Here is a 57,671-nt window from a genome sequence, read left to right as displayed (position 1 = left end):
TGGACTAGCAATAAATCAAGCAATTAGAGAGGGCAGAATCAAGGGAACAGTAGCCTTCTCAAGAGACAATCTAGACTCAGGTTCAATAGTGAACCCAACATTTGAGTCTGAAGACATGCCAGATGGTGGAGATTACATCTCAGATTGGCCTTATCTGAATGCATTGTTGAATGCAGCTGCCGGTTGTGATTTAATAGCAATCCAAGCAAACTATTCAATGGGTGAAGCAGTCCATACAGGTGTAACAATGATTGCCGATGGTACAGAGGAAGCAGATAGAAGGCTTTCAGTATGCCTAACTACCGATTCAGGGATAGGAGTGGTTAGACATGCACAAGCTGGATATCAAACTGCAAAAGATGTAGCTAATGGTAAGGGAAAATATACGGATGATTCCATTAAGGTACCTCTATGGTGGCAACCAGCTGATAAGGTTACTTTTGGTCCTGAAGGAATGTACAGGTAATTGAATCTTTACAATCTGCTATATCCCTAGACGTTTTGTCTAGGGATATAGCCATATATTCAAGGAAGCATTGATTGTAAGTACTTAGAATTAATTTTGTATGAATACTATTATATCCTTTTGATAAACTCAGAATAATGGCAGGGTATGGACTTAGATGAATTTATATGGTGAGGAGGTTTTCATGGCTTATTTATTATTAAAAGATTGCATGGAATTGCTGACAATGGCAGATGATTCAACGGATTTAGTTGGAATTCGTTATGGTGAATCTATACTGATTGAGGATGAAAGAGTTAAAAAAATCGGGAAATACAACAAAATCATTAAAGGATTGCATGAAGATGATCTTGATATAATTGATTGTAGTGATTACGTGGTGATGCCGGGATATGTTGACTCTCATACTCACCTAATCTTTGGCGGAAGCAGAGTTGATGAATATGTTGAGTTGTTGACAAATACACCAGATGAAGTCAAGAAGAGAGTTGGAAGGGTGGGTCTGGATTCTTCAATGCATGCAACAAAGAATGCAGAAGATGATGAACTCCACAAATCTTCTGCATTGAAATTGGAAAGAATGCTTAAGTCAGGTACAACCACTGTTGAGATTAAGTCAGGCTATGGTATAGATAAGGATACCGAGCTAAGGATGTTAAGAATAGTGGATGGAATTAGGAAGACAGTTCCTTCAACCATATTTTCAACTTATTTAGGTGCACATTACTATGATGTTGAAATGGGAAAAGAAAAATATATAGATTACATGATTAAAGAAGTCATGCCAACTATCAAGGAAGAAAAGCTTGCACAATTTTCTGATGTCTGGTGTGATCACGGATATTATACAGCTGAAGAGAGTTATAGGGTTCTTAGTGCTGGAAGAGATTATGGTATGGTTCCCAGCATCCATACAGAATGTTATTCTTCTATAGGTGGTGCAAAGGTGGCAGCAGAATTAAGAGCAGCTAATGCTGGGCATTTGAATTATTTGTCAGAGAAGGACACAAATCTTCTAAGGGATGCAGGGGTTGTTGGTGTATTACTACCAGGTACAGATTTCTCTGTCAAACATAGCAGACCCTTTAACCCAAGGCCTATGATTGATGCTGGTTTGGAAATTGCCATAGCAACCAACTTAAACCCAGGTAATTGGATAGAAAACATGGATATTGCATTAACACTAGCTTGTAGAAATCATGGCATGTCAGAAAAGGAAGCGCTAAGGGCAGCTACTTTGGGAGGGGCAAAGGCCCTTAGGGTTTCAAATGACTATGGATCACTTGAAGAGGGTAAGTTTGCTGATATTCAAATTAGGAAATCAGATTCTTATAAAAATGTGGTATATAAGTTCGGTGTTGACGAGATGGCATATGTAATTAAGCATGGGAGTATTGTTTATGATAATAAATAACTTACTTGTGATTACCAAAAAATGCATTACAACAATTTTATTTTACGAGTTTTTGCCAAATTATGATCAGTAAAGGAGATTAAAACATGAATTCAATAACAATTAATGGAAACGATTTAACACTTGAAGATGTTGTTAAGGTTGCAAGGTATGGAGCGAAAGTTGAAATTGATCAAAATCAGATACCCAAAATACTTGAGTCAAGACAATTTGTTGAAGATGCTCTAAATTCAGGACAAGCAATTTATGGTATAAACACTGGTTTTGGGAAGTTTGAGAATGTACCTATTTCTGAGGAACAACTTGATCTATTACAGAAAAATCTAATTTATTCTGATGCATGTGGTGTTGGAGAAGCTTTTGATACTGAAATTGTTCGTGCCATGTTACTATTGAGAGCTAATGCGGTTTGTAAAGGATACTCAGGAGTATTATTGAGAACCATCGAATGCATGGTGGATATGTTAAATAAGGGAGTACATCCAATAGTTAGATCTAAAGGATCAGTGGGAGCTTCAGGTGATCTATGCCCATTAGCACATATGGTATTGCCAATGATGGGTGAGGGAGAAGCCGAGTATGAAGGTAAAATCATGCCTGGAAAACAAGCAATGACTATGGCAGGGATTGAAACAATTACCCTTAAAGCAAAGGAAGGACTAGCTTTAATAAATGGAACACAGGCAATAACTGGAAATGCTGCATTGGCGGTTTATGACATGGAACAACTATTGAAGCAGGCAGATATAGTAAGTGCTCTGACGGTTGAAGCACTAGAAGGTATTGTTGATGCATTTGATGAAAGAATCAGCATGGTAAGACCTCATAAAGGGCAACTAGATGTTGCAAAGAATTTGAGGAATCTATTAAGTGGCTCAAAGTCAGTTACTAGACAAGGTGAAAAAAGGATGCAAGATGCATATAGTATAAGATGTATCCCACAGGTTCATGGTGCATCAAGACTTGCATTTGATTATGTAAAAGCAGCAGTTGAAACTGAGATAAATTCAGTTACAGACAATCCATTGATTTTCCCAGGCGAAGATGGGGCTTGCATATCTGGTGGAAACTTTCATGGGCAGCCAATGGCAATCGCCATGGATACATTGGGAATATTAGCTGCTGAAATAGCAAGCATTTCAGAAAGAAGAGTTGAAAGAATGGTTAATCCTTCACTGTCCAATGGTTTGCCTGCATTTTTGGTAAAAAATGGTGGTATTAATGATGGGTTTATGATACCTCAATATGTTGCAGCAGCATTGGTTTCAGAAAACAAGGTATTGGCTCACCCAGCCAGTGTAGATTCAATTCCGACATCTGCTAATCAAGAGGATCATGTTAGCATGGGAACCATTGCAGCCAGGCACGCTAGAACTATAGTTAACCATGCACAACATGTTGTAAGTATTGAGTTACTGTGTGCTGGACAAGCTGCTGATTTTAGGAATATAGATGACTTTGCTCCCAGTACTAGGGAAGCATATAATGTTTTGAGAGAGAAAGTGGATTTTATGGAAAATGATGTGATATTCTATCCAGAAATGGATGCTGCATTTGAGCTAATTGAAAGAGGAATTTTATTGGAAAGAGTAGAAAGACTCTCTGGAGATCTTCTATAGATAAATTTTAAGAATATTTGTTTTGGAATAATATAATTAGGAGGGCGAGATGAGTAAAGTTTTAATGGCTGAAGTTAATGTGAGTGAAGGGAAAGATTCTGGTTTAATTGAGAAATTAAAACAAGCAATTGTTTCAGTGGAAGGTATAGAGGTAATCGGAATAGAACCAGATGCGGATCATGATAGAACGGTATTTACCTATAAAGGTGAGCCTACCAAAGTATTGGAGGCGACAAAAAAATTAGTATCAAAAGCAATTGAATTAATTGATATGACAAAACACAAAGGTTCTCATCCAAGAATGGGATCAGTCGATATTTTGGATTTGACAGGCGGACCGCTGTTTGGGTTTGCCTGTTTTTTTTATGCTATTATGGATTATATAGGCATACACTTACAAAAGTTTTCAATTGATAGTATAATATTGTAGTATTAGCATATAGCTTAGTTTTTAATATACAATCTCTGTAAAGCTGTTGAACAAACAGAGGCATGAAAGGAGACAATCATGACTACAGTAAAAATTGGAAATACTGGTATTATAGTTAATAAGAATGGCTTTGGAGCTTTACCCATACAAAGGATTGATAGCTCACAGGCCAGACAAATATTGATCCGCGCATTTGAAGGTGGCATCAATTTTTTCGATACCTCTCGTGCTTACAGTGATAGCGAAGAGAAAATCGGCATGTCTTTATCCCATGTAAGGGACAAGATACATATTGCAACAAAAACCAAAGCCAGTAATGCAGATGAATTCTGGTCTGACTTGGAAAAATCACTCCAGAAATTAAAGACCGATTACATTGACATATACCAGTTTCATAATCTCTCATTCTGTCCGAAACCTGGTGATGGTACTGGATTATACGAAGCGATGCTGGAGGCTAAAGACAAAGGACTGATTAACCATATTGGTCTAACAAATCATAAAATGCATGTAGCCATGGAAGCAATTGAATCAGGTCTGTATAAGACTTTACAGTTTCCCTTTAGCTACCTGGCAACGGAGGATGAGATCAGGTTAGTTGAGATGTGCAAGGAAAATGGAGTTGGTTTTATAGCAATGAAGTCATTGGCGGGTGGTCTGATTAACAATTCCAGGGCAGCTTATGCGTATCTTTCACTTTTTGGAAACGTGTTGCCAATTTGGGGAGTGCAAAGAATCAATGAGTTGGAGGAGTTTCTGGAGTATGTAAAAAATCCTCCTGTTATGACTCCTGAGATATTGGACGTGATTGAAATGGATAAGAAAATCCTGTCAGGAGAATTTTGCAGAGGTTGTGGCTATTGTCTGCCTTGTCCGGCTGGGATTGACATCCCTAATGCAGCAAGGATGTCATTGATGATTAGAAGAGCACCCACCAAGGGCTTCTTCGGTGAAGCTTGGCAAATCAAGATGAAAAAAATTGAGGATTGCATAGATTGCAGGCATTGTTCAGACAACTGTCCGTATGGTCTGGATACGCCGAATCTGCTGAAGAGAAATCTGGAAGACTATGAACAAACTATCAAGACCAGTTCAGAGGTATAGATGAAATTGTCGATAGGATTGAATTGTTTTAAATAGAATATGTTGTTAGGAGTTGCCTATGAAAAGAGTAATATTGTTGATTTGCATAGTATTGGTAATAACCTTTATTCACCCTTCCTTTGCGGATGCTCAAGTCTACAAGGTAGCTGGTGACCAAGACTTTCCTCCCTATGAATACCTTGATGATGACGGTAAGTTCAAAGGGTTTAATGTGGATCTTATTAAGGCGATCAGTCTTGTAACCGGAATGGAGTTTGAGTTCCTTCCCATGAGTTGGGGGAATGCATATGTTTCGGTCCATCAGGGTAAGGCGGATATAATCCAGGGGATGAAGGAGTCTGATGAAAGACGAAACAAATTTCTGTTTTCTGAATCTCTTTTGATGAATTCACAATCAATATTCGTATTGGATGAGAATACTGATATTAGGGATGAAAATGATCTGGCAGGAAAACTTGTAGCCCTTAACAAGGAGGATACAGTACTTGAAGAAATCAGTGAGATAGAGAATGCAAGTATAATTGAATACGATACCCTTGGCGAAGCTCTGGACAGTCTACTAGACGGCGAGGTGGATGCTTTAGTTGGAAATACTCTGACGGTCAACTACTTGTGCAAGGAGAAGAATTCAATTGAGCTTGTGAAAATAGTTGGGGATTCCATTAATGAACAGAAGTATTCAATTGCTGTACATAAGAATAATACCGTGTTGATGAACAAGCTAAACGAAGGAATTAATGAGATTCAGGAAAACGGGATGTATGATTCCCTGTACAGAAAATGGTTTGGGGCACCCATAAGAAACACCAAGACAGATTATGAGTTTCTATGGAAAATGACATTGGGTTTAATCGCTGCTTTGGTTCTTCTGATCTATATCATAAAAAGTGCAAACGACAAGCTAAAGGCTGTTATCAATGCAAAGACTGAAGAACAAAAGGCTCTGATATATGAGCTGAGACATTATGACAAGTTGCAATTTATGAATCAGATAATATCATCCATTGCTCATGAGATTAGAAATCCCCTAACTTCAATAAAAATTTATACAAATCAGATCAGGGACAAGCTGGATAATCGTGAATTTATGCTAGCTGCATCTGAGGATATTCCTGTTGAGATTGACAGAATAGATGGGCTGATCAAGGAGTTTATGGAATATGCGTCGCCTAGAAGACCAGTGATTGCAAATATAAATCTGTATGAAGAAATAGTGAGCTCAATCAAGCTGGTTAAATTCCAAATCAATAAGATAAAGATTGAGGTTGATATTGACAAGTCGCTACGTGTAAAATTCGACATATCACAGTTTAAGCAGATAATAATAAACATACTTCTAAACAGCAATGATGCAGTAAAGGATATAGAGAAGCCAATTATTCAGATATCCGCAATGGAGGATGGAGAAGAAGTTGAACTAGTATTCAAGGATAATGGCTATGGTATGAAAGATGAGAATCTTCATTATATCTTCGAACCTTTCTACACAACAAAGGAGTATGGAAACGGTGTGGGGATGTTTGTTGTAAAGCAGATTATCGATGACAATGGTGGAAGCATTATTGCTGAAAGCGATGGAGAAAATCTGGGAATGAGCATTAAAGTGAGGGTTAAAAGGGGTGATATAGTTGAAGAATAAACTGCTTATTGTTGATGATGAGCCTAAAATACTAAGGTCGCTGAAATTTCTACTGGAGGATGACTTTCAGGTATTTACAAGTGGAAATTCAAAGGATGCTTTAAGTGTTTTCAAGGATGAAAGCATCAGTCTGGTTCTCCTTGATTTAAGACTGAAGGATGACAATGGAATAGATCTTATGGGAAAATTCCTGGAGATTGAATCAAAGGCAATAATAATAATTATGACTGCCTACTCAAGCTTGGAGATTTCAATCAAAGCGATAAAATCTGGTGCCTATTACTTTATAACAAAACCAATTGATAATGAGCAGCTTAAACTGTTGCTCAATACTGCAGATGAAAAACTGGATATGATGAATAAGATCAACAATCTCCAGGGACACATCAGAAAGGATATCATTGGAAACTCACCGAAGATAAGAAAAATCAATGAAGTTATTGATAGAGTGAAGAATACCAACGCTACAATTTTAATAACAGGTGAAAGTGGAACAGGCAAGGAACTGATTGCACAGAAGATTCACGGTACCAGCAACAGGGCTGGTAAACCTTATGTAGCAATAAACTGTGCTGCCATGCCTGGCGAGCTATTGGAAAGTGAGCTCTTTGGATACAAGAAGGGCGCATTTACTGGGGCTCAGAAGGATGAGATCGGTGTAATTAGACGAGCTGACAAGGGAACGCTTATTCTTGATGAAATAGGTGAGATGGATTTGAGATTGCAGTCAAAGCTTCTAAGATTCCTACAGGACAAGGAAGTAAGACCAATTGGTGACGCCACAAGCCACCAGGTCGATATTCGAATAATCTGCATTACAAACAGGAATCTAAAGAAGGAAGTGGAAGCAGGAAATTTCAGGGAGGATCTTTACTACAGAATCAATGTTATAAACATCGTCACACCGCTTTTAAGGGAACGGATTGATGACTTGAAGTACCTGGTGCCATATTTTATTGACAAGTACAATATATCCTTTGATAAGAATGTTAGGGGGATAACTGATGAGGCTTATGAGATACTCACCAACTACAGCTTTCAGGGCAATATCAGAGAGCTTGAGAATATCATCCAAAGGGCTGTTCTTTTAAGTATCTCAGACTATATTGATTCAGATTCATTGCATATCAGCCCACACAAACCCATTTCAAGCATTAATGAAGCCAGCGATGATTTCCTTAGGATCTACAAGGGTGAAAGCATGAAGGAGATTGAAAAGAAGGTAATTGAGTTCGCCCTTAAAAACAACAAGGACAACAGAAAGTGGACTGCCGATAGTCTGGGCATAGGAGAAAGAACGCTGAGATATAAAATAAAAGAGTACAATCTGTAAACAACCCTGCAAAATCTGCACCGTGCAAATTTTGCAGGGTTGTTTTATGTATAATTTCAATATTTGTTTTTCCTGTCTCTGCTATAAACTAGCAATATACACATAATATAGTTAAAAAATTACTTGGCATGGCTCTTGCAATTAGTTAAGTGCGAAATTATTTAATATTTAGCTAATTAAAGACAAGGAGGGAAGAGGGAAGTCGTTTTGTACGAATACATACTACTATAAAAATCGAAAATTAGGAGGATGTCATGAACTTTGAACTTATTGATGGTATTACGACGATTAATGTAAACTCGGCGGTCACTTTGGCTTTTGCTGCGTCACTATTGCTTTTAGGGTATTTCGTGAAAAACAAGGTAACTCTTTTGGACAAGTATTGTATACCTGCACCTGTTATCGGGGGATTCATATTCATGTTTGTCACTTGGATAGGTTACTTGACTGGAGCATTTTCATTTAGCTTTGACAACATATTCCAAAATACATTTATGCTTGCCTTCTTTACAACTGTTGGTCTTGGAGCCAGCTACAAGCTTCTTGTAAAGGGAGGAAAACTACTTATTGTTTACTGGCTAATCGCCGGTGTTGTATCAATACTTCAGAATACTTTGGGGATAGGACTTTCAATGGTATTGAATTTGGAGGCACCGTATGCGCTTTTGGCAAGTGCCATTTCCATGATAGGCGGTCACGGAGCAGCTCTTTCCTATGGTACTACATTTGGAGAGATGGGCTATGAGGCTGGACCTCTTGTTGGAGCTGCGGCAGCGACATTCGGTCTTATTTCTGCGGTTCTAATCGGTGGACCACTGGGTAGAAGATTGATCGTAAAAAACAATCTTACCCCTGATGAAGATTCAATATTTGATGCATCCGTTACTGATATCAACGTCGCTACAGGAGAAAAGCTAAGCTCACTTGATATTATGAAGAATGTATCTGTGATTTTTATATGCATGGCCTTTGGTACAATAATAGCAGGCTGGATCGGTAATCTGATTAACATGGGATTCCCTACATACGTAGGTGCAATGTTTGTAGCAGTTATTGTCAGAAACATAAATGAAAAATTGCATATGTACAGATTCGACTTTGGATTGGTTGATGAAATCGGAAATGTTACCCTTAACATCTACTTGTCACTGGCTCTTATGACACTGAAGCTTTGGGAGCTGTCAGGACTGATTGGTGGAGTGTTTATTGTAGTTATGTCACAGGTACTGTTGGTTTCACTTCTGGCATACTTTGTAGTCTTCAGAATCCTTGGTAAGAACTATGATGCAGCTGTTATGTGTGCAGGTCTTTGTGGTCACGGTCTTGGAGCGACTCCTTCAGCGATAGTCAACATGACTGCAGTAAACGAAAAATATGGAATGAGTAGAAAGGCCATGATGATTGTACCAATAGTTGGAGCTTTCCTTGTGGATGTTATTTACCAGCCACAAACAATATGGTTTATAAAAACCTTTGTTGAAAACTTGATGTAAATCAATTAGATTATAAGTAGAGAGTATTTTACTTCTAGAAAATAATTGGAGGTTGTTATGAGAAAATTAATGGAATGTGTACCAAATTTCAGTGAGGGTAGAGACGAAGCTTTAGTTGAGAAAATTATAGATGAGGTCAGAAAGATTGAAGGTATAACAATTCTTGACTATTCATCCGACAAGGATCACAACAGAACAGTTCTTACCATGATCGGTTCTCCTGAAAAGATAAAGGAAGCTGCAATCAATACTGCAAAAAAAGCTGCTGAGCTTATAGACATGTCAAAGCATGAAGGCGCTCATCCTAGAATGGGAGCTACAGATGTTATTCCATTCACTCCGGTATCAAATGTTACAATTGACGAGTGCAGGGAAGTTGCAAATGAAGTAGGAGCTGAAATTGGAAGCTGGGGAATACCAGTTTATCTATATGAAGATTCAGCATCAAAGCCTGAAAGACAAAATCTTGCAAAGGTAAGAAAAGGCCAGTACGAAGGATTCTTTGACAAGATCAAGGAAGAGGAGTGGAAGCCTGACTTCGGACCACAGGAAATGAATGCTAAGAGTGGTTGTACTGCTGTAGGTGCAAGAGTTCCTCTAGTGGCTTTCAATATTAACCTTGACACTCCTGATGTTGAAATTGCAAATGCAATTGCTAAGAAGGTTAGACATATCGGTGGTGGACTTAGATTTGTTAAGGGTATCGGTCTTAAGCTTGAAGAAAGAAATCAGACTCAGGTTTCAATGAATCTTGTTAACTACGAAAAGACTTCAGTATACCAGGCTTTTGAAATGGTTAAAATGGAAGCAAGGAGATATGGCGTCAATGTAGTAGGCAGTGAGGTTATCGGAACAATTCCAATGAAATCTCTTCTTGATGTTGCTGAGTACTATCTGCAAATTGAGAACTTTGGTATTGATCAGATTCTAGAGAAAAGATTGTTGGATGAACAATAAGAAACATTGAGCTTTACGGCTTTTAGGCTCGCACATGTGCGAGCCTATTTTTAAAGGGCCTAAGACAAAAAAATATATAGGAGGCATAAAATGGATTACAAAGATATAATGGAACTGATACTGGATACAGATGATGTTACAGTTGGAGGTGGAAGTGCTTCAGCATTATCAGGGGCTTTGGCCTGTGGATTGATTGGGATGGTTTGTAAGCTTTCGACAAAGAAGGATTACGGGATTGCACCTGAGAGACAGTTGGAAATAGCCAAGGAGCTTGAGGATATCAGAGACAGGTTATTGACTGGTATTGTAGATGATGCTAATGCATACGGTGTAATAATTGATGCATTCAAGCTTCCCAAAGAGACAGATGAAGAGAAGGAAGAGAGAAAAAAAGCTATTGCCAATGCTGGAGTAGTTGGAGCAACTGCACCGATGGAAAATGCAAAGCTTTGCAGAAGAGTATATGAAATAGGTATTGAGCTTGATGGAAAGTCAAATCCAAACTGCAATTCTGATTTGGTAATCGGTTATGAGCTGGCCAAGGACGGAACAAATGGATGTATTCTAAACATTGAGGCAAATCTTCCCCTAGTCAAGGATGAAGCAAAGATTCATGAGTTTAACAAGGCAATTAAGGATCTTAAAATAGACTAATAGATTTTTTATAAATAGTTAAGGGCAAGGTGTTGATATGAAAGAAAAAATAATCACTAAAGAAGAATTCATTAAGACAAAATGGGCTGGTGGTGAAACAACTCAGTTGACAATCTATCCGGAGGATGCAAATTTTTCTGAGAGGGATTTCCTGTGGAGAATTTCATCGGCTACATTTACTGGCACTGAATCAAAATTCTCGGATTTCAGTGGATATCAAAGGTATATTCTTCCCTTGGAGGGAAGACTCAGCGTTTTTCACAAGGGTCTCTACAGTAGGGAGCTGGACAAGTTTGAGGTGGAATACTTTGATGGATCCTGGGAAACATACTCAGAGAATTCTCTAGACTGCAGAGATTACAACTTTATCGTAAAAAATGGTAGTCTTGCCAAGATGCAGATTCTAAATAATGGTGACGACTATAATATTAAGGCTTCAGAAGTTACGACTCTTTTTTCAACAGAGGACTTTATGATTGAGCTTGCTGACGCATATATAAGGGAGATTGAAGGATTCTCACTTCTTGTTCTTGAAATTGACCAGGAAGAAAGGATTAAAATCAGGAGTGCTGGAGCACCAATTGTATTAACTGAGTTTTCAATAGATAATAAAAAAATCAAATAATTTTATCAGCTAATGATTCAGGCTACTGTAAATTTCAGTAGTCTGAATTTCTTTATACAAAATATTTAGGAAGTGCTTCTGATGGAGGAATCATACAAAAGAGTATATTCATACATTACGGGTATAAATATAAAAGTGGAAATAGATAGATAATACTAGAGTATCGGTACATTGGAGGTCTAATTATGAATGATAAACAAAGATACATCATGAAGAATGGCAAGGGTTTTGTAGCTGCGCTTGACCAGAGTGGCGGAAGTACGCCAAAGGCACTTTTGGGCTATGGAGTAACTGAAGACAAGTATGACAACGATGAAGAAATGTTTGATTTGGTGCATGAAATGAGAACTAGGATCATAACAAGTCCAGGCTTTAACTCAAAACATATATTGGCAGCTATTCTGTTTGAACAGACTATGGACCGAAAGGTGGAAGGCATGTTTACGGCGGATTATCTGTGGGAGAAAAAGGGAGTAGTTCCAATTCTTAAGGTTGACAAGGGTTTGGCGGATGAAAAGGATGGAGTCCAGCTTATGAAACCAATTCCAGAGCTGCGAGAGTTACTGGATCGGGCAGTCGAGAAAAATATTTTTGGCACCAAAATGAGATCGGTGATTAAAAAAGCCAATCCAGAATCGATTAAGAGGATTGTTCAGCAACAATTTGAAATTGGGAATCAAATAATGGCAAAGGGCTTGGTTCCAATCCTGGAACCGGAAGTTGATATTCACAGTGAGGATAAAAGAGAATCTGAAGAGATACTCAAGAAAGAAATTTTGGAGCACCTGGAGGCACTTTCCGAAGGCAAGGAGGTTATGTTAAAACTTTCATTACCAAGCGAGCCTGGTTTTTATACTGAATTGATAGAACATCCAAAAGTTATGCGTGTAGTTGCATTATCAGGTGGCTACAGTAGAGAAGAAGCTGTTAGACTCCTTTACAACAACCCAGGCTTGATTGCCAGCTTTTCAAGGGCGCTGGTGGAGGGTTTAAGTGTTGATCAAAGTGATGAAGAATTCAATGATATGCTCAGCAATTCTATCACTGAGATATTTGATGCATCGATTGCCTAAGAGTCAGAACAAGCGAAGATTTAAATTGTACCTGTGATTCACCGGTTATATTGATGGGTTTCTTAAATGAGAAATAGAGCTTAAAAATTAAGTTTAACGGACATACCACTAGTCCTTGGAGCGGTATGTCTGTTTTATTTTGTTAAAAAGTATTATAATATGAAGGTAGCTATCTATAATTACAAGTAACCATATAGGAGGCTTGGAAATGAGGAAAATACAAACAGATGATCTTATACCTATAATCAAAGATCTATGCAAGAAAGCTTGCTATGAATTAGAAATTGAATTAGTCGATAAATTGAAAGAGTCCTTTGAGGAGGAAGAATCAAAATTAGGTAAGGAAGTACTTGATGAATTGATTCACAATGCTGAGTACGCAAAGGAAAATCAGATAGCTTGCTGTCAGGATACAGGAATTACGTTTGTGCATATGGAAATAGGTCAGGGAGTAGTTTGGGAAGGTATGTATTTAAATGATGCTGTAAATGAAGGAGTAAGACAAGGATATGGAGAAGGTTATCTAAGGAAATCTGTTGTCGGGGATCCTCTCATTAGAGAAAACACTGGTGACAATACTCCTGCAGTTATCAGGACGGATATCGTTGAAGGTGATAAGGTAAAAATTGTTGTCATGCCTAAGGGAGCTGGTAGTGAAAACATGAGTAGATTAAAAATGTTAACTCCGGCTGATGGTTCTGAAGGTATTAAGAAGTTTGTATTGGAAACAATAAAACTAGCAGGTGGCAAGGCATGTCCTCCACTGATTGTTGGAGTAGGAATAGGCGGAACTATGGATCATGCTGCCTGGTTATCAAAGAAGGCACTTCAGAGACCTTTGGGTGAGGCAAACAAGGCAGGACACTTAATGAAACTAGAGCTGGAACTTTTGGAGGAAATCAACAAAACAGGTATTGGACCATTGGGATTAGGTGGTAGGGTAACTGCATTAGATGTAAATATCGAAACTTTCCCATGCCATATAGCAAGCTTGCCTGTTTCGGTGAACATACAATGCAATTCCAGTAGACATGCAACAGAAACCATATGATAAAAAATACAAGGAGCGTTAAAAATGAAAGCTAATCTTCCATTGACGACAGAGTTTGTCGAAGAACTCAACATAGGAGATGTACTGGAACTTACAGGATACATATATACAGCTAGAGACGCTGCACATAAAAGGATGGTTGAAGCCATAGAAAGAGAAGAAAAACTGCCGATAGAGCTAGAAAATCAGACTATATTTTACGCTGCTCCATGTCCGGCTCCTCCAGATAAGTCGATTGGTTCAATAGGTCCCACAACAAGCGTTAGAATGGACCCATATGTTGAGACTTTATTAAAAGAAGGACTTATTGCCATGATTGGAAAGGGTGATAGATCTGATTATATCCCACCTTTAATGAAGAAATACAAGGCAGTATATCTTCTGGGAATAGGTGGTGCTGCAGCAATTATGGCCAGAAAAGTTAAGGAAGCTAGAGAAATTGCTTATGAGGATTTAGGGCCAGAATCAATTAAAGAACTATATGTTGAGAATTTAAAGGTGATAGTGGGTATCGATACAAAAGGACGTATTCTTCAGGAAGAAGGCATTGCAAAGTATCAAAAGATTTGAATAACCAGTTATAGACCAAATAGATAGTTAAATATCCTGGTGAATACAACAATGAGGTAGATTTAATCGAAGAAGATGTTTACTTTAAAAGGAGTAGGTGATTGCATTTGAATTTAAGAGAAGAAGCACTCAAATTGCACAGAGATAATAAAGGGAAGTTGGAGGTGGTTAGCAAAGTAAAAGTGGAAAACGGTAAGGATCTAAGTCTAGCATACACTCCGGGAGTAGCTGAACCTTGCAAGGATATTGAAGCTAATCCCGAATTGGTTTACGAATATACAAGCAAGGGAAACATGGTTGCCGTAGTAACTGATGGGTCTGCTGTCTTGGGTCTTGGAAATATAGGCTCTTTAGCCGGGCTGCCTGTAATGGAGGGCAAAGCAGTACTTTTTAAGACTTTTGCGAATATCGATGCATTTCCCATATGTCTTGAAAGTCAGGACACTGATACCATAGTGGAGACAGTCAAGCAAATAGCACCTTCTTTTGGAGGAATAAACCTCGAGGATATTTCAGCACCTAGATGCTTTGAAATTGAAGAAAGGCTGAAAAAAGAATTGAATATTCCAGTTTTTCATGATGATCAGCATGGTACAGCTATAGTCGTATTGGCAGGTATAGTCAATGGATTAAAGGTAGTGGAAAAAAGAATGGAAGATGTAACTGCTGCCATAAGTGGTGCTGGAGCTGCGGGTATTGCTATCGCTAAACTACTGGTCAATGCAGGCATCAAGGATGTAATTATTTGCAATAGTAGAGGAATTTTGGATAAAGATGACGAGAAGCTAGATCCAATTAGAAGAGAAATTGCTATTTCAACTAATGGATCAAATATTAGAGGTTCCTTGGCAGATGCGATGGTGGGAACTGATATTTTCATCGGAGTTTCAGCTCCTGATATTGTAACCAAAGAAATGGTTGAAAGTATGAATGATAACTCAATTGCATTTGCCATGGCAAACCCTATACCAGAGGTTTTGCCGGAAATTGCACTGGCAGGTGGAATAAGGGTAATGGGAACGGGTAGATCAGATTTCCCAAATCAGATAAACAATGTTTTGGCATTTCCAGGTATTTTTAAAGGGGTATTTAGAGTAAGGGCAACTGAGATAAATGAAGAGATGAAGCTGGCTGCGGCTTATGCCATTGCAAGTCTTGTAAGTGATGAAGAACTGACTGAGGAATACATAATTCCTAAGGCTTTCGATGATAGAGTTGCCATTGCAGTATCAGAAGCAGTCGCTGAAGCTGCAGTAAGATCAGGAGTAGCTAGAATTAAATAGAATCAAATAAAAACCAATGCCGTCTTTCCTTTGTGGAAAGACGGTTTTTTAGCGGAATAACCTAAAATATTTTGTATTTTTCAGAATAGTAATATAATTAAGAAAATTAAATTGAAACATGATATAATAATTTAATGTAGAATTTTTATTGGATTAGCATTGCTGTTAGCAAAATAGTGATAATAATCTTCTAAGAATAATAGAAACCTATGAATTAAGGGTAAATAATATCTATAGACAGACATCGATTAACCTCCCAGAAACAATAAGGTTACCTCTTCCAATGAAGATCATACCTAAAGCTGTTGATAAAAGGTTTTCATGAGATTCGGATTTTCTCTCAGTTGTCATTTTCTGAAGATAAAAACTCACGATGTATTTGATGCACTCATTTATAGTAATAATAGGTAGGTTTTGACAATATCTCAGACCTACTAATGGAGGTTTGGAATGAAAAATCATGTTCTGGAAGTAAGGAATCTAAGCACCAGCTTTCATAGTGGGAAAAAAGAAATACCGGCAGTTGAGAATCTTAGCTTTAGTATTTTAGAGGGAGAAACTCTTGGAATAGTTGGAGAGTCAGGATCAGGTAAAAGTGTAACTGCTTTGTCAATCATGAGACTAATACCCAACCCCCCCGGAGAGATAATCGGTGGGGAGATTTTATATAAGGATTCAGATTTACTGAAGATAAGCGATGAAAAAATACGTCAAATCAGAGGGAACAGTATATCCATGATATTTCAGGAACCCATGACATCGCTAAATCCTGTGTATACTATTGGCAATCAGCTATCTGAAGCATTGATATTACATAAAAATCTCTCAAAGAAGGAAGCGATGGCTAAATCTCTTCAAATGCTAATTAGTGTGGGAGTACCTTTAGCCGAAAAAAGGCTTAGACAATATCCACATCAGTTAAGCGGTGGAATGCGTCAAAGAGTTATGATTGCAATGGCACTTTCCTGTGAGCCTGATATTTTGATTGCTGATGAACCGACCACTGCTTTGGATGTAACCATTCAAGCACAAATATTAAATTTAATCAAGGGAATGAAGGATAGGATGGGGACAGCTGTTTTGCTAATAACACATGACATGGGAGTTATAGCTGAAGTAGCGGACAAGGTTTTGGTAATGTACTGTGGAAGAGCAGTTGAGTACTCTGATGTCAGGACTTTATTCAAGACACCCAGACATCCTTACACTGTAGGGTTATTGGAGTCCATACCTAGTATTGAGGGTGAGAGGAAAGAGCTGCATTCAATAGGGGGTTCAGTCCCAACTCCAGGTCAGATTACTGAAGGTTGCAGATTCAAGACCAGATGTGACTTTGTGATGGAAAAGTGCATGACCTTGGAACCTCCAATTTTTGATGTAGATGAGAGCAAAGTGAGATGCTGGAAGTATGAGTAGCAGGGGTGATGGGATGAATAATAATATTTTGGAAGTCAATGATCTAAAAGTACATTTTCCAATAAAGGGGCAACTGATACCCAAGACAGTTGGATATGTCAAGGCTGTAGATGGAGTTGGCTTTGACATAGAATATGGTGAAACACTTGGACTGGTTGGGGAAAGCGGTTGCGGCAAATCTACAACCGGTAGAGCAATACTAAGACTTCTAAAGGTAAATTCAGGCAGGATTTTCTTTGAAGGAAAAGACGTGCTTAAGCTAAAAAAGAACGAACTTAAGGAAACCAGAAAAAACATGCAGCTTATATTTCAGGATCCCTATGCATCTCTTAATCCAAGGATGACCATAGGCGATGCAATTGAAGAAGTCCTTCTCGTGCATAATTTTGGAACAAGACTCCAAAGAAATAAAAGAACAGAGGAACTAATCCAATTGGTTGGCTTGAGCAAGACTTATTTGACACGTCATCCACATGAGTTTAGTGGAGGGCAGAGACAGAGGATTGTTATCGCAAGAGCGTTGGCTGTAGAGCCAAAGCTGTTGATATGTGATGAACCTGTATCAGCCTTAGATGTATCAATACAGTCTCAAATAATTAATCTGTTGGAGAATCTTCAAAAGGAATTGGATATTGCATATCTATTTATTGCTCATGACTTAAGTGTTGTTAAACATATCAGCAAGAGAATCGCAGTGATGTACTTAGGGAAAATAGTTGAAGTTTCTGATAGCGATGAATTGTTTAGAAATGCTCTACACCCATATACGCAGGCTCTTTTGTCTGCTATTCCAGTAATTGATCCTGATTCAAAAAAGAAAAGAATCATACTGGAAGGAGATATGCAGGACATCATGGAGCCACCAAAAGGCTGCAGATTTAATAATAGATGCATGTACGCAATGGATCGTTGCTACAACGAAGAACCAGAGACAATTGATTTTGGAGGGGGTCATACCGTTGACTGCCATCTTTACAAATAGAAAACTATAGGAGGGAACAATCGTGAAAAAGAATTCTAAAAGAAAATGGACTTTGGCATTATTGGTACTGTTCACCATCTCATCCATATTAACCGGATGTGCTACTGGTGATACAGTGGATGGACCATCAGGAGAATCAGAAGCAAATGGAGAAAAAGAGAAGGTATTGGTTATCGGTTATGAAAGAGATGCCGAAATTCTAGACCATATCAAGACTGGTTGGTATTCTGATGCTTTGGTTTATATTTATGATAGGCTGGTATCCAGAGACTATGATTTTAATTATGAACCGGGGCTTGCAGAATCATGGGATACATCTGAGGATGGAATGATTTGGACATTTCACTTGAAGGAAGGAGTTAAGTTTCACAATGGAACTCCATTAACTGCAGATGATGTCAAATGGACGCTTGACACAATTCTAGATCCTGATACTGCATCACCTGCTCAAAGTGATTTTGCTGCTATAAAGGCAGTGGAAGTGGTGGATGATCTAACTGTAAATGTAATATTGAACACACCATTTCCAAACCTTTTGTTTGTACTTTCCAATACATCGGCAAGTATCGCAAGTCAAGATGCATATGAAGAGTATGGAGATGAATATGGAATCAAGTATGTGATTGGAACAGGAGCATATATGTTTGAAGAGTGGATCCAAGGGGATAAGATTGTACTGGTCAAGAACCCTGATTATACATGGGGACCTGAGTGGATGTCCAATACCGGACCTTCTGCCATTGATAAAATAGTCTTAAGAACAATACCTGAGGAAAATTCGAGACTAATGGAATTGCTTTCAGGCAATGTCCATATACTAAGGGATGTACCTGCAACCTTTATTGACAAGGTTGGGGATGAACCGGATGTTGAAATATTCCGAGGGGAGTCCACTAAGCTTGGATATCTTGCATATGCAACTGATAAGGAACCTTTTACAGATCTAAGAGTTCGCCAGGCAATAAATCATGCTATCAATAAAGATGAGATAATAACCTATGTATTCAGGGATGTTGGTATAGCAGCAGATGGTTACTTGCCTCCTGCTTTAACGAGCGAATACTACGCAGATAGCAAAAAAGACGGATACGAGTACAATGTTGAAAAAGCAAAAGAATTACTTAAAGATGCTGGATTCGAGGATGGTTTGAAATTGAAACTGGCAGCAGAAAATTCTACAGAATACAGTAGACTGGCAGAAGTTTTGCAAAATCAACTTAAGGATGTAGGAATCGAAGTAGAAATACAACTATATGACAGTTCAAGCTATACAGCTATGCTTAGAACAGGTGAACAGGAGTTGTTCCTGAGACTTTACAGCTGGCCAAATGCGGATATTCTGGATTGGTTCCTGTTATCGAGCCAGATGCCATATCCAAACCATTCAAGATGGAATGATCCAACTACGGATGAGCTTATTAAGGCTGCGGCTTCATCGCCTACTTGGGAAACCAGAGCAGATGGATATCACGAGGTACAGAAACACTTGATTTCTCAGGCTGTTTGGGCTCCGATCTATGTTCCTGAAAGGCTGATAGCAGTTAGAAAAGAGGTTCAAAACTTTAAGTTGCACCCATGGATTACTTTCTACAACGATGGAATAGATTTGATTGTAGATTAAATATTTATTGGATTAACCAGATAAGGAGGTGAGTCAATGCTAAAATACATCATAAAAAAAATCATATTAATGATACCTGTGCTTATTGGGTTGACAATAATTATATTTCTGATACTTCATCTTGCTCCAGGGGATCCTGTAGACTTGATTGTTGGACCCAATGCCACACCGGAAGTTTATGAAAACATCAGAAGAGATCTTGGCCTTGACAAACCACTTTTGACTCAATACCTGGTATTTGTCGGCAAGTTGCTGAAGGGGGACCTTGGAGATTCCATACTGCAGAGAAGGCCTGTAATGGATATGATTATCCAAAGATTCCCCGTCACTCTAGAGGTAGGAATATGGGCTTTGATACTGTCATTTGTGATTGCTATCCCGACTGGTATCCTGGCTGCTGTGAATAGGAATTCAACCTTGGATTATGCTGCCATGACTTTTGCTCTGGTTGGAGTATCCATGCCTACATTTTTTCTTGGCTTGCTTCTGTTATACTTCTTTGCCTTTAGACTTGGATGGTTTCCAGTATCAGGTTATGGTACCTGGAGGCATCTAATACTACCTGTAATAGCCATTGGGGTAACCGACGCAGCTGTTACCGCCAGGATGGTAAGGTCCAGCATGCTTGAGGTGATTGGGCAGGACTATGTAAGAACCGCCAGAGCCAAGGGCTTGGATGAGAATAAGGTTATTAACAAACATGCCTTAAAGAATGCCCTTATACCTATAATAACCTTGTTAGGTATGAGAATGGGATGGATTATGGGTGGGTCAGTTATACTTGAAATTGTTTTTAACAGACCTGGAATTGGACGGCTTATGGTAGAGGCAATCTTTTCAAGGGACTACCCTGTTGTCCAGGGGTCAATGCTTCTCTTGACTGCATCCATATTGCTTGGAAATCTAATTGCCGACATACTCTATGCAGTAGCTGATCCACGAATTAAGTATTAGAATAGTTGCAGAAAGTGAGGTGTCATTAAGATGGATGAAGGGATGGATTTTTTTGAAGAAATGGAACCAGTAGATGACAGCTCAGGTTTTTTGGTGCGACTGTTTTCAAATAGAATGGCGCGTTTTGGTGGAGTTGTTATCCTGGTCGTCTTATTATTTGCGATTTTTGCTCCAATAATTGCACCATATGAATATGATGCAATGAATCTACCGGAAATGTTAAAAGCGCCAAGTGCAGACAATATTTTTGGAACAGACGAGTTTGGGAGAGACATATTCAGTAGAATAATATATGGGTCAAGAATATCATTGAAGGTTGGTTTTCTGGCAGTTGGAATTTCCATGTTGATTGGGACGACCCTAGGAGCATTGGCTGGGTTTTATGGAGGTGTAATAGATCTAATAATTTCTGGAATAACGGATATTGCATGGTCTTTTCCTGTTACTTTGTTGGCTATAGCTTTTGTAGCTGCTTTAGGACCCAGTTTGACCAATCTAATAATTGCATTGGCCATTGTTTCTTGGTCTGGCTTTGCAAGACTAGTGAGAGGACAATTCCTGTCTTTAAGGGAGAAAGAATTTGTTGAGGCAGCAAGGTCCCTGGGAATGAGCGATTCGAGAATAATACTTAAGCATATTTTACCTAATGCTTTTGCACCAATCATAGTACTTACATCTCTTGAAGTACCCAAAGCCATAATCATCGAAGCTTCATTAAGCTTCCTTGGCCTGGGAGCTCAACCCCCCGCACCAAGTTGGGGCTCAATCATGAGTTCCGGGAGAGACTATATCATGGAGGCACCGTGGGTTTCGTTTTTTCCAGGAATAATGATTGCATTGATTGTGTTGGGCTTCAATCTTTTTGGTGATGCACTTAGAGATACACTTGATCCAAGATTAAAGGACTAAAGAAAAGAGCTTAACATAAAATCCCTCATAAGGTACTGCTACCTAATGAGGGACTTCTTACTTGATTGTCTAGTTTTTTAAAGCTTGTCTATTTTTGCTGCAAGGATAAAGTCATTCTCGTGAAGTCCCTTGATCTTGTGGGTCATAAGCTTTGCCTTAAGCTTTCCCCAGGAGACTGTAAGGATGGGATGATGGCCTTCTTCCTCTGCAAGCTCTGCAATTTTGTTGGCAAAGTCCATTGCTCCCATAAAATCGTCGAACTTGAAGGTTTTCTGGATAGCCTTGTCATCTTCGCTGCTCCAACCTTCTTCCAGTTCCTTAAGCATATCTTTGACCTCATCAGGTTGCAATGGTATTGCTCCTACTTCACAAGGAACACATTTTTTGTTTGAAAGTTCACTCAATATGAACACCTCCTTTGTCATCTAGTATATTGTTACCCATAAATGGTCTGAATTATTGAAATAGTGTTTATTTATGATGTCAATAAGTGTGTTGATTGTGATATAATTTATTCAACTGAGTAATATTTGGGAGGAGATTGGATGAACGTTAAAATTGAGACGAGAATTGAGGATGTTACATTAAGATTAGCTGAAGAAAAGGATATTTCATTGATTCTGAGATTTATAAAGGAGCTTGCTGACTATGAGGAGCTGCTTCATGAGGTTGTTGCAACCGAAGAGATTTTAAGGGAGAGCCTTTTTGAGAGAAAAGCAGCAGAAGTTGTAATTGCAGAGTTCAAAGGCGAGCCTGTAGGTTTTGCACTGTTCTTCCACAATTTTTCTACATTCCTTGGAAGGCCTGGACTGTACTTGGAGGATCTTTATGTACAGCCTCAGATGAGGGGAAAAGGAATCGGTAAACTTCTTCTTGCATACCTTGCCAAGCTTGCAATTGAAAGAGGATGTGGCAGATTCGAATGGTGGTGTCTTGACTGGAACAAATCATCAATTGACTTTTACAAGAGCATCGGTGCCATTCCAATGGATGAATGGACAGTCTATAGAGTATGTGACAAGGCCCTTGTGGACCTGGCAGAAGAATTTTAGCAGGGAGGAAATAAGTTGAGATTATATATTACCAGACACGGACAGACCAAGTGGAATACAGAAGGAAGACTTCAGGGGTGGATGAATTCACCTTTGACGCCAAAAGGATTAAAAGGGGCGGAGCAACTTGGAGACGCATTGAAGGATGTTCATTTTGATGCCATATATTCAAGTGACCAGTATAGAGCTGTTAAAACTGCTGAAATAATTTCTGGGAACAGAGCAGTTGAGATCAGACAGATCATGGAATTAAGAGAAATTGGTTTCGGACTATGGGAAGGTAAGAGACTTGCTGATATAAAGAAAAAGTATTCACAGGAGTTTCACAATTACATGAACAAACCATTGGCTTACAAATCCTACGGAGGAGAGTCGGTGGACGAGCTCTTTGACAGAGTTGAAAAAGCACTACATATGGTTATGGAATCAGGAGGGGAAAATGTTTTGATTGTAGCCCACGGAGTTACTATCAAGGCTTTGATAACAATACTTAAGGGATTGCCAAGAGCATCAATTTCAGAGCTGCCTGTTTATCCTGGAACTTCTTTGAGCATATTCAAGAGAAAAAAAGATTTGTGGGAAATTGAACTAGAGGCTGATACATCTCATTTTAAAGAGTAATTAATGGAGGTTTTTCAATGAGCGGATTTAATTTGATGTTTATGGTTTTTCCAGTATTTTTTCTGCTGATTTTTGCAATAATTGCGATAACATTGATTAAAGGCTTGGTGGGTTGGAAGCATAATAACGATCAACCGGTCCTGAATGTCAATGCATCTGTAGTATCAAAGAGGACAAACTACAGACATTCCGCCAATCATCATAACAATCGTTCCTTTGGAACTGGGCATACAAACTACTTTGTAACTTTTCAATTTGACAGTACAGACAGACTTGAGCTCCAGGTCGACGGAGAGGATTATGGTATGATGGTCGAAGGTGATGAGGGAGTGCTGGTTTTTCAAGGGAAAAGATTTCACAGCTTTGACAGATTTTCTGACTTATAACTGAAGGGACTGAATTATATGAGTAATGGGAAAAGTATTATTGGGGAAATCGTCAGCTGGCTTTTATCCCTTTCGGTAGCTCTTTTAGTAGCACTTTTCATAATATCCAACATAGTTTCGATGACTATGGTTATGGAGCAGTCAATGGAGCCGACATTCATCCAGGGAGATAGATTGATTGTAAACAGGGTAGGATATTTCTTTACGGATCCCCAAAGAGGTGAAGTTGTTATTTTCGATAAGAACCCGATTGAGAGAGGGTTGATCAAAAATATGATAAACGAGATAAAGGACATAAGAAACAATTTCAGGTTCAGATTCACCGGGACTGCAGAAAAGAATCTTCTTATCAAAAGAGTAATTGCAGTAGAAGGTGATCAGGTTGAATTGATTGAGGGAGAAGTATATGTTAACGGAGAAAAGCAGGATGAACCTTATATAAATACCATGACCTATTCAAGAGGAGACACTTATTGGAGTGTTCCTGAAGGAAAACTCCTTGTATTTGGAGATAACAGGGAAAACAGTCTTGACAGCCGTGTTCTTGGATTCATAGACAAGGATCAGGTTAAGGGAAAGGTCGCACTTAGAATATTTCCGTTCAGCAAGTTTGGAGTAATAGATTAGATAATCCAGGAGGTACAAAAATGAAAATGCCTGAGAGAATTGATTTGGCTAATTTACCTACAAGAATTGAAAAGATGGAGAGGCTTAGCAAGGAGCTTGACAAAAATATCTGGATAAAAAGAGATGACCAGACTGGAATGGAAGTATCGGGAAACAAGGTTCGAAAGCTTCAGTATGCAGTGAAAGAAGCTCTTGATAATGGTTGCAACCACCTAATAACCTGTGGCGGTATTCAGTCAAACCATGCACGTGCAACAGCTGCTGTTGCAGCAAAACTCGGTATGGGATGCACTCTTGTACTTAGGGGAGAAGAAAGGGAAGATAAGGAAGGAAATCTATTCCTTGAAACTCTTATGGGCGCCCATGTGGAATACATTACTGCTGAGGACTACGCTGAGTCAAGGGGGGACATAATGGAGAGCATCAGGCAAGAGCTTGCCAAAGAAGGTAAAGAGGCTTACATACTGCCTGAAGGTGCTTCAAACGGAATCGGTTCATTTGGGTATCTGGATGCATACCATGAGATAGTTGGGCAGGAAAAGGAATTGGGAATTCATTTTGATGCCATCGTTCTGACTGTTGGTTCCGGAGGAACCTTTGCAGGACTCTATGCTGGAAATAGACTGGATGGGGAAAAAAGGGATATCATTGGAATTAATATTTCAGCCAGTGCTGATCATTTTAAGAAAGTTGTTGCAGGCCTTGTTGAGGATATGAAAAGCTACGTGGACATAGGTTTTACTGTAAATCCTAAGGATGTTTCTATAATTGACGGATACCCAGGACTTGGGTATGCAATAAGCCAAGATGTGGAGCTTCAATTCATAAAGAGACTGGCGAGACTTGAGGGAATCATACTCGACCCTGTATATACTGGCAAGGCAATGTATGGTCTTGTCGAGGAAATTAAGAATGGAAACCTGGATAAATATAAAAACATTCTATTTATCCACACCGGAGGCATATTTGGATGGACCCGGGAGGTGAGAGGCAGAATATGAAGATTGAATGGAATGTTAGGTACCTTACAATAGCAGTATACTCCTTTGTAGTAATTTCATTGAGTATTCTTTTTTACCTCATAGCCTCTGATATAACAATATTCAGTGAGAAGGTTTCAGGTTTTTTTGGAACACTGCAGCCAATCATAATAGGTGCTGTAATGGCTTATCTCTTTAACTTTATTCTTGAGATTATCGAGAAGCACATTACAAATCCCCTTATGAAAAAGGATAGAATGCCACGGTTTAAGAATGCCCTGGGTATAATCATTACCTATGCAATAATAGGTACTCTGGTCTATTTGTTCATAATCATAATAATGCCTCAGCTTATATCTTCAGTTGCTAGACTTGTAACACTGGTAACAGATAATTTTGACGATATTTCTTTTTGGGTAATAGATCAGATTGAAAGTCTTCATATCAGAGAGGATTATCTTGAATATATCGTTGAGTGGTGGAATGGAGTACTGGATAATGTATTCGGATTTGTTACAGGGTTGATCCCAGTTATTGGAAGCATTGTTGGAGTTGTACTTGCCAGTGTATGGAACATTGCCATTGGTCTTGTGATTTCCGTCTACCTTCTTTTTGACAAGGACAGGTTCAGAGCATTGGGCAGAAAGGTAACTTACTCAATTTTTCATGGCCCAAGGGCAAACAGGATATTGGAGCTATCTAGAAGGGCAGATACAATTTTCGGAAGGTTTTTAAGCGGGAAAATCCTGGATTCAGTTATTATTGGAATATTGACCTATATCATACTCTTGATTTTCCATATGCCATTCCCAATACTTGTCTCCTTTATAATAGGGATTACAAACATCATCCCGTTCTTTGGACCATTTATCGGAGCGGTTCCATCGGTTTTCATAATAGCAATTGTTTCGCCTATCCAGGCACTTTGGTTTATTGTGATTGTGATCCTGATTCAGCAGTTTGACGGCAATATCCTCGGGCCTAAGATTCTTGGGGACTCTCTTGGAATATCGGCATTCTGGATCTTGTTCTCTTTGCTTATTGCAGGAAAGATGCTGGGCTTTATAGGGTTGATAATCGGAGTTCCATTGTTTGTATTCATATATTCAATTATCAAGGACAATGTTGAGAGAAGGCTTGCCAAGAAAGGCCTTCCGATAGAAACCAAGGATTACTTCTAGTTATTTGTTGTTAAGACTTAAGATTGTATGTCTTAGCATAAGCAAGGGATGGTATAAGATCATCCGTGGTGCTGAGTATTTCATTACGGCTTTGATCATCCCTCGGTGTTTTTCATCATAGCAGTGCACGCTGCAGCTAGAACAGAAGGTTTTTTTCTCAATAAAGGGACAATTGTCTACCTTGCTCAGGCAGTAGTCTGTAAGTTCAAGGTATTGTGTTTTGGTGAAGGAGTTGGAGTTACCCTTATAATAGAGGTCTATCATAAGGGATACAATTTCCTTTTCCCTTTGAATTTTTTCCTGAACAGATAAGGATTTCACTTTACCGGACCTCCTGGTTATTGACTTATATATATTGTAACAAAATTTAATCTTTTGAGAAAGAGTATGGTGAAAGCATGAAATACTTTAATTACGGAGACAAGGAAAAAGAATATTTATCAAATAGGGACCATGTAATGAGGGGGCTTATAGAAAAGTATGGACATATTGAAAGAGAAGTGAATCCAGACCCATTTTCAGCACTGGTTTCCAGTGTTGTCAGTCAGCAGATTTCAACAAAAGCAGCAATTACTGTTGAGAGGAGACTGGTAGAAAAGTCTGGTGGGCTTTCAGCCAATAAATTGAATTGTTTAACACTTGAGGATATTCAGGAATGTGGATTATCCTTCAGAAAAGCAGGGTATATCAAGGGTATAGCAGAAGCTGTAATAGAAGGTCAGATTGACTTTGAGAGTTTGAAGGCACTTTCCGATGAGGAGATAATCCAAACCCTTGTTGGTCTTAAGGGTGTTGGAAAGTGGACCGCGGAGATGATGCTGATATTCTCATTTGGAAGAGAGAATGTTTTGAGCTTTGATGACCTTGGAATAAGACGCGGATTGGAATCAGCTTACGAATTGGCTGAGGTTAAGAAGGAACTGCATCCTTATTTCAGGGAGCTTTTCAGCCCATATGGCACCGTTGCATCCTTGTATCTATGGAAGGAATCCGCAAACAGGCAGTAATTGAAAGGAGCTGGACAATATGAGAAAGATAGCGTTTTTTGCATTTAGAGGTGATGATATGTGCTTTATGCACCTGGTCTTAAATGCCATTGATTTTCACAACAAAGGAGTACCTGTAAAGATAATAATGGAGGGTGAAGCCGTAACTATTATTGAGAAGCTTGAAAAAAGTGAGAATAAACTTTACTTAAAAGCAAAGGATTTGGGATTGTTTGATTGTATTTGCAAGGCTTGCTCAGCCAAACTTGGCGTACTTGAATTCAATGAGACAGTTGGAATACCCTTAAAAGGCAATCTAGAAGGTCATCCTGCAATGGAAGACTACATAAAAGACGGCTACGAAATTATCACGCTTTAAACTAAAAAAAACAAGATGGAGTGCCCCTTTGGGGTGCTTTTTTGTGCCCAAATAATATTTTGATTCTAGAAAAGATTCATGTTATAATGAATAGGTGTAGAATTCAAACTTGTTTGAAAATTGCAGTAATTGAAAAGGTTATCATATCTTTAAAATTCTAGTTAGGGGGAATGTATCTTGAAAGCGTACTCAACGGATAAGATCAGAAACGTAGCCCTTCTTGGGCACAGCAGTAACGGAAAGACCACTTTAACGGAAGCAATGCTATTTGCAACAGGTGTAACTACAAGACAAGGAAAGGTAACAGATGGAAACACAGTTTCAGACTTTGATAAACAAGAAATTGCCAGGAGTGTTTCAATCGGAACAGCTGTAGTTCCTGTAGAATGGAATAATATTAAATTTAATATTCTGGATACCCCCGGATATTTCGACTTTATTGGAGAAATGTACGGAGCGAAGAGAGCAAGCGAAGGTTCAGTGCTTCTTGTTGATGCTTCTTCAGGAATTGAGGTAGGAACTGAAAAAGCATGGAAGAACCTTGAAAAGTACGACACTCCAAGAATTATATTTGTAAATAAAATGGACAAGGAAAACATCAACTTTGACAAGTTGCTTGAAGATTTGATAAGCAAGTTCGGGGACAAAATCGTTCCATTTGCATACCCTACTGTAACAGGTGAGGGATTCAAAGGCTTTGCAAATCTAATAGATGAAGTTGCATATGAATACGAAGGAAAAAATAGAAAAGAAGTTCCCCTAAGCGATGAGCAGAAGGAAAAAGTCAATGAATACAGAGAAATCTTTATGGAAAGGATCGCATTGTCTGAAGAGGAACTTATGGAAAAGTACTTCGAAGGCGAAGCATTTACATCAGAAGAGGTAACAAGGGGAATCAGAGGGAGTGTTTCAAGCGGAGCGCTCGTTCCATTAGTGGTAGGTTGTGCTGAAAAGGCAATCGGAGCTGACTTCCTGCTTGATTTGATACAAAGATATATTCCATCTCCAGCTGATGTTGGAAGTGCTACCGGAACCAAAAATGGACAAGAAATTGTAAGAAGGGTAGATGTAAACGAACCATTCTCAGCCATTGTATTCAAGACAATCGTTGACCCGTTTGTTGGAAAATTGACCTTGTTCAAGGTTGTTTCTGGCAAGCTAACAAAAGATACAGACCTCTACAATTCAACAAAGGAAAAATCCGAGAAGCTTGGAGGGCTGTTCATCCTAAGAGGAAAGAACCAAATTGAGGTTTCTGAAATAATGGCAGGAGATATTGGAGCCACTTCAAAAATGGCATATACTCAAACAGGAGATACCTTGTGCGAGAAATCAGACCAGACACTTTATGAAACAATAAAATATCCTCAACCAACTTTATTTATGGCAGTTGAGCCAAAGAATAAGGGTGACGAGGAAAAAATCGGTACATCCCTTAACAAGATGATTGATGAAGACCCGACATTTGTCATTGAAAGAAACACTGAGACAAAACAGCTGTTGATTGGTGGACAAGGCAATATGCAGCTTACAGTAATCGTCGATAAACTAAAGACCAACTTTGGTGTGGATGTAGTGCTGAAGAGTCCTAAGATTGCATTTAGAGAAACAATAAAAGGATCTTCAACAGTTCAGGGAAAACACAAGAAACAATCTGGCGGAGCCGGACAATACGGTGATGTTCATATGAAATTCGAACCAAGCGAGGAAGAATTCATCTTTGAAGAGCAGATCTTTGGAGGATCAGTTCCAAGAAACTTCTGGCCAGCAGTTGAAAAGGGAGTGAGAGAATCCCTTGAGCAAGGAGTATTGGCAGGATTCCCTGTAGTAAATATTAAAGCTATTCTTTTTGATGGGTCATACCATGATGTAGATTCAAACGAGATGGCATTTAAGATTGCAGCATCAATTGCATTCAAGAAGGGCATGGAAGCAGCCAAACCAATACTTCTTGAGCCTATAGTAAGGGTTGAGGTTTCAATACCTGAGGATTATATGGGCGATGTAATGGGAGACATGAACAAGCGTAGGGGTAGAATTCTTGGAATGGAGCAGCAGGCTGACGGTAGCCAGAAGATAATTGCAGAAGCTCCGCATACTGAAATGTTTGAATACGCAATTGACCTTAGAGCAATGACCCAGGCAAGAGGTAGTTTTACAATGAATTTCACAAGATATGATGAAGTTCCACAAATGATTGCAGATAAAATAATTGCTGAAGCAAAAGCAGAAAAAGAGAATAACTAGCCATCCATTCAGCCCGGTTTTATGCCGGGCTGAAAATTTCTGTAATAATTGAAAAAATAGGGTTTACATAGCATTACATTGTGGTATAATATTTATGAAAACTAAATAGCATTACAAAGAGTATGACAAATACACTAAGGCATTCCCTTTTTGTATGCTGTCAAACGATAAAGGCAAACCTATCGAGAGGTAGGGACGCAAAGCTATAGGGCCTGAAAAGGCAGCCAGCTACCGAAAGGAGAGTTTACAAATGAAGAGGAGAGTTCTGAGCCTTTTATTAGTATTTGTTTTTTTATTTGGGTCAATTGGAATATCAAACGCTGCAGAGAGCTTCGGCGTGACATCAATGGACAATAGTCAACTTAGGATAGATAGCGTAGCATACGGCAGCAATGTTAGAGTCATGGTTGAGAAGGGAACTGAAAAGTACTTCTACAGCATGAACAACACACAGGAACATATCCCTCTGCAACTTGGAGATGGACTATATACTGTTAAGCTTCTAAAAAACATCGAAGGAAACAAATATCAGGTACTTGGAAAATCAGAAATGAACGTTTCACAGTGGAACGAAAATGTATACCTGACTTCAAGTCAACCTGTATACTGGGCTAATCAAAGCCTGATGCCGGTATTGGCCAATGCATTGTTTCATGGTATGGAAACAGACTATCAGAAAGTGGTAAAGGCCTACAACCATATCACAAACAACATAAAATATGATTACGACAAGATTAATTATATAAACAATTCCTACATACCATCAATAGATGATACCATAACAAGTGGTCAGGGAATCTGCTACGATTACTCAGCCCTTTTTGCAGGACTTATGAGATCCCAAGGAATCCCTACCAAGCTTGTCAAGGGATATACTGCAGGAGTAGACGTATACCATGCATGGAATGAAGTCTATGTAAACGGAAGCTGGATGATAATTGACACAACATTTGATGCTGCCTATTACCAAAATGGTATGACAGTAGAGATGGCCAAAAGTGAACTTGATTATCAAAAAGTTAGAGAATATTAGATAATATTAGATTAAGCCTGTTAGGGCTTAATTTTTTTGGGTAAAAGACAAAGAAAGTCAAAGTCAGAAAGAAGGGATATTAATGGCAGGATTAAGCAACATTATTGAAAAATTCCTCAAGGAGTTGATTGAGGAAATGGACGGGGTTGTGGAAATTCAAAGAAATGAGTTGGCAAGCCAGTTTGAATGTGCCCCTTCACAGATAAACTATGTCCTAAGTACAAGATTTACCCCCTACAAGGGTTACTATATTGAGAGTAGAAGAGGCGGCGGTGGGTATATTAGAATAGTAAAAGTAAAGCTCCAGGAGGATATAAATCTGAACAATATCATTCAGAATATCGTTGGGGAGTCGCTTACTGAAAACAAAGCCTATGAAATATTGATTGCTTTGAAGGAAGAAGAAATAATAACCAGCAGGGAGGCTGAGATTATCAAGGCTGCTGTCAGTGACAGAGCATTTAATTGTGGTCCGGGGGACAGGAATGTAATTAGAGCTTCTGTTCTTAGAAATATATTGCTGATTTTGGTTAAATAGATTGGAGTGTGACAGATTATGAAATGTGAATCCTGCAATGAAAGGGAAGCAAAGATTCATTTCACCAGCGTAATAAATGGAGTTATGGAAGAGCATCATCTTTGTGAAGTATGTGCTTCAGGAATTCAGAAGGATCTTCATGAACAATTTCCTCTCCACAAGTTATTTGAAGGAATAGATATAGATACAAAATGTCCGAACTGTGGCTTAAGTTACGAGAAATTTAGATCTACAGGCAAGCTTGGATGCTCCAAGTGCTACGATGCATTCGGCAAGGAACTTGAGAATGTTATAAGAGGAATCCACGGACACACGAAGCATAACGGAAAGATTCCAAAGAGAGGCTATTCAATGATAAGGCATCAGGAAGATATCAATCATTTGGATAAGGAGCTTCACGAAGCCGTCAAGCAGGAGGAGTATGAAAAAGCTGCTGTTCTAAGGGATGAAATCAAGAGAATCAAGAAAGTAATGGATTCAGATAAAAGAGGTGATGAAAATGACCATATGGCTTGATCCGCAGGAGTATGACCCTGTTGTGGTAAGTACTAGGCTTAGGGTTGCAAGGAATATTCGGGAAGAGGTATTTCCATTGTATTCAACCAGGGATCAGTCCCGGGAGACTGCCGATGAGATAATTCAAGCAGTTAAGGAGCAGTTTCCTGAGGGTGAATACGAGTTTCATCGCCTAAGTGAAATGGAAAACAGAGATAGAATAAGATATATGGAAAATCATATAATCAGTCCAGGACTTCTTGAGAATATTGACAAGGGCAGCTTCTTTATGCGAGAAGATGAGAAGGTTACAATAATGATAAATGAAGAGGATCATGTTAGACTTCAGACATTGTTACCAGGTCTCAATCTGATGGGTGGCTGGGAGCTTTGTTCACAGATTGACGACCTTCTTGAAGATAAATTGGATTTTGCATATCATGCTGAATTCGGGTATCTGACTGCTTGTCCAACCAATACAGGTACAGGCTTGAGGGCATCTGTTATGCTGCATCTGCCTGGAGTAACAATGACGGGGCATATTGGCAGTATTTCAAATGCGCTTAGAAAGATCGGGCTTACAATAAGAGGAATATATGGAGAAGGCACCGAGGCGGTTGGTGACCTCTACCAGGTGTCCAATCAGTTGACTCTGGGTGAATCTGAGGAAGAGATAATTGAGAAACTGAACAGAGTTATCCAGCAGTTGATTAAAAGAGAAAAAAGCACAAGGGTATATCTAAACGAAAAGAAGTCTACAGAGATGGAGGACAAGGTCTACAGATCTCTGGGAATTTTGAGAAGTGCAAGAATTCTTTCTTCCAAGGAGGCCATGAAGCATATATCAATGATTAAGCTTGGTTCAGATCTTGAAATTCTTAAGGATTTCAGAGGTAGTGATCTCGTCAGATTAATGATATGGATTAAACCTGGAAATGTTCAGGTTTCTGAAAAAAGAGCAATGGATAAAAAAGAGAGAGACAGAGTCAGGGCTGACCTGACCAGAGAATATTTCAAGTAATGGAGGTAGAATATGGGAATGTATGGTAGATTTACAGAAAGAGCTCAAAAGGCAATTTTACTTGCTCAAGAGGAAGCCAAGAAGTTTAATCACAACTACGTTGGAACAGAGCATCTTCTTATGGGTCTAATTGCTGAGGATCAGGGAATAGCTGCTTTAAGTCTTAAGGAATTGGGTGCCACCATTGACAAGGCTAGAAAACAGGTTTACGATGTTGTTGGTATGGGAGAAGAAAGTGTAGAACTGGTAGGATTTACACCTAGGACCAAGAAAATATTTGAGCTGGCAGCTGCTGAAGCCAGAAACCTGGGGCACAATTATGTCAGTACTGAGCACTTGCTGCTTGGACTGATTGGAGAAGGTGAAGGGATTGCTGTTACAATATTAAGGAGGATAGGAGTAGACCCTGCGAAGCTTGCAGAATCTGTTGCCAAAAAGGTAATTGAGTCTACACCAAAGCAGCAACAACAGGCACAGCAACAACAGCAAAATGCAAAAAAAGGTGAGTCAAGTATTGAAAAGTACAGTATAGACTTAAATAAAATGGCACAGGACGGAGAAATTGACCCTGTAATTGGAAGAAAAAAAGAAATCGAAAGAGTCGTTCAGGTTCTTAGCAGAAGAACAAAGAACAATCCAGTACTCATTGGTGAGCCGGGGGTTGGTAAAACTGCCATAGCAGAGGGGCTTGCACAGAAGATTGTCGAAGGTGACGTGCCTGAGATCATTATCAACAAAAGAATTGTAACTCTTGACCTGCCTGGAATGATTGCCGGTGCAAAATATAGAGGTGAGTTTGAAGAAAGACTTAAGTCTGTTATGAAGGAATTGAAGGAAGCAGGGGATGTAATCCTCTTTATAGATGAGATGCATACAATTGTGGGAGCGGGAGCTGCTGAAGGTGCAATAGATGCATCCAATATTCTTAAACCAACCCTTGCAAGGGGAGAGCTGCAGATAATAGGAGCCACAACCATTGATGAATACAGGAAGCACATTGAAAAGGATACGGCTCTTGAAAGAAGGCTTCAACCTATAATGGTGGAAGAACCCAGTATTGCTGATACCATAAAGATTCTAGAGGGCTTAAGGGATAGATATGAAGCACATCATGGTGTAAAGATACAAGATGATGCACTGGAAGCGGCTGCAGAGCTTTCATACAGATATATTGCCGACAGGTTCCTCCCTGACAAAGCTATTGACCTTATTGATGAAGCTGCATCAAAAATCAGGGTAAACACTTATATCGCTCCTGATGATCTGAAGGATCTTGAGGAAAGGCTAGAGGAGCTTGAACATGAAAAGGAAGAGGCAATAAACACCCAGAATTTTGAAAAGGCTGCAAATGTAAGAGATCAGGAAAAAGAAATCAAGGAGCAGATTGAAAGCAGAAAGATAAAATGGCAAAAGCATAAGCAGGAGAATAATCTTGTGGTCGGATATGATGAAATCGCTGAGATTGTATCCAATTGGACAGGGGTTCCTGTAAGCAGAATGACAACTGAAGAAAGCGAACGACTGCTTAAGCTGGAAGAGGTTCTTCACAAGAAGGTTGTAGGGCAGGACCAAGCGGTCAAGGCTGTATCTGCTGCTGTGAGAAGAGCAAGGGTAGGACTGAAGGATCCGAAAAAACCGATAGGAAGCTTTATATTTGTTGGTCCAACTGGTGTAGGTAAGACTCACCTGGCTAAGGCTCTTGCTGAAGCGTTATTCGGTGAAGAGGACGCGATGGTAAGAATAGATATGAGTGAGTATATGGAAAAGCACTCTGTTTCAAGGCTTGTGGGTTCACCTCCGGGATATGTAGGTTATGATGAAGGCGGACAACTGACTGAAGCCATTAGAAGAAAGCCATATTCTGTAGTCTTGTTTGACGAAATAGAAAAGGCACATCCAGATGTATTCAACATGCTTCTTCAAATACTTGATGAAGGAAGGCTTACTGATTCCAAAGGGCGGACTGTTGACTTTAAGAACACAGTCATAATCATGACCTCAAATGCAGGCGCAACTTCCATCAAGAAACAGAATGTACTCGGGTTTTCAGCTGCAGAGGACAAGAATGTTCAGGAATATGACAGAATGAAGGAGATTATCACAGAGGAATTAAAAAGGACATTTAGACCGGAATTTTTAAACAGGCTGGATGAAGTTATTGTTTTCCACGGCCTTGAAGAAGAACAAATTGAAGAAATTGTGGATATAATGGTAAGAGAACTCGAAAAAAGAATGGAAAAGATAGGCGTTCGCATTCAGATTTCAGAGGATACCAAGAAGTATATATCAAAGCATGGATTTGATGCTGTTTTCGGAGCAAGACCACTTGAAAGAACAATCAGAAAGATGATTGAGGATCAGCTAGCTGAAGAGATTCTCAAAGGAAGCGTTTCAAAAGATGAAAAAATATCTGTTGAATACGATGGCGAAAAGCTTACATTCAACAAGACTGAATAGATGACAAAGGGAGCCGGGGGGAGAATTTATTGGCAAAGAAAAGTAAAATCAACAGATGCAGTGAATGCGGATATGAAATGGTTGGGTTTATGGGAAGGTGTCCTGAGTGCGGCGCTTTTGGCTCATTCCAGGAGGTGGATAGAAGCGAAGATAGTTCTAGGACAAAAAAAAGATCTTCTGCTAATTCAGAAAGACTTAACAAGATAGAGACAACTAACAGCCAGAGAGTCAAAACCTCCATCAATGAGTTTGACAGGGTTATGGGAGGTGGAATCATAAAGGATTCCATCACTATTCTTACTGCCAAGCCAGGTGCCGGCAAATCCACTCTGCTTCTCCAGGTTGCAAATGATCTGGCAAGACAGGGCATAAAGACTCTATACGCCTCCGGTGAGGAGTCAACATCTCAGATCAAGTCAAGAGCTGACAGGATACTAAAGGAGATTCACGACGATCTTCACGTAGTTTCTGACAACAACTTGAACTCTGTACTGGAAATAATCGAAAGAACTGATGCGAGATTTATTATTGTTGATAGTATCCAGACATTCACATTGGATGAATTTCCAACATCAAGGGCAGGCTCCCCGACACAGACAATGGAGTGTGCCTATGAACTTGTCAAGATCGCCAAGCGACCGGACAAACCAAGGATAGTATTTATCGTTGGGCAAATGACCAAGGACGATGAGCTGGCTGGAGTAAGAGCATTGGAACATCTTGTGGACACCGTGCTGATAATTGAAGGCGATAGCGGTGAAGAGCTTAGAAGTCTTGTCTCAACCAAGAATAGATACGGTTCAACCGGTGAAATGGGTTTTTTCAATATGACTGAGGATGGGATGGTTTCAATTGACAACCCATCTGAGTATTTTATGACAAAACGATCTGATGAGAATCAGGTTTCAGGAAGTGCATTAACTGTAGTAAGAGAAGGAACAAGGCCTATCCTTCTTGAAGTTGAATCTTTGGTATCACCATCTTTCACTCCATATCCAGCGAGAATTGGCGAGTCAATGAAAAGAGAACAGATGAACACTTTGGTGTCAATACTTGAACAAAGGGGTGCAATCCCTCTTTACGACAAAAATGTTGTTATTAAGACAACGGGAGGAATCAAACTCAAGGAGCATTCTGCCAATCTGGCTGTGATTGTAAGTATTGTCTCCTCCGTCTATGACAGACCTGTAGGAAGCGATACTGTGTTTCTTGCAGATGTAGGTTTGACTGGGGAGTTAAAGAAGGTGCCATCACTCCATGCCAGGCTTCGTGAGGCAGACAGAATGGGAATAAGGCTAGCGTTTGTATCTGGCGATTACTCTGAAGGAACAAGGCTTGAGAACTTAAAGGTAATGAAGTTGAGAACCTTAAAGGATGTATTGAACAAGGTATTTTAGTTAAAAAAGACACTCTGAAAACTTTCAGAGTGTCTTGTAAATTTTATTCGATTTTTACTTCATCCCGTAAACTCCAAGGGTTCTGGTTCTGTTTAGTTCCTTCTCGACGGTTTCTTTAAGACTGAAATCCAGAGTATTTGCCAAGGAAGCAAGAAAATAAATGTATGCTCCAATTTCCTGCTCAAGGACTTCCTTGCAGTTGGGGCATATTTCGCCTACAACGTGTGAATCCACTTTTGTCAATGCGTCGCTAAGAGATTCAGAACTGATATCCTGCTTTTCTGCTTCGATTTTAATACATCCACAGGATGTTACGGATTTTGCTACTGCTCTGTTGATTCTGGCATTGTATTCATCAAGTTTTGTCATAATGTCAAGGATGCTTTTATGTCTTACAAGTGTTCCAGAAACCTGATCCTGTAATTCTTCTATTAGATTTTCATTGTTTGTCCAGTTAACCATAGGGACCTCCTCTTGTTAAGTTCTCAATTTAATTATAAGGTCTATCACAGCGGGTTGTCAAATTGAAAATAGGTAAGCTGATAAAGATATTAAGATACGGTCATTAATTCAAAATAATATTGACAGAATTTATCCTTCTATGATAATATATTAACTTTACTTATGAGCAAATCTGCGTTATAATAGTATGATGAGGAAATACTATGGGGAGGTTTTAATATGTTCAAAATTGGCGATAAAATTGTTTATCCTATGCACGGTGCAGGAGTTATTGAAAAGCTCGAGACCAAAGAAATTTTAGGGGAGAAAAGGGAGTATTTTATAATCAAGATGCCTATTGGTGATATGAAGGTAATGGTTCCTGTATCGAATGTTGATGAGGTTGGCGTAAGGGAAATAATTTCTCAGGAAGAAATTGAAGACATCATGTCCATTCTTAGAGGACATAAGACTAAGATGCCTCAGAATTGGAACAGAAGATATAGAATCAACATGGACAGAATAAAAACTGGAGATATTCACGAAATTGCTTCTGTTGTAAGAAACCTTACTCTGCTGGATAAGGAAAAAAGCCTTTCAACCGGGGAGAGAAAAATGCTGAGCAATGCAAAACAGATGCTTCTTTCAGAGTTGGTACTTGTTACAGACCAAGAATACGAAGATATTGAAAAGCTTGTAGACAAGGAAATAATGGAAAATGAAGGCATTGTTGAAGACGAAGAAGATATCGTCGAAGTAGTGGAAGTAGTTGAAGTAGTTGAAACTGAAGAAAAAGTTGAAGAAAAAGTTGAAGAAAAAGTTGATGAATAAACTTATACTGGCAAATCATATCCAATAGGTTTATAATGAAGACTATGAAAAATCAGGAGGTGTAGTTATGGTTAAAAAAATAGCCAGGGTTCTGATTGGACTCTTTGGTATGCTTTTGGGTTATCTTGCATACACTGGGTTCAAGAACCTTGAATTGGTAAATGTCACTGGCGTGGCTGAGCTTGCTGCAATTTTAATTTTTATTGCTGTCTTTGGAATTATATTTTTTATTTTTTCTACTAAAATTTTAAGGCAAGGTCAGAATATAGCCAGAATTATCGAAGGAGAGCTACAAAAATTTTCAATCCAGAATATCGCGCTTGGAGCTGTGGGACTGATAGTAGGTCTTGTAGTTGCAACCCTTATAAGTCAACCCATCTATAGGTTGAATATTCCCTATCTGGGAGTTATTGCCTCAATAGTCTTGTATCTGCTTTTCGGATATCTGGGAGTAACAATACCAAACAGAAATATTGAGGACATTACGACATCATTGGGTAATTTCACGGGCAACATAGGAACGGGGAAGAAAAATCAAAAGGAAACGAAAGTAGTATCAGGTGCTTGCCCCAAAATTCTTGATACAAGTGTAATAATTGACGGTAGAATTGCCGACATAGTGAAAACCGGGTTTATTGAAGGGCCATTGGTGATTCCTGTATTCGTACTGGAAGAGCTTCAGCATATTGCAGACTCATCTGATGGACTCAAGAGAAACAGGGGAAGACGTGGACTTGACATACTTAATAGAATTCAAAATGAATTGGATACTGAGATCATTATCCATGAGAAAGAATTCGCGGAAGTAAATGAAGTTGATTCTAAGCTCTTGAAGCTGACTCAGTATATGCAAGGGAAAGTAATCACCAATGACTATAATCTTAACAAGGTTGCCGAGGTTCACAGAATTGAGGTGCTAAACATAAATGAGTTGGCAAATGCAGTAAAGCCAGTTGTGCTGCCAGGAGAAGAGATGGTAGTTCAAGTTGTAAAAGACGGCAAGGAAGCAGGCCAGGGTCTTGCATATCTTGACGATGGCACCATGATAGTAGTAGAATCAGGTAGAAAGTTTATTGGAGAAACGATTGACGTCATTGTAACATCAGTACTGCAAACATCCGCTGGACGCATGATATTTGCAAAACCTAAATCATTGTATGACAAGGTAAGCTAGAGGATGACTGAATTCTTTTCAATCAATTGTTTGTTGAGGTGGTCAAATGTATAAGGAAAATTTCGTGTCAGTGATAATTGCTGCTGCAGGAATGAGCAATAGAATGGGCAGCAAAATAAACAAACAGTTTATTGTCATTGACAATAAGCCAATACTTGCCCACACAATCGAGAAGTTCGAGGCATGTAAGTATGTTGACGAGATTATCGTTGTGTCCAAGGAGCAGGAAGTAGAGTACTGTCGCAAGGAAATTGTTAGAAAGTACGGCTTCAGAAAAGTGACAAACATCATAAAAGGCGGCAAGGAGAGGCAAGATTCCATATATAACGGTATCATGGCATTGAATGAAAGAACTGACATAGTTCTAACTCATGACGGCGCAAGGCCTTTTGTAAGGATGGAATCCATAATAGATGGGATTAAGGGCGCTCTGGAATTTGGTGCCTGTGTAGTAGGTGTGCCACTAAAGGACACCATAAAAGTAATTGAAGAAGAAAACAAGGTGCACCATACACCCAATAGGGCTCTGTTGTGGGCAGCACAGACTCCGCAGTGCTTCCAGATCAATCTATTGAAGGAAGGTTATGAATACGCCATCTCCGAGGGGATTTTAGGTACCGACGACAGCTCTCTCGTTGAAAAAAAGGGATACCCCGTCAGGATGATTATGGGTACCTACGACAACATAAAAATCACAACTCCTGAAGATCTTGTGGTCGCCGAGTCCATTGTCAAGGACAAGACTTTAAGCATCTTGGGAAGAGACTAGGAAGTGAAGCTTGATGAGAGTAGGAATTGGATATGACGTTCACCAGCTTGTTGAAGGTAGAAAGCTTATAATCGGAGGAGTCGAAATCCCTCACGAAATGGGTCTTTTAGGTCACTCTGATGCGGATGTTCTGGTTCACAGCCTTATGGATGCAATATTGGGTGCCATGAGCGCAGGTGATATTGGAAAGCACTTTCCGGATACGGACATGGCTTACAAGGACATTTCAAGCATGGTTCTACTGGAAAGGGTCTATGAAGTGATGATGAAAAAAGGCTATAGGTTGGTTAATGCAGATAATGTAATTGCTGCACAAAGACCAAGGCTAGCACCATATATCGACCAGATGAGAGAAAACATAGCAAAGATTCTGAATGTCCCAGTTGAGGACATTGGTCTGAAGGCAACTACCACTGAAAAGCTGGGCTTTGAAGGCCGAGAGGAAGGGATATCCTCATATAGCACTTGTTTGCTTGAAAAATCAATTGACAATAAAGACGTTTTTGTGTAAACTAATCATTATTAGCTTTGATGGGAGCTATTATTGTATCATGGTCCAAGAGAGGAAATCCAAGGCTGGAAGATTTCTGTCCCTCTGATGCAGGAACCTGTCCCGGAGCTTTCCGACAAAACGGAACGTTTGGCTACGTTACAGCTGTTGAGTGAACCCAATGGGTTTATAAGAGTGGTACCGCGGAATATACCTTTCGTCTCTTGGTGAGATGAAAGGTTTTTTTATTGTCATTATAGTCGTTCAATTTTTTTCAATCAGTAACCTTCAATATAGGAGTATCAGGAAAAGCCATCTAGTGTTTCTCGTTTGCTTTTCTTGTTTTTAATAAAATACAGAATGAGGTGAAAAGTATGAAAATGTCTAAAATGTACATGCCTACTTTGAGGGAGGTTCCTTCAGAAGCAGAGATACCAAGTCATCAGTTGCTTTTAAGAGCAGGGATGATCAGAAAACTTGTAAGTGGAGTTTATTCCTACCTTCCTCTTGGTTACAGGTCAATCAGGAAAGTGGAACAGGTCGTACGGGAAGAGATGGATGCTTCGGATTCCCAAGAATTGCTTATGTCAGCAATACAACCAAGGGAGCTTTGGGAAGCATCAGGAAGATGGGAAAACTTTGGTCCTGAGATGTGGAGACTTAAGGATAGAAACGACCGTGAGTTTTGTCTTGGGCCAACTCACGAGGAGTACTTTACTGATCTTATAAAGGATGAGATAAAGTCATACAAGCAACTTCCACTAAACCTCTATCAGATTCAGACTAAGTACAGAGATGAAAAACGCCCTAGATTTGGATTGATGAGGTGTAGAGAATTTATTATGAAGGATGCCTACAGCTTCGATGTGGATGAAGATGCCATGAGAGTTGCATACCAGAATATGTGGGATGCTTACGACAGAATATTTACAAGACTTAAACTAAACTACAAGGTTGTTGAGGGTGATTCAGGATCGATGGGAGGAAGTGTATCCCATGAGTTCACTGCCATGAGTGATGTTGGAGAAGGAGTCATTGCCTATTGTAAGAGCTGTGATTATGCTGCTACTGATGAAAAGGCCAAGGTAATCTATTCAATTCCTCAGTCTGACGAAGTTGAGAAAGAGATGGATAAGGTTCAAACTCCAGAAGTAAAGACAATTGAGGCTCTTGTTGGCTTCTTCAATACTGACAAATATAAGTTTGGGAAGGCTCTTGTATTCCTGGCGCAAGGAGAACCGGTTGTAGTTGTAATACCTGGAAACAGAGAACTTAGTGAAACCAAGCTTGCAAATTATCTAATGATTCCAGGACATGAGCTTGAAATGGCTGAAGAAGATACAATCAAGAAAATATCAGGTGCAAACAAAGGCTTTACCGGGCCAGTTGGTCTCCTTGATGGAACGAAGCTTCTTGTTGATAAACGAGTTACAACTATTAAAAACATGGTTGTAGGAGGCAATGAAACAGACTACCACTATATAAACGTGAATTACGGAAGAGATTTCCAAGGTGAAGTTGTGGAGGACCTTCTGATGGTTGAAGAAAATGACATTTGTCCGTCCTGTGGCGAGCATTTGTACCTTGACAGAGGAATCGAAGTAGGAAACATATTCCAGCTTGGAACTAAATACAGCGACAGTTTAAAAGCTAAATATCTGGATGAAAACGGCAAAGAGAAGCCTTTTGTAATGGGAAGCTACGGGGTTGGTGTATCCAGGAGTGTAGCGGCTGTAGTTGAGCAGTACCACGATGAAAAGGGAATAGTATGGCCATTTGTAATCGCACCTTATCATGCAATTATTACAATTGTAAATATAAAGAATGAAGAGCAGGTCGAACTGGGAGAAAAAATATATGAGAACCTTAAGAAGGTGGGTATTGAAGTTCTCTTGGATGACCGAAACGAACGACCAGGAGTAAAGTTCAACGACAGAGAACTTATTGGTATTCCTGTGCAAATAACTGTTGGTAAGATGGCTGGTGAAGGAATTGTTGAATATTCCTTAAGAAAAAGGGATGAAAAGAAGGAAGTTAAAGAAGACCAGCTTCACGAATTGATTCTGGAAGCATTTAGGGAAGAAGGATTTTATCTTTAACAGTCAACAAAAAGGGTATTAAGAGACAAAGGATCCATATGTAATCAGGAGGTGTTTAAATTGAATGATATAAGAGTTAGATTTGCTCCAAGCCCCACGGGATATCTTCATATTGGAGGCTTGAGAACTGCATTGTATAATTACCTTTTCGCCAAGAAGAACGGCGGAAAGTTTGTTTTGAGAATTGAGGATACAGATCAGACCAGATTCGTTGAAGGGGCAATTGAGAATCTGATTGACTCCCTTCACTGGGCAGGCATTCAGTATGACGAAGGAGTGTTTGTTGAAGACGGCAAGATAGTTGAAAAAGGAGATTTTGGACCTTATGTCCAGTCAAAGAGACTGAATATATACAGAAAATATGTGGATGAACTAATTGAAAAAGGTCATGCCTACTATTGCTTCTGCTCAAAGGAAAGACTAGATGCAATAAGAGATGAGCAGAAAATGAAGGGAATGGTTCCAAAATACGATGGATTCTGCAGGAATGTATCCATTGAGGATGCAAAAAAGAGAGTAGCAGCAGGTGAAGACCATGTTGTAAGATTAAAGCTACCTCACAACAAGGACATCCATTTCCATGATCTTGTAAGAGGAGACATTACAATAAATACTAATGATATCGACGATCAGGTTCTTCTGAAGTCAGACGGATTCCCAACCTATCACATGGCTGTTGTTGTGGATGACCACCTGATGGGAATTACACACATAGTTAGAGGGGAGGAGTGGCTTCCATCCACTCCTAAGCACATATATATGTATGAAGCTTTCGGTTGGGAAAAGCCAACCTATGTGCATCTTCCAACTGTCCTAAACAAGGAGAGAAAGAAGCTTTCCAAGAGACATGGGGATGTATCGGTTGATGACTTCAAAACAAAGGGATATTTACCTGAAGGACTTGTAAATTACCTGGCTCTAGTAGGTTGGAGTCCAGATGGAAACGAAGAAATCCTAACCATGGAAGAAATGGTTGAGAAATTCACCTTTGATAGAGTGTCCAAGACAGGCGGAATATTTGACAAGGACAAGCTTGACTGGGTAAACAGCCACTACATCAAGAGCGAAAGTTTGGAAAGAATCAAGGGTATGACACTTCCGTACCTAATAGAAGCGGGATATATGGATGAAACATTTGCCAAGGAGAACTCAGGCTGGGTGGATGTATTGATTGAAACCGTAAGGGAAGGACTTTCTACTGTTACTGAAGTTGTCGATAAAGTCCAGTTTGTATTTGAAGAGGATCTGCTATATGAATCTGATGCATATGATGAGTTTCTAAACAATGAAAACGGAAGAATCCTTATGGAGTCCATTGTTAAGGAAGCTAAGGAATCTGAGGAGATCACAATGGACAATGCCAAGGACTTTATGAAGAAAATCCAAAAGAACACTGGAATCAAGGGTAAGAATCTGTTTATGCCTACAAGGGTAGCTCTGACAGGTAGTGCCCATGGTCCAGAACTTGTAAATGTTCTCTACCTTCTTGGAAATGATAAGATTGCAGAAAGGGCTCAAAAGGTACTGGACATAATTGACTGATGGCTACTTCGTATTATAGAATGAAAGTAGCATAGACTGGTTTTAAAAGTTGTGTTAAATCCTGATTAAGGTTGGAATCGTCTCTGCTGAAACAGGGACGATTTTTGATAGAGGCATATTGAGCAAGGAGGACTGCTATGAAGCTATTTAATTCATTGACAAGAAACAAGGAAGAATTTGTACCCATCGTGGAGGGACAGGTGAGCATGTACAACTGTGGTCCTACTGTATACAATTTCATCCACGTGGGAAACGCTAGGCCCCTTGTAACGTTCGATACATTGAGAAGATATTTTATCTACAAGGGTTATGATGTCAATTTTGTACTGAATTTCACAGATATCGACGATAAACTTATAAACAAGGCCAAGGAAGAGAACATCACCGTCAAGGAGGTTGCGGATCGTTATATAGAAGCATTCAAGGAAGACGCGGGTGCTCTTCACATTTACGATTATAATACGGTTAATCCAAAGGCGACCGATTATATTTCTCAAATGGTTGATTTCATTAAGGCGCTTCAAGAAATGGATGCTGCCTATGAGGTTGACGGGAATGTATACTTCAGCATAGAAAGTGCAAAAGACTATGGGAAGTTGAGCAAGAAAAATATCGATGAGCTTGTCAGTGGTTCTAGAATCGATATCAATGAAGACAAAAGAAATCCATTGGACTTTGTGCTCTGGAAAAAGGAAAAACCAGGGGAGCCATCATGGGACAGCCCTTGGGGCAAGGGAAGGCCAGGCTGGCACATCGAGTGTTCTGTAATGGCTAAAGCTCTTCTTGGAGAAACAATTGACATTCACTCAGGAGGAGAGGATCTTCAATTCCCTCACCATGAGAATGAAATAGCCCAATCTGAGACCTTGTCTGGAAAGCCATTTGCCAATTACTGGCTTCACAATGGGATGTTGTTTGTTGACAATCAAAAGATGTCAAAGTCACTTGGAAACTTCTTCACTTTAAGGGAAATACAAGAGGAGTACGACATGGAGGTCTTGAGGTTCTTCTTGCTATCTGCCCATTACAGAAAGCCAATCAACTTCAGTAGGGAAATAATGGATCAGAACAAGAACGGTCTCCAGAGACTCTACGGTGCAAAAAAGAACCTGGAGTTTATTCTTAAAAAGGAGCTTGCTCAGACATTGGATAATGATTATATAGTAATCAATGAAATAGACAAGTTCAAGAAGGATTTCGAAGACAGCATGGATGATGATCTTAACACTGCAGATGCATTAGCTGCAATGTTTGACATGGTAAAATACACCAATTCAAACTTTAGCGAGGAATCCTCCAGAGAAACCGTGGAGTACGCATACAATATATTGATGGAGTTGGCCAAGGTTCTTGGGATTTTGACCAAGAGAGAAGAAATAATTGATGAAGAAATCCAGAAGCTTATTGAAGAAAGAAATGATGCTAGGAAGAACAAGGACTTTGCTAAATCTGACAAGATAAGAGATGATCTCCTGGAAAAGGGAATTGTTCTTGAGGATACGAGAGATGGTGTAAAATGGAAAAGGATTTAAGCATTAAGTCCTTCAGAGGTGTAGATGATGGAATTGTTCAGGAAGACCTGAGGATGATGTCGCCTCTTCAGCTTGCATACATTGGTGATGCGGTATTTGAACTACTTGTAAGAACTGCAATTCTATCAAGGGATGTCAGTGTAAATAAGCTCCACAAGGAGGCTACAAAATATGTCAAGGCAAATGCCCAGGCTGAGTCTGTCATAAAACTTGATGAAATCCTTACTGATGAAGAAAAATCATTTATTAGAAGAGGAAGAAATGCCAGAATAAATTCATCCCCAAAGAATGTTGATCTGAGGGATTACAAATATGCAACAGGTTTTGAATGCCTGATGGGATACTTGTACCTTTCAGGAAATGATGAAAGACTTATTCAGTTGTTTAAGCATATATACCAGTCTGGAGCAGAAGGGGGAAACTAGAATGAAGGTTGAATTATTGAGGTACACTCCTGACGGCGAAAAGCTTGTGGCATCAGCAGCCAAGCTTTGCTATTCGCCTGTTGGAATCAGTGATATTGAAGAAGGACAGGATGAAAAGAAAGTCCGTTCTTTTCTAAAGCTGCTAATGGATCTTGGACATGAAAGCCCAATTGAGCATGTCAGCTTTACCTTTGGAATCGAAGGCGTGTCAAGAACCTTGACCCATCAGCTTGTAAGGCATAGAATTGCAAGCTTTTCACAACAGTCACAAAGATATGTAAGACTTGCTCAGTTTGAATACGTCATACCTCCTCACATAGAATCAGATCCCGAGTCCAAAAGGATTTTCGTTGAGGCCATGGAAGCTGACCAAAAAGCTTATGACAAGATATCAAAAATACTTTATGAAAAACATTACAATAGATATATAGATGAAGGCAGAAAAGATAAGGATGCAAGACAAAGGGCAGAAAAAGAGGCGATTGAAGATGCCAGATACGTATTCCCAAATGCATGTGAGACTAAAATAGTTGTAACCATGAATGCCAGAAGTTTGATGAACTTCTTTGCTTTGAGAACTTGTAACAGGGCTCAGTGGGAAATAAGGGACCTGGCGATTCAGATGCTTAGGGAAGTAAAAGAGGTGTACCCTGTATTGTTCAGCCATGCTGGGCCGGGTTGTGTTAACGGACCCTGTCCGGAAGGTGAAATGACCTGTGGCAAAATTGTTGAGGTCAGGGAGTTTTTTAAGAATTTGGACGAAGAGATAGCAGCAGAGGCTGCTTCAGAGTAGAGGAGAATATATATGAAAGAAATGTATGTATCTGGAAGGAATCCGGTTATGGAACTTCTTAAATCAGATAAGCAGGTGGATAAGCTTTATGTCCTTAAAGGAGACCTAAAGGGTTCAATCAATAAAATAATGGGCAAGGCAAAGGACATGGGAATTGTGATTCAACAGGTAGACAAGAATAAACTGGACTCAATGTCTGAAGGCAATGCTCATCAGGGTGTGGTTGCCCTTGTAACAGGATTTGAATATTCAGAGGTGAAGGATATTATTGAGTTGGCCAAGAGCAGGAATGAGTCACCCTTTGTAGTAATACTGGATGGTATAGAGGATACACACAACCTGGGAGCCATAATACGGACTGCGGAGAGTGCTGGAGTGCACGGGGTCATAATCCCCAAGAGAAGGGCTGCAATGGTTAACCAGACCGTATACAAGGCCTCAGCAGGTGCTGTTGAATATATGAAAGTGGCTCATGTAACCAACATTGTTCAGGCAATGGAAGAGCTAAAAGATCAAGGATTATGGATTTACGGAGCTGACATGGATAGTGATTCCGAATATTTCAAGACTGAACTAAAAGGTGCGATCGGTCTGGTAATCGGAAGCGAAGGCAAAGGACTCTCCAGGTTGGTAAAGGAAAAATGCGATGTTCTGGTTAAAATACCAATGACGGGAAAGATTGGATCTCTTAATGCTTCCAATGCTGCATCAATACTCATTTATGAGGTTGTGAGGCAGTCTTATGAAAAGGAGTAGAAAACCTAAGGAGTATCTGTTTGTAGACGGCTACAACATAATTAACTCCTGGGAGAATTTAAAGGAGATTTCAAAGGTTGATCTTGAGCAAGCCAGGTCAGCACTTCTTGAAATTCTCGCTGAGTACAAGCATTATTCTGATATTGAAATAATCGTTGTGTTTGATGCCTATATGGTTAAGGGTAACAACAGGAGTAAAGAAGAATACAAAGGTCTTCATGTTGTCTACACCAAAGAAAATGAGCTGGCCGACCACTACATTGAAAAGGCGCTGGATGTTATGGGCCGTGAGATGAGAGTAAGGGTTGCAACCTCCGACTGGATTGAGCAACAGATTATCCTTTCAAGGGGCGGTATAAGAGTATCTGCAAGAGAGCTTCAGGTGGAAATTGAAGATGAAATGAGAATGGTTAGTAAAAAGAGAAGAAGACTAAATACAAAAAACGACATAAACATTGGCAGGCTGGAGGATCAGGTTTTACACAAACTTAAAGACTGGAACGAAAAATAGACATAATCATCAGGGGGGTTTCACAATGGTCTTCAACAGACAGGATTCGGACAAGGGACATATTTATGATGGATTGTCAGATGAGGAAATTGTAAGACTGGCCAATGAAGGGGATCTTCTGGCCTTGGAACATCTTATATACAAGTATAAGGACCTTGTGAAGGTAAAGGCAAAGGTCTACTACATTGTGGGAGCCGACCGGGATGATATAATCCAGGAGGGAATGATTGGACTCTACAAGGCCATTAGGGATTATAGGGAAGAAAGGACATCCTCCTTTAGAAACTTTGCAGATATCTGTGTGACTAGACAGATGATTACTGCTATAAAAACTGCCACAAGGCAGAAGCATTTACCTCTTAACGGTTATATTTCATTGAATAAACCTGTTTACAGGGATGGTACATCAACAATGGCTGAAACCGTAACCAGTGGTGGAGCAACAGATCCCATGGATCTATTCATAGGCAAAGAGGATCTGGATGACATGGAACAAAAGATAAACAGCATGTTAAGCAACCTTGAGCGACAAGTACTTACCTTCTATGTCGAAGGAAGGAGCTACGAGGAGATAGCCCTTGATCTGAACAGACGGGTTAAAACCATAGATAACGCATTACAGCGGATCAAGAGGAAGATTGAAAGATATCTGGTCAACAAAGAATGAGTATTGACAAGCATCTTAATCAATAGTAAAATATCTTATTGTAAGCCCACGTAGCTCAGGAGGTAGAGCACTTGCATGGTAAGCAAGAGGTCACCGGTTCGAGTCCGGTCGTGGGCTCCATATAAGAAGAGAAACACCCGGACAAGTTTTCTTGGAAAGGATAATTTAAGGGAGGAATTGAGAAATGGGTAAGAAAAAGTTTGAAAGAAACAAACCACACGTTAACGTAGGAACAATTGGTCACGTAGACCATGGTAAGACAACTCTTACAGCAGCTATAACATTTGTACTGAACAAGAGATTCGGTTCAGGAGAATTCATAAGCTATGACAACATAGACAAGGCACCAGAAGAGAGAGAAAGAGGAATCACAATCTCAACAGCACACGTTGAGTACGAAACAGATGCAAGACACTACGCACACGTAGACTGTCCAGGCCATGCTGACTATGTAAAGAACATGATTACAGGAGCAGCACAGATGGACGGAGCAATATTGGTAGTAAGTGCAGCAGACGGTCCAATGCCACAGACAAGAGAGCACATTCTTCTTTCAAGGCAGGTAGGAGTACCTAAGATAGTAGTATTCCTGAACAAGGAAGACATGGTGGATGACCCAGAACTGATCGAGCTTGTAGAGATGGAAGTAAGAGAGCTTCTTAGCGAATACGAATTCGACGGAGACAACGCTCCAATAGTAGTGGGATCAGCACTTAAGGCCCTAGAAGATCCAGACGGAGAATGGGGAGACAAGATTGTTGAATTGATGAAGCAGGTAGACGAGTACATTCCACAGCCAGTAAGAGACACAGACAAGCCATTCCTAATGCCAGTAGAGGATGTATTCTCAATAACAGGTAGAGGAACAGTAGCAACAGGAAGAGTGGAAAGAGGAGTCGTTAAAACTGGAGACAACGTAGAAATAGTTGGACTTACAGAAGCACCAAGAACAGTAGTAGTAACCGGAGTAGAGATGTTCAGAAAGCTACTTGATGATGCACAGGCAGGAGACAATGTAGGACTGTTGCTAAGAGGAGTACAGAGAACAGAGATCGAAAGAGGTCAGGTACTTGCAAAGCCAGGATCAATCAAGCCACACGTAAAGTTTGATTCAGAAGTATACGTATTGAGCAAGGAAGAGGGAGGAAGACACACTCCATTCTTTAACGGTTACAGACCACAGTTCTACTTTAGAACAACAGATGTAACAGGCGATATCCAGCTAGAAGAAGGAATAGAGATGGTAATGCCAGGAGACAACGCAAGATTTGCAATTGAGCTGATTACACCAATCGCGATGGAAGAAGGACTAAGATTCGCAATCAGAGAAGGTGGAAGAACAGTAGGAGCAGGCGTTGTAACAAAGGTTTACGAATAAAGTGAAAGACTGGGTCTTTTGACCCGGTCTTTTTATGACATGTCCTGTTTACAGGTATGAATTATTTATTGACACTAATAATGATTTGTGATAGGGTATATTAGTAGTGCATTAATAATGGGAGATTGTGCCCAATTTAATTGAAATTATATATGTAGATAACACCATGGGTGATACTAGGAGGTGTGATAGATGAGAGACAGAGTCACATTGGCGTGTACAGAGTGCAAGCAGAGAAATTATGTAACTAAGAAGAACAAAAAGAATACTACAGAGAGAATTGAGCTTCAGAAATATTGTAAATTCTGTAAGAAGCACACAGCTCACAAGGAAACAAAATAACTGTTAAAGTAAGGATGTGAAATGATGGCAGGGACAAACACAGGATCTGTAAAAACAAAGGATAGATTATCCACTTACTTTAGAGGTGTTAAATCAGAGCTTAGAAAAGTTATCTGGCCTAACAGAAAAGAACTTCTAAACTACACAGGCGTAGTTATATTTATCAGTGTATTGGTAGCAATAATAGTTTACGTTCTGGATTTGATTTTAGGTGGAATTTTATCGTTTATTATTTAGTATTACAAGGGAGGGTAGGACCCAAGTGGTCCCCAAATTATGACGGAAATGGATATGAGTAGGGAAGAGAGAGCCAAGGATGCAAAGTGGTATGTGGTCCATACTTATTCTGGTCATGAAAATAAAGTAAAGGCCAACCTTGAAAAGATGGTAGAGAACAGAGGAATGAAGGATGATATCTTCGAAGTCGCTGTTCCAACTGAAGAATACATTGACAACAAATCCGGGAAAAAGGTACTTAAAGAGAGAAAAATGTTTCCTGGATATGTTCTTGTTAAAATGATTATAAATGATGAGTCATGGTATTTGGTTAGAAACACCCGAGGTGTAACTGGCTTTGTTGGCCCGTCATCCAAACCGGTACCCCTTTCTGACAAAGAAGTCAAGAATCTGGGAGTTCAGGAAAAAATCGTATTGCCGGCTGTTGACTTCAAGGTCAAGGATCCTGTCAAGGTTATCGCAGGTCCTTTTGAAAACTTTATTGGAACCATTGACAGTATGAATATGGATAAACGAAAGGTCAAGGTCTATGTTTCCATGTTTGGAAGAGAGACATTGGTTGAGCTTGAGTTTGATCAGATAGAGAGAGTATAACTCGGATATCTTTTTCCGAGATGGATTGATTTATAAGCAATAATGCTTTATAAATAGAAGTGCAGTGGGAGGGATTATCCCGCTAAACCACATTGAAATAAGGAGGTGGAATTATGGCTAAAAAAGTCATAGCTCTAGTTAAATTACAAATTCCAGCTGGAAAGGCAACACCAGCTCCACCTGTAGGTACTGCTTTAGGACCTCACGGAGTAAACATTATGCAGTTTACCAAGGAGTTCAACTCAAAGACTGCAGATCAGGCAGGAATGATAATACCTGTAGTATTGACAGTATATGGAGACAGATCATTTTCATTTATCACAAAGACTCCACCAGCGCCAATTCTTATAAAGAAGGCTGTTGGAATTGAGTCAGGTTCAGGAGAGCCAAACAAGAAAAAAGTTGCTAAAATATCAAAGGCTGATCTTGAAGAGATAGCTAAGATAAAAATGCCAGACCTTAATGCAGGATCAATTGAAGCAGCCATGAGCATGGTAGCTGGAACTGCAAGAAGCATGGGTGTTGAAGTAGAAGAATAATATATAGTGGGAGAAAATTTTCGTTAATACCACAAGGAGGTTTATAGTATGCCAAAAAGAGGTAAGCATTATAAAGAGAGCATGAAACTTGTTGACAGAAACAAGCTTTATGACACATTGGATGCTATTGAGCTGGTACAGCAGACTTCAAAAGCAAAGTTTGACGAGACAGTTGAGCTTGCAGTAAGACTTGGAGTAGATCCAAGGCATGCAGACCAGCAAGTAAGAGGCGCTGTTGTATTACCACATGGTACTGGTAAAACAAGCAGAGTACTTGTAATAGCAAAAGGTGAAAAGGTTAAAGAAGCAGAGGATGCAGGTGCTGATTTCGTCGGAGGAGACGATATGGTTGCCAAAATCCAAAACGATGGTTGGATGGATTTCGACGTAGTGGTTGCAACTCCAGATATGATGGGCGTTGTAGGTAGAATCGGTAGAATCCTTGGACCTAAGGGCTTAATGCCTAATCCTAAATCAGGAACTGTTACTTTCGATATTGAAAAAGCAGTTAATGAGATCAAGGCAGGTAAGGTTGAGTACAGGGTTGACAAGGCTAGTATCGTTCATGTACCAATAGGAAAAGCATCATTCGGTACTGAAAAGCTTAGAGAAAACTTTGTTGCAATCATGGACGCGCTTAACAAGGCAAGACCAGCTGCTGCAAAAGGTAGATACATGAGAACAGTAACAATTTCAAGTACAATGGGTCCTGGAATCAAATTAAATCCAGGAAAACTGACTGACTAGTTGACAAGGTACATTGTTGCTGATATAATCATGAAAGTTAATTAAATAAAGAACCGCAGACAGTAGGAGCCAACTGGCTTAATACCCTACCGAGGTGAGAAATATCTAATCTTGATATTAGGGTCTCTACGTGTCTGCGTACGAGACCTTTATTGTTATAACAAAGCAGGAGGTGAAGATAATATGAAGGAACATACCCTTCAAGCCAAATCAAAGATAGTTGAGGAAATCAAAGAAAAGATTAGCTCATCACAATCTATGATATTGGTTGACTACAGAGGACTTGACGTAGAAGAGTTGACTGAGCTTAGAAAGAAATACAGGGAAGCTGGAGTTGACTACAAGGTTTACAAGAATACAATGATGAGATTTGCATTTAAAGACTTGGGTCTGGAAGAATTCAATGAATATCTTAGAGGACCTTCAGCAGTTGCATTTGGATTGGAAGATCCAGTAGCAGCAGCAAAAGTTACATCAGAGTTTGCAAAGTCAAACGAAAAGCTTGAGATTAAAGCGGGAATCGTTGATGGAATAATCATTGATGAAAACGGAGTTAAGAGTCTTGCTGACTTACCACCAAAAGATGTACTTGTTGCACAGGTACTTGCTGGTATGAACGCACCAATACAAGGATTCGCAAATGTACTTCAAGGAACAGTAAGAAGTCTTGCTATAGTTCTAAACGCTATAGCTGAAGAGAAGGCAGCATAAATATTATATTAAAATTCGGAGGGATAAATAAAAATGGCAAGTGAAAAAGTATTAAACCTAATTGAAGAAGTAAAAAATCTAACAGTATTGGAGCTTTCAGAAGTAGTTAAGGCTCTTGAGGAAGAATTCGGAGTAAGCGCAGCAGCTCCAGCAGCAGTAGCAGCAGCAGCACCAGTAGCAGCAGAAGCAGTAGAAGAGCAAACTGAGTTTGATGTAATTCTTTCATCAATTGGTGGAGAGAAAATCAAAGTTATCAAGGCTGTAAGAGAAATCACTGGTCTTGGACTTAAAGAAGCAAAAGAGCTTGTAGACAACGCACCAAAGCCAATTAAGGAAGGCGCAAGCAAAGAAGAAGCTGAAGAGCTTAAAGCTAAGCTTGAAGAAGTTGGAGCAACTGTAGAAGTTAAGTAATTTAAGAATAGAAAGTGGCTTTCATCATGAAAGCCACTTTTTTTCACCAAAAACAGACAAAAAAATTTGACATCACTAAAGGTGTATGATAGTATAATATATTGCATAATAATGATTATAATGGGCATATTATACGAACAATTTAAACCTGTTATTTTCAAATGACCGATGAGTCCGTACCACCAAAAGCTGGAGCTTTTGGCTATTTTAGTTTAATGAGGGGTGAAGTTTTAATGGTACATCCTGTAACATTTGGTAAGCGGGTCAGGATGAGTTATTCCCGCATCGATGAAGTACTTGATCTGCCTGATTTGATTGAGGTACAGAAATCCTCTTATGATTGGTTTCTGTCAGAAGGATTAAGAGAAGTTTTTGACGATATATCCCCGATTCAGGATTATACTGGAAACCTGATATTGGAATTTGTGGATTATCACATAGGAGAAGCCGTCAAGTACGATGAGCACGAGGCAAGAGAAAGGGACGCTAACTATTCAGCACCCTTAAAAGTCAAGGTCAGACTTATAAATAAAGAGACCGGAGAGGTAAAGGAACAGGAAGTTTTCATGGGCGATATGCCGTTGATGACTGATAAGGGAACGTTTATAATAAACGGTGCCGAGAGGGTCGTTGTAAGTCAGCTAGTAAGATCTCCTGGAGTTTATTATGTTGAGTCAATTGACAAAGCAGGTAAAAGTTTATTTTCATCAACATTGATTCCAAACCGTGGAGCGTGGTTGGAATATGAAACTGACTCCAATGATATCGTTTATGTCAGGATCGACAGAACAAGAAAGGTTCCAATTACAACTCTGATGAGATCGCTAGGTATTGCAAGTGACAGCGAAATTATCGACGTATTGGGTGAAACGGAGCAGCTTTTGACGACGATGGAAAAAGATGTCACCAATACTGAAGAAGAAGCACTTCTTGAGATATACAAACGTTTAAGACCTGGAGAGCCCCCAACAGTGGACAGCGCCAGGAGTTTGCTGACAAATTTGTTCTTTGATCCAAGAAGGTATGATCTTGCCAAGGTCGGGAGATACAAGTTCAATAAAAAATTAGCCCTATATAACAGAATTGCAGGTAATCGTGTTGCTCATGACGTAGTTCACCCTGAAACAGGAGAAATCCTGGCTGAAAAGGGAGAGAGAATAACAAGGGACAGAGCAATAGAAATGGAAAACAGTGGAATTAACTCAATGAAACTGTTAATGGATGATGGAAGAGAAATCAAGGTTCTTTCAAACAACTTTGTATTCCCTGAAGCTTTTGATTTGCCATTTTCTCTAAAGGAACTAGGATTGAGAGAAAGAGTCTATTATCCTCTAATGAAGGAGCTAATAGAGGCATTCCCAGACGAGGACGAGCTAAAGGATGCGATAAAGGACAGAATTAGAGAACTGTCACCTAAACATATTATTGTTGACGATATTATTGCGAGCGTAAATTACGAGTTTAATCTTTTCTATAATATTGGCGGGACAGATGACATAGATCACTTGGGAAACAGAAGACTAAGAAGTGTTGGAGAGCTTTTACAGAACCAATTCAGAATTGGTCTTGCAAGGATGGAACGTGTTGTAAGGGAAAGAATGACTATCCAGGACATTGAAGTTGCAACACCTCAGGCACTTATAAACATTAGACCTGTTGTTGCATCAATCAAGGAGTTTTTTGGAAGCAGTCAGTTGTCACAGTTTATGGATCAGACAAACCCACTAGCAGAGTTGACTCACAAAAGAAGAATGTCTGCTCTTGGACCAGGCGGTTTGAGCAGGGACAGGGCTGGGTTTGAGGTAAGAGATGTTCACAACTCCCACTACGGAAGAATGTGTCCCATTGAGACTCCTGAGGGTCCAAACATTGGACTTATAACATCCATGACGACTTATGCAAGGATCAACGAGTATGGTTTTATCGAGGCTCCTTATAGACGAGTAAAAAATGGCCAGGTAACTGGACACATTGACTATTTGACAGCAGATATTGAGTACGAGATGATTATTGCTCAGTCAAATGAAAAGCTGGATAAAGACAGCAAATTCGCCAACAACAGGATAATTGCAAGGGGTAAATTAGGAATAGTAGATATATTTGGTCCTGAGGATATCGAGTACATGGATGTTTCCCCTAGACAAATAGTTTCTGTTGGTACTGCAATGATTCCCTTCCTTGAGAACGATGACGCCAACAGGGCGCTGATGGGTGCAAACATGCAGAGACAGGCAGTTCCTTTGCTTAAGACTGAGGCACCGATTATCGGAACAGGTATTGAGTATAAAGCCGCCAAAGACTCTGGAGTTGTAATTGTAGCCAAAGAAGCAGGAGTTGTTGAGAAAGTATCAGCTGATGAGATTAAAATCAGAAGAGATAAAGACAATCAAATAGATAAATATAGATTATTGAAGTTTAAAAGATCCAACCAGGGTACGACAATCAATCAAAGACCAATGGTTACGCAGGGTGAAAAAGTCGCGGCAAATCAGATTATTGCTGACGGACCAAGTACAGATTTAGGTGAAATTGCACTTGGAAAGAACCTTTTGATTGCATTTATGACCTGGGAAGGATACAACTACGAGGATGCAGTGCTCCTTAATGAACGACTTGTAATCGAAGATGTACTGACGTCAGTTCATATCGAGGAATACGAGTCAGAGGCCAGGGACACCAAACTTGGACCTGAAGAAATAACAAGGGATATTCCAAATGTCGGAGAAGAGATGCTTAAGGATCTTAACGAAAGAGGAATTATCAGAATCGGTGCAGAAGTTAAAGCCGGAGATATTCTTGTTGGAAAGGTTACACCAAAAGGCGAAACGGAACTGACTGCTGAGGAAAGACTTCTGAGAGCAATATTTGGTGAAAAGGCAAGGGAAGTAAGAGATACATCACTAAGAGTGCCTCACGGTGAAACTGGAATCATAGTTGATGTTAAGGTCTACTCAAGGGACAATGGAGATGAACTTCCACCTGGAGTAAACCAAATGGTCAGGGTTTATGTAGCTACCAAGAGGAAAATACAAGTTGGAGACAAGATGTGTGGTAGACACGGTAACAAGGGTGTAATCTCAAGGATTCTTCCTGAAGAAGACATGCCTTACATGCCTGATGGAACACCGGTGGATGTAGTACTTAACCCATTGGGAGTACCCTCAAGGATGAACCTTGGACAAGTACTTGAGGTCCACCTTGGACTTGCAGCCAAGAAACTTGGAATTTATGTAGCAACTCCTGTATTTGATGGAGCTGTGGAAGAAGATATAATGGTAAAGCTAAACGAAGCTGGATATCCCGAGCACGGTATGATTGATTTAAGAGACGGCCGTACAGGTGATTCTTTTGCAAATCCTGTAACAGTAGGATATATGTATATGCTTAAGCTTCACCATCTAGTTGACGATAAGATACATGCTAGGTCAACTGGACCATATTCTTTGGTAACACAACAACCACTGGGAGGAAAAGCCCAGTTTGGAGGTCAAAGATTCGGAGAGATGGAGGTATGGGCACTTGAAGCATATGGTGCATCCCATACACTGCAGGAGATTCTTACCGTGAAATCGGATGATATTGTAGGAAGAGTAAAGACCTACGAGGCAATTGTCAAGGGCGAGAACATTCCTGAACCTGGAATACCTGAATCATTTAAAGTTCTTATAAAAGAGCTTCAGAGTCTTGCA

At 39.6% G+C, this 57,671-nt stretch carries 59 protein-coding genes, 1 tRNA gene, 1 riboswitch and 1 other annotated feature (2 of these 62 running past the window's edge); of the genes, 57 read left to right on the top strand and 3 right to left on the bottom strand.

The features are described 5' to 3' along the window. From ACOEN1_RS01200 to ACOEN1_RS01105, 20 genes are all read left to right on the top strand, one after another. A protein-coding gene (locus tag ACOEN1_RS01200; RefSeq protein WP_422484583.1) for a urocanate hydratase crosses the window boundary here: on the top strand, positions 1-466 show its 3' end. It extends 1,289 nt beyond the left edge of the window; the window shows 466 of its 1,755 coding nt (coding positions 1,290-1,755); its start codon lies off the left edge, out of view; it ends in the stop codon at positions 464-466. 184 nt (positions 467-650) lie between these two features. Beyond that, positions 651-1,880, top strand: a complete 1,230-nt coding sequence (gene hutI, locus ACOEN1_RS01195; protein WP_422484582.1) for an imidazolonepropionase — start codon at positions 651-653, stop codon at positions 1,878-1,880. Between the two features lie 86 nt (positions 1,881-1,966). Continuing rightward, on the top strand, positions 1,967-3,499 hold the full coding sequence (hutH, locus tag ACOEN1_RS01190; RefSeq protein ID WP_422484581.1) for a histidine ammonia-lyase: 1,533 nt from the start codon (positions 1,967-1,969) through the stop codon (positions 3,497-3,499). 49 nt (positions 3,500-3,548) lie between these two features. Continuing rightward, entirely contained in the window at positions 3,549-3,929 is a 381-nt protein-coding gene (locus tag ACOEN1_RS01185; protein WP_422484580.1) for a hypothetical protein, read from the top strand. A 78-nt stretch (positions 3,930-4,007) separates the two neighbouring features. After that, positions 4,008-5,033, top strand: coding sequence for an aldo/keto reductase (locus ACOEN1_RS01180; protein ID WP_422484579.1), 1,026 nt, complete (start codon positions 4,008-4,010; stop codon positions 5,031-5,033). Between the two features lie 58 nt (positions 5,034-5,091). Then, the gene (locus ACOEN1_RS01175) at positions 5,092-6,672 is read left to right on the top strand and encodes a transporter substrate-binding domain-containing protein (RefSeq protein WP_422484578.1); all 1,581 of its coding nucleotides are present in this window, start codon (positions 5,092-5,094) and stop codon (positions 6,670-6,672) included. Continuing rightward, positions 6,662-8,005 carry a sigma-54-dependent transcriptional regulator gene (locus tag ACOEN1_RS01170; protein ID WP_422484577.1) on the top strand — a complete coding sequence of 448 codons (1,344 nt, stop codon included), beginning with the start codon at positions 6,662-6,664 and terminating at the stop codon, positions 8,003-8,005. Before ACOEN1_RS01175 ends, ACOEN1_RS01170 begins: the two co-directional genes overlap by 11 nt. A 254-nt stretch (positions 8,006-8,259) precedes the next feature. Continuing rightward, positions 8,260-9,498, top strand: a complete 1,239-nt coding sequence (gene gltS / locus ACOEN1_RS01165) for a sodium/glutamate symporter (protein WP_422484576.1) — start codon at positions 8,260-8,262, stop codon at positions 9,496-9,498. A 57-nt stretch (positions 9,499-9,555) separates the two neighbouring features. After that, positions 9,556-10,455, top strand: coding sequence for a glutamate formimidoyltransferase (gene ftcD / locus ACOEN1_RS01160; RefSeq protein WP_422484575.1), 900 nt, complete (start codon positions 9,556-9,558; stop codon positions 10,453-10,455). Positions 10,456-10,545: 90 nt separating this feature from the next. Continuing rightward, entirely contained in the window at positions 10,546-11,109 is a 564-nt protein-coding gene (locus tag ACOEN1_RS01155; RefSeq protein WP_422484574.1) for a cyclodeaminase/cyclohydrolase family protein, read from the top strand. 37 nt (positions 11,110-11,146) lie between these two features. Then, positions 11,147-11,734 (top strand): HutD family protein, encoded by a 588-nt coding sequence (locus ACOEN1_RS01150; protein ID WP_422484573.1) that lies wholly within the window; start codon positions 11,147-11,149, stop codon positions 11,732-11,734. A 185-nt stretch (positions 11,735-11,919) separates the two neighbouring features. Beyond that, a complete protein-coding gene (locus ACOEN1_RS01145) occupies positions 11,920-12,807 on the top strand; it encodes a fructose bisphosphate aldolase (protein ID WP_422484572.1) in 888 nt (295 codons plus the stop codon). A 208-nt stretch (positions 12,808-13,015) separates the two neighbouring features. Next, the gene (locus tag ACOEN1_RS01140; RefSeq protein ID WP_422484571.1) at positions 13,016-13,858 is read left to right on the top strand and encodes a fumarate hydratase; all 843 of its coding nucleotides are present in this window, start codon (positions 13,016-13,018) and stop codon (positions 13,856-13,858) included. A 24-nt stretch (positions 13,859-13,882) separates the two neighbouring features. Further along, the gene (locus tag ACOEN1_RS01135) at positions 13,883-14,428 is read left to right on the top strand and encodes a FumA C-terminus/TtdB family hydratase beta subunit (RefSeq protein ID WP_422484570.1); all 546 of its coding nucleotides are present in this window, start codon (positions 13,883-13,885) and stop codon (positions 14,426-14,428) included. Between the two features lie 107 nt (positions 14,429-14,535). Beyond that, on the top strand, positions 14,536-15,711 hold the full coding sequence (locus ACOEN1_RS01130) for an NAD(P)-dependent malic enzyme (RefSeq protein WP_422484655.1): 1,176 nt from the start codon (positions 14,536-14,538) through the stop codon (positions 15,709-15,711). 450 nt (positions 15,712-16,161) lie between these two features. Continuing rightward, on the top strand, positions 16,162-17,127 hold the full coding sequence (locus tag ACOEN1_RS01125) for an ABC transporter ATP-binding protein (protein ID WP_422484569.1): 966 nt from the start codon (positions 16,162-16,164) through the stop codon (positions 17,125-17,127). Between the two features lie 13 nt (positions 17,128-17,140). Continuing rightward, positions 17,141-18,109: an ABC transporter ATP-binding protein gene (locus tag ACOEN1_RS01120; protein ID WP_422484568.1), complete on the top strand. Its 969-nt coding sequence runs from the start codon at positions 17,141-17,143 to the stop codon at positions 18,107-18,109. 22 nt (positions 18,110-18,131) lie between these two features. Further along, a complete protein-coding gene (locus ACOEN1_RS01115) occupies positions 18,132-19,730 on the top strand; it encodes an ABC transporter substrate-binding protein (RefSeq protein WP_422484567.1) in 1,599 nt (532 codons plus the stop codon). A 36-nt stretch (positions 19,731-19,766) separates the two neighbouring features. Further along, a complete protein-coding gene (gene nikB, locus ACOEN1_RS01110; protein ID WP_422484566.1) occupies positions 19,767-20,684 on the top strand; it encodes a nickel ABC transporter permease in 918 nt (305 codons plus the stop codon). Positions 20,685-20,714: 30 nt separating this feature from the next. After that, the gene (locus tag ACOEN1_RS01105; protein WP_422484565.1) at positions 20,715-21,593 is read left to right on the top strand and encodes an ABC transporter permease; all 879 of its coding nucleotides are present in this window, start codon (positions 20,715-20,717) and stop codon (positions 21,591-21,593) included. Between the two features lie 77 nt (positions 21,594-21,670). On the opposite strand, the gene ACOEN1_RS01100 is transcribed toward ACOEN1_RS01105, so the two are convergent. Next, positions 21,671-21,997 carry a 4a-hydroxytetrahydrobiopterin dehydratase gene (locus ACOEN1_RS01100; protein ID WP_422484564.1) on the bottom strand — a complete coding sequence of 109 codons (327 nt, stop codon included), beginning with the start codon at positions 21,995-21,997 and terminating at the stop codon, positions 21,671-21,673. Between the two features lie 141 nt (positions 21,998-22,138). Here ACOEN1_RS01100 and ACOEN1_RS01095 point away from each other — a divergent pair, with 141 nt between their 5' ends. From ACOEN1_RS01095 to ACOEN1_RS01070, 6 genes are read left to right on the top strand one after another with little or no spacing between them, the layout of a single operon-like run. Beyond that, entirely contained in the window at positions 22,139-22,645 is a 507-nt protein-coding gene (locus ACOEN1_RS01095) for a GNAT family N-acetyltransferase (RefSeq protein WP_422484563.1), read from the top strand. Positions 22,646-22,660: 15 nt separating this feature from the next. Further along, entirely contained in the window at positions 22,661-23,266 is a 606-nt protein-coding gene (locus ACOEN1_RS01090) for a histidine phosphatase family protein (protein WP_422484562.1), read from the top strand. A 17-nt stretch (positions 23,267-23,283) separates the two neighbouring features. Further along, the gene (locus tag ACOEN1_RS01085; protein WP_422484561.1) at positions 23,284-23,652 is read left to right on the top strand and encodes a DUF2500 domain-containing protein; all 369 of its coding nucleotides are present in this window, start codon (positions 23,284-23,286) and stop codon (positions 23,650-23,652) included. 18 nt (positions 23,653-23,670) lie between these two features. Beyond that, entirely contained in the window at positions 23,671-24,279 is a 609-nt protein-coding gene (lepB, locus tag ACOEN1_RS01080) for a signal peptidase I (protein ID WP_422484560.1), read from the top strand. Positions 24,280-24,299: 20 nt separating this feature from the next. After that, on the top strand, positions 24,300-25,280 hold the full coding sequence (locus tag ACOEN1_RS01075; RefSeq protein ID WP_422484559.1) for a D-cysteine desulfhydrase family protein: 981 nt from the start codon (positions 24,300-24,302) through the stop codon (positions 25,278-25,280). Further along, complete coding sequence (locus ACOEN1_RS01070; protein ID WP_422484558.1) at positions 25,277-26,440, top strand: AI-2E family transporter; 1,164 nt, start codon at positions 25,277-25,279, stop codon at positions 26,438-26,440. The genes ACOEN1_RS01075 and ACOEN1_RS01070 overlap by 4 nt, the downstream gene beginning before the upstream one ends. Here the strand turns inward: ACOEN1_RS01070 and ACOEN1_RS01065 are convergent, their stop codons facing one another. Continuing rightward, a complete protein-coding gene (locus ACOEN1_RS01065; RefSeq protein ID WP_422484557.1) occupies positions 26,441-26,761 on the bottom strand; it encodes a nitrous oxide-stimulated promoter family protein in 321 nt (106 codons plus the stop codon). Positions 26,762-26,838: 77 nt separating this feature from the next. Between ACOEN1_RS01065 and ACOEN1_RS01060 the strand changes: the two genes are divergently transcribed. From ACOEN1_RS01060 to radA, 9 genes are all read left to right on the top strand, one after another. Then, the gene (locus ACOEN1_RS01060; RefSeq protein WP_422484556.1) at positions 26,839-27,447 is read left to right on the top strand and encodes a DNA-3-methyladenine glycosylase family protein; all 609 of its coding nucleotides are present in this window, start codon (positions 26,839-26,841) and stop codon (positions 27,445-27,447) included. A 19-nt stretch (positions 27,448-27,466) separates the two neighbouring features. Continuing rightward, positions 27,467-27,805, top strand: a complete 339-nt coding sequence (locus tag ACOEN1_RS01055) for a cytoplasmic protein (protein ID WP_422484555.1) — start codon at positions 27,467-27,469, stop codon at positions 27,803-27,805. Between the two features lie 177 nt (positions 27,806-27,982). Then, positions 27,983-30,052, top strand: a complete 2,070-nt coding sequence (fusA, locus tag ACOEN1_RS01050; protein WP_422484554.1) for an elongation factor G — start codon at positions 27,983-27,985, stop codon at positions 30,050-30,052. 162 nt (positions 30,053-30,214) lie between these two features. Beyond that, positions 30,215-30,288: riboswitch (cyclic di-GMP riboswitch) on the top strand. 14 nt (positions 30,289-30,302) lie between these two features. Further along, positions 30,303-31,085 carry a transglutaminase-like domain-containing protein gene (locus ACOEN1_RS01045; protein ID WP_422484553.1) on the top strand — a complete coding sequence of 261 codons (783 nt, stop codon included), beginning with the start codon at positions 30,303-30,305 and terminating at the stop codon, positions 31,083-31,085. Between the two features lie 82 nt (positions 31,086-31,167). After that, positions 31,168-31,623, top strand: a complete 456-nt coding sequence (locus ACOEN1_RS01040) for a CtsR family transcriptional regulator (protein WP_422484552.1) — start codon at positions 31,168-31,170, stop codon at positions 31,621-31,623. Positions 31,624-31,641: 18 nt separating this feature from the next. After that, positions 31,642-32,139, top strand: a complete 498-nt coding sequence (locus ACOEN1_RS01035) for a UvrB/UvrC motif-containing protein (RefSeq protein ID WP_422484551.1) — start codon at positions 31,642-31,644, stop codon at positions 32,137-32,139. Beyond that, complete coding sequence (locus ACOEN1_RS01030; protein ID WP_422484550.1) at positions 32,123-33,139, top strand: protein arginine kinase; 1,017 nt, start codon at positions 32,123-32,125, stop codon at positions 33,137-33,139. The genes ACOEN1_RS01035 and ACOEN1_RS01030 overlap by 17 nt, the downstream gene beginning before the upstream one ends. Positions 33,140-33,151: 12 nt before the next feature. Continuing rightward, positions 33,152-35,596 (top strand): ATP-dependent Clp protease ATP-binding subunit, encoded by a 2,445-nt coding sequence (locus ACOEN1_RS01025; protein ID WP_422484549.1) that lies wholly within the window; start codon positions 33,152-33,154, stop codon positions 35,594-35,596. 29 nt (positions 35,597-35,625) lie between these two features. After that, positions 35,626-36,993 carry a DNA repair protein RadA gene (gene radA / locus ACOEN1_RS01020; RefSeq protein ID WP_422484548.1) on the top strand — a complete coding sequence of 456 codons (1,368 nt, stop codon included), beginning with the start codon at positions 35,626-35,628 and terminating at the stop codon, positions 36,991-36,993. A gap of 54 nt (positions 36,994-37,047) precedes the next feature. Here radA and ACOEN1_RS01015 read toward each other — a convergent pair whose 3' ends face one another. After that, positions 37,048-37,455 (bottom strand): DUF1573 domain-containing protein, encoded by a 408-nt coding sequence (locus ACOEN1_RS01015; RefSeq protein WP_422484547.1) that lies wholly within the window; start codon positions 37,453-37,455, stop codon positions 37,048-37,050. A 219-nt stretch (positions 37,456-37,674) separates the two neighbouring features. Here ACOEN1_RS01015 and ACOEN1_RS01010 point away from each other — a divergent pair, with 219 nt between their 5' ends. The 22 genes from ACOEN1_RS01010 to ACOEN1_RS00905 form a co-directional block, all read left to right on the top strand. After that, complete coding sequence (locus ACOEN1_RS01010; RefSeq protein ID WP_422484546.1) at positions 37,675-38,265, top strand: CarD family transcriptional regulator; 591 nt, start codon at positions 37,675-37,677, stop codon at positions 38,263-38,265. A gap of 67 nt (positions 38,266-38,332) precedes the next feature. Continuing rightward, complete coding sequence (locus tag ACOEN1_RS01005; RefSeq protein ID WP_422484545.1) at positions 38,333-39,439, top strand: PIN/TRAM domain-containing protein; 1,107 nt, start codon at positions 38,333-38,335, stop codon at positions 39,437-39,439. A 46-nt stretch (positions 39,440-39,485) separates the two neighbouring features. Then, positions 39,486-40,208, top strand: coding sequence for a 2-C-methyl-D-erythritol 4-phosphate cytidylyltransferase (gene ispD / locus ACOEN1_RS01000; RefSeq protein WP_422484544.1), 723 nt, complete (start codon positions 39,486-39,488; stop codon positions 40,206-40,208). Positions 40,209-40,221: 13 nt separating this feature from the next. After that, positions 40,222-40,719 (top strand): 2-C-methyl-D-erythritol 2,4-cyclodiphosphate synthase, encoded by a 498-nt coding sequence (gene ispF, locus ACOEN1_RS00995; protein WP_422484543.1) that lies wholly within the window; start codon positions 40,222-40,224, stop codon positions 40,717-40,719. A gap of 353 nt (positions 40,720-41,072) precedes the next feature. Beyond that, positions 41,073-42,797, top strand: coding sequence for a proline--tRNA ligase (locus tag ACOEN1_RS00990; protein WP_422484542.1), 1,725 nt, complete (start codon positions 41,073-41,075; stop codon positions 42,795-42,797). A 60-nt stretch (positions 42,798-42,857) separates the two neighbouring features. After that, entirely contained in the window at positions 42,858-44,339 is a 1,482-nt protein-coding gene (gltX, locus tag ACOEN1_RS00985; protein ID WP_422484541.1) for a glutamate--tRNA ligase, read from the top strand. Between the two features lie 137 nt (positions 44,340-44,476). Beyond that, positions 44,477-45,871, top strand: coding sequence for a cysteine--tRNA ligase (cysS, locus tag ACOEN1_RS00980; RefSeq protein ID WP_422484540.1), 1,395 nt, complete (start codon positions 44,477-44,479; stop codon positions 45,869-45,871). Continuing rightward, positions 45,856-46,296, top strand: coding sequence for a Mini-ribonuclease 3 (locus tag ACOEN1_RS00975; RefSeq protein WP_422484539.1), 441 nt, complete (start codon positions 45,856-45,858; stop codon positions 46,294-46,296). The genes cysS and ACOEN1_RS00975 overlap by 16 nt, the downstream gene beginning before the upstream one ends. Before the next feature lies 1 nt (position 46,297). Beyond that, positions 46,298-47,089 carry an FAD-dependent thymidylate synthase gene (thyX, locus tag ACOEN1_RS00970; protein ID WP_422484538.1) on the top strand — a complete coding sequence of 264 codons (792 nt, stop codon included), beginning with the start codon at positions 46,298-46,300 and terminating at the stop codon, positions 47,087-47,089. Between the two features lie 12 nt (positions 47,090-47,101). After that, positions 47,102-47,845 (top strand): 23S rRNA (guanosine(2251)-2'-O)-methyltransferase RlmB, encoded by a 744-nt coding sequence (gene rlmB / locus ACOEN1_RS00965; RefSeq protein WP_422484537.1) that lies wholly within the window; start codon positions 47,102-47,104, stop codon positions 47,843-47,845. After that, complete coding sequence (locus tag ACOEN1_RS00960; RefSeq protein WP_422484536.1) at positions 47,832-48,356, top strand: NYN domain-containing protein; 525 nt, start codon at positions 47,832-47,834, stop codon at positions 48,354-48,356. The genes rlmB and ACOEN1_RS00960 overlap by 14 nt, the downstream gene beginning before the upstream one ends. 25 nt (positions 48,357-48,381) lie before the next feature. Then, on the top strand, positions 48,382-49,023 hold the full coding sequence (gene sigH / locus ACOEN1_RS00955) for an RNA polymerase sporulation sigma factor SigH (protein WP_422484535.1): 642 nt from the start codon (positions 48,382-48,384) through the stop codon (positions 49,021-49,023). A 44-nt stretch (positions 49,024-49,067) separates the two neighbouring features. After that, positions 49,068-49,143, top strand: a tRNA-Thr gene (locus ACOEN1_RS00950). A gap of 64 nt (positions 49,144-49,207) precedes the next feature. Continuing rightward, entirely contained in the window at positions 49,208-50,401 is a 1,194-nt protein-coding gene (gene tuf / locus ACOEN1_RS00945; RefSeq protein WP_422484523.1) for an elongation factor Tu, read from the top strand. Between the two features lie 192 nt (positions 50,402-50,593). After that, a complete protein-coding gene (gene rpmG, locus ACOEN1_RS00940) occupies positions 50,594-50,743 on the top strand; it encodes a 50S ribosomal protein L33 (RefSeq protein WP_422484534.1) in 150 nt (49 codons plus the stop codon). A 24-nt stretch (positions 50,744-50,767) separates the two neighbouring features. Then, on the top strand, positions 50,768-50,980 hold the full coding sequence (gene secE, locus ACOEN1_RS00935; RefSeq protein ID WP_422484533.1) for a preprotein translocase subunit SecE: 213 nt from the start codon (positions 50,768-50,770) through the stop codon (positions 50,978-50,980). Between the two features lie 48 nt (positions 50,981-51,028). After that, complete coding sequence (gene nusG, locus ACOEN1_RS00930; protein ID WP_422484654.1) at positions 51,029-51,574, top strand: transcription termination/antitermination protein NusG; 546 nt, start codon at positions 51,029-51,031, stop codon at positions 51,572-51,574. Between the two features lie 113 nt (positions 51,575-51,687). Continuing rightward, positions 51,688-52,113 (top strand): 50S ribosomal protein L11, encoded by a 426-nt coding sequence (gene rplK, locus ACOEN1_RS00925; protein WP_422484532.1) that lies wholly within the window; start codon positions 51,688-51,690, stop codon positions 52,111-52,113. 48 nt (positions 52,114-52,161) lie between these two features. Then, positions 52,162-52,860 (top strand): 50S ribosomal protein L1, encoded by a 699-nt coding sequence (rplA, locus tag ACOEN1_RS00920; RefSeq protein WP_422484531.1) that lies wholly within the window; start codon positions 52,162-52,164, stop codon positions 52,858-52,860. Between the two features lie 35 nt (positions 52,861-52,895). Further along, positions 52,896-53,023: a sequence feature (ribosomal protein L10 leader region), on the top strand. 20 nt (positions 53,024-53,043) lie between these two features. Beyond that, a complete protein-coding gene (gene rplJ / locus ACOEN1_RS00915) occupies positions 53,044-53,571 on the top strand; it encodes a 50S ribosomal protein L10 (RefSeq protein WP_422484530.1) in 528 nt (175 codons plus the stop codon). Positions 53,572-53,604: 33 nt separating this feature from the next. Then, positions 53,605-53,982, top strand: a complete 378-nt coding sequence (rplL, locus tag ACOEN1_RS00910; RefSeq protein ID WP_422484529.1) for a 50S ribosomal protein L7/L12 — start codon at positions 53,605-53,607, stop codon at positions 53,980-53,982. Positions 53,983-54,215: 233 nt separating this feature from the next. Then, positions 54,216-57,671, top strand: partial view of a DNA-directed RNA polymerase subunit beta gene (locus ACOEN1_RS00905; protein ID WP_422484653.1) — the 5' portion only. The gene runs 273 nt beyond the window's last position; 3,456 of the gene's 3,729 nt are visible here — the first part of the coding sequence; its start codon is at positions 54,216-54,218; its stop codon lies off the right edge, out of view.

The organism is Gudongella sp. DL1XJH-153, from assembly GCF_049310905.1.
GTDB lineage: Bacteria > Bacillota > Clostridia > Tissierellales > Tissierellaceae > Gudongella.
Note: the sequence above shows the minus strand (reverse complement) of the source record. Positions and strands in the feature narration are given on the sequence as shown.

Bases quoted from the DNA above. Each gene is read 5' to 3' on its own strand.
- hutI (WP_422484582.1), top strand. From the start codon at position 651: ATGGCTTATTTATTATTAAAAGATTGCATGGAATTGCTGACAATGGCA.
- hutH (WP_422484581.1), top strand. From the start codon at position 1,967: ATGAATTCAATAACAATTAATGGAAACGATTTAACACTTGAAGATGTT.
- ACOEN1_RS01185 (WP_422484580.1), top strand. From the start codon at position 3,549: ATGAGTAAAGTTTTAATGGCTGAAGTTAATGTGAGTGAAGGGAAAGAT.
- ACOEN1_RS01180 (WP_422484579.1), top strand. From the start codon at position 4,008: ATGACTACAGTAAAAATTGGAAATACTGGTATTATAGTTAATAAGAAT.
- ACOEN1_RS01175 (WP_422484578.1), top strand. From the start codon at position 5,092: ATGAAAAGAGTAATATTGTTGATTTGCATAGTATTGGTAATAACCTTT.
- gltS (WP_422484576.1), top strand. From the start codon at position 8,260: ATGAACTTTGAACTTATTGATGGTATTACGACGATTAATGTAAACTCG.
- ftcD (WP_422484575.1), top strand. From the start codon at position 9,556: ATGAGAAAATTAATGGAATGTGTACCAAATTTCAGTGAGGGTAGAGAC.
- ACOEN1_RS01155 (WP_422484574.1), top strand. From the start codon at position 10,546: ATGGATTACAAAGATATAATGGAACTGATACTGGATACAGATGATGTT.
- ACOEN1_RS01150 (WP_422484573.1), top strand. From the start codon at position 11,147: ATGAAAGAAAAAATAATCACTAAAGAAGAATTCATTAAGACAAAATGG.
- ACOEN1_RS01145 (WP_422484572.1), top strand. From the start codon at position 11,920: ATGAATGATAAACAAAGATACATCATGAAGAATGGCAAGGGTTTTGTA.
- ACOEN1_RS01140 (WP_422484571.1), top strand. From the start codon at position 13,016: ATGAGGAAAATACAAACAGATGATCTTATACCTATAATCAAAGATCTA.
- ACOEN1_RS01135 (WP_422484570.1), top strand. From the start codon at position 13,883: ATGAAAGCTAATCTTCCATTGACGACAGAGTTTGTCGAAGAACTCAAC.
- ACOEN1_RS01125 (WP_422484569.1), top strand. From the start codon at position 16,162: ATGAAAAATCATGTTCTGGAAGTAAGGAATCTAAGCACCAGCTTTCAT.
- ACOEN1_RS01120 (WP_422484568.1), top strand. From the start codon at position 17,141: ATGAATAATAATATTTTGGAAGTCAATGATCTAAAAGTACATTTTCCA.
- nikB (WP_422484566.1), top strand. From the start codon at position 19,767: ATGCTAAAATACATCATAAAAAAAATCATATTAATGATACCTGTGCTT.
- ACOEN1_RS01105 (WP_422484565.1), top strand. From the start codon at position 20,715: ATGGATGAAGGGATGGATTTTTTTGAAGAAATGGAACCAGTAGATGAC.
- ACOEN1_RS01095 (WP_422484563.1), top strand. From the start codon at position 22,139: ATGAACGTTAAAATTGAGACGAGAATTGAGGATGTTACATTAAGATTA.
- ACOEN1_RS01085 (WP_422484561.1), top strand. From the start codon at position 23,284: ATGAGCGGATTTAATTTGATGTTTATGGTTTTTCCAGTATTTTTTCTG.
- lepB (WP_422484560.1), top strand. From the start codon at position 23,671: ATGAGTAATGGGAAAAGTATTATTGGGGAAATCGTCAGCTGGCTTTTA.
- ACOEN1_RS01075 (WP_422484559.1), top strand. From the start codon at position 24,300: ATGAAAATGCCTGAGAGAATTGATTTGGCTAATTTACCTACAAGAATT.
- ACOEN1_RS01070 (WP_422484558.1), top strand. From the start codon at position 25,277: ATGAAGATTGAATGGAATGTTAGGTACCTTACAATAGCAGTATACTCC.
- ACOEN1_RS01060 (WP_422484556.1), top strand. From the start codon at position 26,839: ATGAAATACTTTAATTACGGAGACAAGGAAAAAGAATATTTATCAAAT.
- ACOEN1_RS01055 (WP_422484555.1), top strand. From the start codon at position 27,467: ATGAGAAAGATAGCGTTTTTTGCATTTAGAGGTGATGATATGTGCTTT.
- ACOEN1_RS01045 (WP_422484553.1), top strand. From the start codon at position 30,303: ATGAAGAGGAGAGTTCTGAGCCTTTTATTAGTATTTGTTTTTTTATTT.
- ACOEN1_RS01040 (WP_422484552.1), top strand. From the start codon at position 31,168: ATGGCAGGATTAAGCAACATTATTGAAAAATTCCTCAAGGAGTTGATT.
- ACOEN1_RS01035 (WP_422484551.1), top strand. From the start codon at position 31,642: ATGAAATGTGAATCCTGCAATGAAAGGGAAGCAAAGATTCATTTCACC.
- ACOEN1_RS01030 (WP_422484550.1), top strand. From the start codon at position 32,123: ATGACCATATGGCTTGATCCGCAGGAGTATGACCCTGTTGTGGTAAGT.
- ACOEN1_RS01025 (WP_422484549.1), top strand. From the start codon at position 33,152: ATGGGAATGTATGGTAGATTTACAGAAAGAGCTCAAAAGGCAATTTTA.
- ACOEN1_RS01015 (WP_422484547.1), bottom strand. From the start codon at position 37,455: ATGGTTAACTGGACAAACAATGAAAATCTAATAGAAGAATTACAGGAT.
- ACOEN1_RS01010 (WP_422484546.1), top strand. From the start codon at position 37,675: ATGTTCAAAATTGGCGATAAAATTGTTTATCCTATGCACGGTGCAGGA.
- ACOEN1_RS01005 (WP_422484545.1), top strand. From the start codon at position 38,333: ATGGTTAAAAAAATAGCCAGGGTTCTGATTGGACTCTTTGGTATGCTT.
- ispD (WP_422484544.1), top strand. From the start codon at position 39,486: ATGTATAAGGAAAATTTCGTGTCAGTGATAATTGCTGCTGCAGGAATG.
- ispF (WP_422484543.1), top strand. From the start codon at position 40,222: ATGAGAGTAGGAATTGGATATGACGTTCACCAGCTTGTTGAAGGTAGA.
- ACOEN1_RS00990 (WP_422484542.1), top strand. From the start codon at position 41,073: ATGAAAATGTCTAAAATGTACATGCCTACTTTGAGGGAGGTTCCTTCA.
- cysS (WP_422484540.1), top strand. From the start codon at position 44,477: ATGAAGCTATTTAATTCATTGACAAGAAACAAGGAAGAATTTGTACCC.
- ACOEN1_RS00975 (WP_422484539.1), top strand. From the start codon at position 45,856: ATGGAAAAGGATTTAAGCATTAAGTCCTTCAGAGGTGTAGATGATGGA.
- thyX (WP_422484538.1), top strand. From the start codon at position 46,298: ATGAAGGTTGAATTATTGAGGTACACTCCTGACGGCGAAAAGCTTGTG.
- rlmB (WP_422484537.1), top strand. From the start codon at position 47,102: ATGAAAGAAATGTATGTATCTGGAAGGAATCCGGTTATGGAACTTCTT.
- ACOEN1_RS00960 (WP_422484536.1), top strand. From the start codon at position 47,832: ATGAAAAGGAGTAGAAAACCTAAGGAGTATCTGTTTGTAGACGGCTAC.
- sigH (WP_422484535.1), top strand. From the start codon at position 48,382: ATGGTCTTCAACAGACAGGATTCGGACAAGGGACATATTTATGATGGA.
- tuf (WP_422484523.1), top strand. From the start codon at position 49,208: ATGGGTAAGAAAAAGTTTGAAAGAAACAAACCACACGTTAACGTAGGA.
- rpmG (WP_422484534.1), top strand. From the start codon at position 50,594: ATGAGAGACAGAGTCACATTGGCGTGTACAGAGTGCAAGCAGAGAAAT.
- secE (WP_422484533.1), top strand. From the start codon at position 50,768: ATGGCAGGGACAAACACAGGATCTGTAAAAACAAAGGATAGATTATCC.
- nusG (WP_422484654.1), top strand. From the start codon at position 51,029: ATGGATATGAGTAGGGAAGAGAGAGCCAAGGATGCAAAGTGGTATGTG.
- rplK (WP_422484532.1), top strand. From the start codon at position 51,688: ATGGCTAAAAAAGTCATAGCTCTAGTTAAATTACAAATTCCAGCTGGA.
- rplA (WP_422484531.1), top strand. From the start codon at position 52,162: ATGCCAAAAAGAGGTAAGCATTATAAAGAGAGCATGAAACTTGTTGAC.
- rplJ (WP_422484530.1), top strand. From the start codon at position 53,044: ATGAAGGAACATACCCTTCAAGCCAAATCAAAGATAGTTGAGGAAATC.
- rplL (WP_422484529.1), top strand. From the start codon at position 53,605: ATGGCAAGTGAAAAAGTATTAAACCTAATTGAAGAAGTAAAAAATCTA.